Raw genomic sequence first — 57,671 nt, 5'->3', positions numbered from 1 at the left:
GAGTTTTGGTGAGTATTTTTTTGCAAAATAAACCAAACTAAATGCCACCAGAAACATTACTATATTATACCAGCCATTTACTAAACCTGTCCAACTAACGGCTTCATTATAAACAGGATTATCCTGATAAGTTGTAGTTTTCCAAACCGATTGTGCAATACTTTTTGAAGAATTCTGCCAATAACAAAACAAAGCATACCACTGAAATAGATAAACTAAAGCCAGTTGCCACATAACTTTTGGCATTTCTCTGATAGCCTGCGGAATATCAACAAATGGAGTTAGAATACTCATTGGAGTGGCTTTCATTTCGGCAAGTTCTTCTTCACTTGGTGGAATTTCGGCGGTTGTACGCATACTCCACCAGACCGAGCCAATCGAGCAAGCTGCACCCAAAAAGAAGGAAGCATAAACCCAAGTAGGTAAAGAACCAGTTGTGCCTAAAAATATCAGAGGGAAGATAAAAATCGAAAGATTTACTAAAGTTTGCCCTAAACCAGTAAAGAAACTTTGTGCCTGAAAGCCCGTAGGTTGTTGCGAAGCATCGAGTTTATCGGCAATGAATGCTCGGTAAGGTTCCATTGCGGTATTGTTGCCTACATCCAAAATCCAGAGAAGACCAGCGGCCATCCATAATGTACTGCTAAACGGATAAAGCAAAAGGGCTAAACTACACATCAATGCTCCAACAAAAAAATATGGTTTACGACGACCAAAACGAGGCGACCAAGTTTTATCGGACATAGCACCGATAATTGGCTGAATCAAAAGACCAGTCATTGGGCCAGCTAAATTGAGCAGCGGAATTTCGTCGGGACTTGCCCCCAAGAAATCATAAATAGGGTTTACAGCACTTTGTTGAAGACCAAAACTATACTGAATGCCAAAGAATCCGACATTCATATTAATGATTTGTGCAAAGGTCAGTTTAGGTTTTGAAAACTGCATTAGGTAAGGTATTAGGTTAAAGTATTAATTGCACAAAGTAAAGAAAAAATTTAATTTTTCTGAAAGATTTCTTGTAAATCAGAATAAAATCAAAGAAAACTAAATCCTATATTTCCTAAAATCGCTTAATTGTGTCTTACTTTTTTGTGGTAGGAAACTCATCAATCCCAAGTGTAGTCAATAACGGATTTAGTGTTTTTGTTGTGATAATTACCTGAAAAAACTTCACTTTCATTGCATCAAAATCGCATACAAATTTATTCTTTACTTTGAGGGTTCGATAAACTGCCGTGTAGTTTACCTTCTTTTGTTCCCAGCCATTTACCGCCAAATTGCTTTGCACACACTCAATTGCTCGTTTAAGGTTTGAAAAATACACCACAAAAGGTTCTCGTTTCCGAACCTCGCTCAATGAGCCGATATAGTTTATAGTTACTTCGTATATGATTGACTGACGCATGGAAATCAATGAGAGAATGATAGAGTTGATGAATAAGTGAATAATTTTATGAATAAGTGTGGCCACATTCTCAATATTCCACCTGTTTTCTTGGAGAATGTAAAAATAAATCTTTTTTGAAAAATTATCTAATTATTTTTCAAGTACGAAACTTTGTCTATACGTTCGGCGTTTTTATGTCATGCTTGTAATACAAAAGAGCCTCGCAGTTATCTGCAAGGCTCTTTTGTATTTCTCGTTTTTATCTTCGCTACTTATCATTTATCATGATGGGCGTATTTCCTTTTCCTCCCATAATAATCACTTTCGAGTTCGGCGAAGTAGCAATTTCTTTTTGAGCTTTAATCATTTCGTACTGTAATTGTTTGTCAGTCAAAGTAGTAGTAATGATTCTTTGATAGTCCGAAATACCTTGTGCCTCTACACGCTTACGTTCAGCTTCTTGCTTTTCTTTCTGCAATACAAACTGCATTTTTTGTGCTTCTTGCTCGGCATTAATTTTCGATTCGATAGTTTTCTTGACAGATTCTGGCAAATTGATGTTTCTGACCAATAATTGTTCTAAAACTAAGCCACGAGACTTGAAATCTGCTTCGATAGCCTTGAAGATTTTTCCTTGAAATTCGTCTCTTTTAGTCGAATACAAAGCTACTGCCTCATAATATGCCGAAATATCTCGAATACGTGTACGGGTAATCGGACGCACGATAACGTCTTCATAATTTGCTCCAATTTTTTTCAAAATGGTAGGGGCTTGGTCGGGTTGCACTCTGTAAAGTACAGTTAAGTCAATCACAACCTCCAAACCATCAGACGAAAGTACTCGAATGGCATCATCGCCTTGTTGTTTACCTTCATCATGAACGCCCGACATGGTATAGTTTTGCGTACGAGTGTCGAACTCAGTCACATCAACTAAAGGATTAATAAAATTCAAGCCACTTGTGAGCGTGCCTTCTTGAACTTTACCAAAAAGCGACTGTACCCCAACTCGTCCTGCATCAATCTGCTTGATGGCCGAAGAGGCAAAGCCTAAAATAATGATAATAAGTCCCACGAATTTGAGCGGGCGAGAAAAACGAGAAAATTGTAAGGAAGGAGTATTGATAGCAAATGCCACTATCAAAATAATTGCTCCGATAACGACTAAAAACATGGTTTTCTGACGGTTTAGATATAGTTTATGCTTTGCTTACGAAAGAATTTCTGAACAAAAGCGTGGCAAACGTACAGCAAGTTGGCAGATATTATCCAAGATTTATATGAATGGTTATTTCTGATTTGCGATATGGTTTATTTCTGTGATAAAGCGTAGAAATGATAAATCAGAGAATTAATACGTTGATTATAAGAGTTTTTGTGAAAACATTCAACTTATCCACAATTGTATCCGCTTGCTAATTTTTGATGTTGTGTAAACGGTAGCATACTAAATATGGTACGTTTTTTAGACTAAGATAGTCAGGGTAAATTTTTTCAAATACTGAAACAATTTACGTGCTTTCTTGTTTTCCATGAACGATAAGTACCGAGCTATTAATTTTTAGATAGCTCGGTCTTTTTTTATCGTAAATATCGTTTTCTGAGCAATTGCATCATATATACATTTATTGCCCATTGGTCGGCTACTGGTTGTTGAGTATATGGTAAAGTTGGCAAATAATTAGGTGGGCCAAATTCGGTCAAAATGGTCATAGTTTCACCTGCTTTCATTTTTCTTTCCAAAACTTTATCCCACCATGCAAAGTGTGCTTTTACGGTACTTTCCCATTCGGGAGCTCTTGGGTCATTGACTTGTGGACCTTCTTGATGCCCAATACGAGCGTGTAGGTGTTCTACTCGTTCCAGTGCCATCGAAACTGTCTCGGCTTGGTCTTCAAGTAAAGACTCATGTACATTACACCAATGTGAAATATCAAGCGTTAGGTGTAAAGCGGGATTTTTTTCAATAAAGTTTCGTGCAATATGAGCCGCAAACATAATTCGCCCTCGGTGGGTTTCGTGGCAAATCTTAATTCCAGTCTTGGCCGATGTTTCGGTCGTATGGTCAATGAAAAGTTTACTTTGCTCGTACGTGAAAAAATCTTTCCCACTATGACAATTAATATACAAAGGCTTCTTGGCCGACTGTGTTGAGGCGGCATTAATTGCTTTTTTGAAACTTTCAAGATTAATGGCTGGATCTTTATGGCCAGAGCCGCATAAGTAGCCAATTTCTAAATCATGCTTTTCGAGAGCTGCAAAAAGTTCTTTTTGGTCTTTGGCTTCGTTTGGCCACCACATTTCGATACCATCATAGCCTTCCTTCTTGGCAGCAGCACAAAAGGCATCGAGCGAACCACTCCAGCCCCAGTTAGTAGCCATTATTTTTAGTTGAAATTTGGAGTCAACATTTGATAGCAAAGGTTTTTCTTGTGCCAGCGTTTCGACCGATGAAAGCAATGCACTCGTAGCAGTTAGACTTATAAATTCTCGACGTTTCATATATTTAATTATGAATGAGTGAATGTTTTGCACTTTTTGCTGGGGGTCGGTACCCGAGCGAAGTCGAGGGTCAAAAAATCTTCATCCACTTACCTTGTTCTTTCATTACCAATTCAATTACTTCACGCACGGCACAATCTCCACCTTTACGAGTTGAATTGAAAGCTGCAACTTCGATGATTTCTTCAACGGCATCGGCTGGGCAAGCAGATAATACTTCTCGGTGCTTCATGATTTCCCAATCGGGCAAATCATCCCCCATAAATACAATCTCATCGGCCGAAAGATTATTATCGGTAATATATTTATCAAAAACGCTTAATTTTTGGTCGGTATTAACGCCCAGAAAAATATCCTTTATGCCCAAAGGCGAGAGTCTTTCTCTAATACTTTCTTCTTTTCCGCCCGAAATAATCGCAATTCTAAATCCCGAACGGATGGCTTTTCCGAGAGCGTAGCCATCTTTTACATTAAATACACGAGCCAATTCTCCACCACGTAGGGCAATAACAGTTGCGTCGGTAAGAACACCATCAACATCAAAAATAAAAGTTGTAATTTTTCGGAGCTGAGATTTGAGTTTAATATCCATGAAATTAGGTTTAGGTCATTCAAAAATAATCTGCATAAAATTCGCATAAATTCGTTTAATTCGTGCATCTGTGTAGCATTATTTTTATGTTTGAACGAATAAACCCTAAACTCAAAGAAATTTTTAAACGCCGTTGTATAAAAGTGTTTTTTGCTTTTATTGTTGTGACGGCGGTGTTAAATCTTTTTTTTCCTCCGAAAGTCAAAGTTCCATATTCTACACTTATTACCGATAAAAAAGGAGAAATTTTACACGCTTTTTTGAGTACAGATGAAAAATGGCGAATGTTTGTAGAACTGAAAGAGATAACACCGACACTACGAAAAGCCATTTTGGCGAAGGAAGACAAATATTTCAATTATCATTTTGGGGTCAATCCGATTGCTATTTTTCGAGCGGCGTTCAATAATGTTACAAAAAATCGTAGAACTTCGGGGGCGAGTACAATCACTATGCAGGTGGTCAGAATGTTAAACCCCGATGAGCGAACGTACTGGAATAAAATCTCCGAAATTATTCGGGCAATTCAACTCGAAATCTTTTATTCTAAAGACGAAATCTTGCAAATGTACCTCAATTTGGTACCTTATGGCTCAAACATCGAAGGTATAAAATCGGCTTCGTATCTGTATTTTCAGAAATCACCCGATAGATTGAGTTTGGCTGAAGTAACTACACTGGTAATTATTCCAAATCGACCAACAAGTTTGCGATTGGGAACGAAAAATCCACTAATCGTTGAAGAACGCAATAAATGGCTCAAACGATTTCAACAAGCGAAAGTGTTTGATATTCAGCTGATTAACGATGCTTTGCGAGAGCCTTTGACTGTGGCACGCCACGAAGCACCGAAAGATGCTCCGCATTTATCGCTTAGGCTCAAAAAACAGTTTGCTGATGAAGCCATTATACATTCGAGCGTCAGCAAAGCCACGCAAACGAAGGTTGAGCAGATGGTGGCAAATTATGTAAATCGTACACGAGCGATGAATATCAATAATGCCGCTGTGTTGGTAATCAATAACGAAACCATGCAAGTAGAGGCATACGTTGGTTCGGCTGGGTTTAATGATAAACTTGATGGTGGACAAGTGGACGGTGTGCAGGCAATTCGCTCGCCAGGAAGTGCCTTAAAACCACTTTTGTATGCTACCGCTTTCGATAAAGGAATTATTACGCCTAAAAATATCATCAACGATGTGCCGACCAATTTCAATGGTTTTGAACCCGAAAATTTCGACCGAAAGTTTAACGGAAAGGTTTCCGTTGAGTTTGCTTTGGCTAATTCGTTGAATATTCCTGCCGTAAAAGTGGTAAAAGATTTAGGTAAAACAACGCTGATTGAACAACTCAAAAAGGCTGATTTTCAGACAGTTAAAAAACAAGAAAAAGATTTAGGGCTTTCAATCGTACTTGGTGGTTGTGGCGTAACGCTCGAAGAAATGACCCAGATTTATGCTGCCTTTGCCAATGACGGAAATTGGCAGAAGTGTAGCTTTTTGAGCATTTCCCCTCCTTTTTTCAAGGAGGGGTGTCCTGACGAAAGTCGGACGGGGTGGTTATTAGGGCATAGCAATTTGAAAAAGCAAGATAGTTGGAGCGAAACCACCCCGTCAAAATTCGGCTTCGCCAGAATTTTGCCACCCCTCCTTGAAAAGGAGGGGAAACAGAAGATTACAGAAAATCTTGTTTCCCCATCAGCCACTTATCTAATCACCGAAATTTTAGCTCAAATTAAACGTCCAGATTTACCCAATAATTTTGATTATACTTATCGTTTACCAAAAATTGCTTGGAAAACAGGCACATCGTTTGGTCGTCGTGATGCTTGGAGTATTGGTTATAATAAAAAATATACGGTTGGAGTTTGGGTTGGAAATTTTTCGGGCGAAGGCGTTCCCGAATTGAGCGGAGCAGAGATTGCCACGCCTTTGCTTTTTCAAATTTTTAATACGATTGATTATAATACTTCGAGCGTTTGGTTTCGTCAGCCAAAGGAAGTTGTATCTCGGCAAGTTTGTGCCGAGTCAGGTGACCTCCCAAGCGAATATTGTAGTAATAAAATTTTAGATTATTCTATCAAAAATATCTCGCACACACGAAAGTGTACGCATCTCAAGAAATTTTATGTAAACCTTTCAGAATCAATGAGTTATTGTACGCAGTGCTTGCCAGTAGATGGATACAAAGAAAAACTTTACAGCAATCTCGCTCCCGAATTGATTAGTTTTTATGAATTAAAACACATTCTTTACGAAAAGATTCCGACCCATAATCCGAATTGCACGAGGTTTTTCAAAACAGCTAATAATGCACCGATTATTACCAATCCGAATAATGGAAGCGAATATTATCTGAGCCAAAATGATACGCAACAAATGCAGTTGGCGTGTCAGACAGCTAATGATGTGCGAGACGTTTATTGGTACATCAACGACCGACTATTACAAAAAACATCAGCTAATAAGCCAGTTTTTTTTACACCAAGTCTCGGTAAACTAAAAATATCTTGCACAGATGATAAAGGCAGAAGTAGTAGTATTTCGGTAATGGTGAAAGGGGAGTAAGTAGGACAAGGTTGTTCGCAACTCCGATTCCAACTTGTCAAATCGAAGAAAAAAGCACGTAAATTGACAATTTATAACGATTATTTAGATTCAAGAACCTTGTTGAATAATAACATTTATTGGTTATTTTTGACAAATAAACAGATAAGCGTATGTTAATCGCAGAAAAATCAAGGCAACGAAATAAAGCTAAAGCCATTCCCGAAAGCCTCATTTATGAAATCATAGATGGGAAACCGTTCTACTATGATGGTTATAAAGATGTTTTGGCAAATAAAAAAACAAGTGAAGAAATTATGGGTGCAAGTGGCTTACAATCTTACATTATATATTACCTTCTCAAGGTTTTATACGCAAAACTTGATGACAGAAAGTATCGTTTTTTAACTAATGAAATAGGTACTCACCTTGACAAAAACAATAATCTTTCGGGTGATATATACATCTATGATAAACAAACTCTTTCTCCCGATAAAATTAACACCCATTACGTAGAAGTTGCACCAAAAATTGCCATTGAGATAGATATTCGTATAGATTTATCTGATGAAAAAGACTTTGGTTATGTTTTTACCAAAACTCATAAATTACTTGATTTTGGTGTGGAAAAGGTATTGTGGATATTCACTAAACATCAGAAAGTAATGGTTGCTACAAAAGACCAAGATTGGCTAACTAAAAACTGGAATCAAGAAATAGAGTTGCTTGATGGTGAGTATTTTAATATCGGTAAATTTTTGGCAGATGAAGGTGTAGAGCAGTAGGGAAAAAATATTTAAAACTGGACATAACAAAAAAGGCTTCTCGTAAGGGAAGCCTTTTTTGTGTTATTGCTTAGAAACTAATTAAGCTTCTGCCTCAGCATCAGCTGCGGCATCTTTTTTCTTAGAAAGTTTCTTTTTCTCGCCTTCTACCATTGCATCTTTCAATGCAGAAAGAGCTGAAAGGTCGCCAAGAGTTGATTTCTCTTCAGGAGCAGATGCTGCTACTTCTTTTCCACCTTTTTTCTTAGCTTCTTTTGGAGCTTCTTCTTTTGGAGCTTCCCAAGTTTTAGAGTGAGAAAGCATGATTTTCTTCTCTTCTTTGTGGAATTCCAACACTTGGAATGTCAATTTCTCGCCAACTTCAGCTACCGAACCATCAGCTTTCGCTAAGTGCTTCAGTAAAGCATATCCTTCGATTCCGTATGGAAGTTCAAGTGTTGCTTGTTTGTCATTTTTAGAGATAATTGTACACTCTTGGTCTGAACCTACTGTGAAGATATGCTCAAATGTATCCCAAGGGTTTTCTTCTAAGTGTTTGTGGCTAAGAGCTAAACGACGGTTTTCGCCATCTAATTCTAATACCATTACTTCAAGAGCATCACCAACTTTTACAAAGTCAGATGGGTGTTTGATTTTCTTAGTCCAAGACAAGTCAGATACGTGAACTAAACCATCAATACCTTCTTCTAATTCTAAGAAAATACCGAAGTTAGTCATGTTACGTACAGTACCAGTGTGTTTTGTGTTCACTGCATACTTGTTGATAAGGTCTTGTTTAGTCCAAGGGTCTTCAGTCAATTGCTTGATACCCAATGACATTTTACGCTCTTCACGGTCAAGAGTCAATACAACAGCTTCGATTTCGTCACCGATTTTCAAGAAATCAGACGGGTTACGTAAGTGTTGTGACCATGACATTTCTGAAACGTGGATTAAACCTTCAACACCTGGTTTCAATTCTAAGAAAGCACCGTAATCAGCGATGTTTACGATTTTTCCTTTAACTCTTGAACCGATTGATAATTCAGCAGCCAAAGAATCCCAAGGATGAGACTCCAATTGCTTCATACCTAACGAAATACGTTTCTTGTCTTCGTCAAAGTCTAAAACTACAACTTTGATACGTTGGTCAAGTTTCAATAATTCGTTCGGGTGGTTGATACGGCCCCAAGAAATATCAGTGATGTGCAATAAACCATCTACGCCACCAAGGTCAATGAATACCCCGAAGTTAGTGATATTTTTAACCACACCTTCCAATACTTGTCCTTTCTCAAGGTTAGTAAGGATAACCTGACGTTGTGTTTCGAGGTCTTTCTCGATAAGAATTTTGTGTGAAACTACTACGTTGTCGTTAGTATGGTTGATTTTCACAACCTTAACTTCCATTTTCTTACCAACGAAAATATCAAAGTCACGAATTGGTTTCACGTCAATTTGTGAACCTGGCAAGAATGCCTCAATTCCATAAATATCTACAATCAAACCACCTTTTGTACGGCGTTTTACTAAAGCGTCGATAATTGCATCTTCAGTAAATGATTTTTCGATGTTGCTCCAAGCAGTCAATACTCTTGCTTTTTTGCGAGAGATAACCAATTGGCCCATTGCATCTTCTTGTTTTTCGATGAAAACTTCCACTGTATCACCTACTGCAAGGTTAGGAAGGTCACGGAATTCAGAAGTCGAAACTAAACCGTCTGATTTAAAACCGATGTTAAGCAATACTTCACGGTCAGTGATACCCACTACCGTTGCCATTACTACATCTTTTTCTGTTACATTAGCAAGCGTCTCTGAGTAGAGTGCTTCTAATTTTGCTTTTTCGTCGGCTGAGTAGCCTCCGCCAATACCTCTTTTGGTGACCTTATCCCAGTCGAAATCTGCAATTTGTGCTGCCATAATATGTTGATTTTTAGCTCTTTGTACATCAACTCGTCGAGCTGCCCGAGTTGAAAATGGTTGAAAATAAAGTGTTCCTTTGCAAAAAGGAGTGCAAAATTACTAAAAATTCTGTAAAAACAACCATTTTAAGTCGAATATTTTTGGTTAAGAAGCTGATTTTCAGTGGAAAATATGGATTGAATATAGTTTTTTCTCATATTTCATCTCTCATATCTCGCAACACAACTATCTTTGCGGAAAAAGCAAGAATTGTGGTAAAAAATTATCCTTTATATTCGCACGAATATTTTATGGCTAAAGCACTCGACTTAGCAATTCAAGCAGGCGAAGCTGGCGAAATACCTGTGGGAGCAATCGTAGTGGCTGGTGGAAGTAAAATTATCGGAAAAGGAAGCAACCAAACCGAACAGTTAAATGATGTAACTGCCCACGCCGAAATCATAGCCATTACGGCCGCAACGCAGTTTTTGGGAGCGAAATATTTGAAAGATTGTACGCTCTACGTAACGCTTGAGCCGTGCGTGATGTGTGCAGGAGCATTACATTGGTCGCAAATTGACCGTATTGTTTTTGGAGCTTCGGACTCAAAAAGAGGTTTTGCTCGTGTTAGTCCGCCGATACTTCACCCTAAAACGAGTGTTGTAAAAGGCATTTTAGAAACCGATTGCGAAATGCTTCTAAAGAATTTTTTCAAAGGTTTGCGAACATAAAATTGAAAGTTAGCGTTTACGGTTTAGTGTTGATATAAACAGCGTAGCATAAAATTATAATCTAATATTTTAAATTTTGTTTCAAAAATGGCATATACACTCGAACCCCTACCGTATGCAAGTGACGCTTTAGAGCCACACTTCGACAAAGCAACCATGGAAATTCACCATGACCGTCATCACCAAGCTTATGTAACAAACCTCAACAATGCAATTGCTGGTACAGAAATGGAAAGCCTTTCATTGAAAGAGTTATTAGCAAATATTAGTAAATATCCAGCACCAGTTCGTAACAATGGTGGCGGACATTTCAACCACGATTTATTCTGGAATATTCTTTCGCCAAATGGTGGAGGCGAGCCTTCAAGCACATTGGGTGCAGCCATCGACGAAACTTGGGGTTCGTTGGCTAACTTTAAAGAAGAATTCAAGAAAGCAGCAATTGGTCGCTTTGGTTCAGGTTGGGCATGGCTTTGTGTTGACGACCAAGAAAAACTTTTCATTACATCAACTCCAAACCAAGACAATCCTTTGATGGATGTTGCCGATAAAAAAGGTATTCCAGTTTTAGGCTTAGATGTTTGGGAACACGCATATTATTTGAAATTTCAAAACAAACGCCCTGATTATATTGATTCTTTCTGGAATGTAGTTGACTGGGATGAAGTACAAAAACGTTATTCAAATGCGAAAAGAGTAATTCCAAACGCATAAGAATGTTTAAATTATAAAAAAGGGTAGATTTCTAAGATGAAATCTACCCTTTTTTTGCTTAAAAATGAGAGATTTGAAATATTATGGTGATATTAACATTTGCCGAGAAATAAATAAACAAAATTTATTTAATTAATTTTGCGACTTAATACTTAGTTTTGTGTTTTATTTAACGCCATTTTATTCATAGGCAGCTACAAAATGAATCTAAAAAAACAACTCATTCAGTCGATTATTAAACTTTCTATATTTACTTTTATTAGCCTTTTAGGGTTTTCAAGTGTTTTTGCTCAAAATGTTGATGAGCTATCTGATGACCAAATTCAGCAGTTCATGAAGCAAGCACAAGAAAGCGGCATGACAGAAGAACAACTCATGGCAGCAGCAGCAGCTAAAGGTTTTGGTTTGGCTGATATTACTAAGTTTAAGGAAAGAATGACAAAACTTCAATCTGATAAGAGAGGGGCTGTCAATGTAAACACTACTGATACAGAAAGAAGGTTGAATGATACTACTACTATAAAAATAGACAAAGAGGCGAAGCCAAAAGCGAAAGAAGATAGCTCACAAATTAGGCGAGAAAAATACTTTGGTTTGAATATATTTAACAATAAGAAAATAACTTTTGAGCCAAATTTGAGAATACCAACTCCGAAAAATTATATCTTAGGAACGGGTGATGAATTAAATATTTCTATCACGGGTTTTGCTGTGCAAACATACAAAGCAAAAGTTTCTCCCGAGGGAACAGTACAATTAGATATTCTTAGCCCCATTTATGTAAGCGGACTAACGATTGAGCAAGCCCGTGAAAGAATTATTAATAGATTGAAAAGTCGCTTTGCAGGTCTCAATAATTCTGGCGGTGGATTATACGCTGATGTAACTCTGGGGAATATTAGAAGTATTTCGGTAACCGTTATTGGCGAGGCTCTTCAACCAGGAACTTTTACTATACCATCTCTCGCAAATGTATTCAATGTTCTTTATGCTTGTGGTGGACCATCTGAAATAGGCTCACTCAGAAATATAGAAGTTTTTCGAAATGGTAAAGTGATTAGAACATTAGACGCTTATGATATATTACTTCATGGCGACCAAAAAGATAATATTATTCTTCAAGACCAAGATATTATTCGTATTCCTTATGTTGATGCTCGTGTGAGTATTTTGGGAGAAGTAAGAAATCCTAAAATTTTTGAGGTTAAAAAAGGAGAGACATTTAAAGATGTTTTGGCTTTTGCAGGTGGTTTAAAAGAATTAGCTTATTCAAAAACAATATCCTTAGAAAGAGCTACCCCAACCGAGAAACGTATCATTAGTATCGACCAAAATGAGATAGCTACGTTTATACCTCAAAAAGGAGACATTTATACGATTGGTAAAATATTAAATCGTTTTGAGAATATTGTTACAATCAAAGGTGCAGTTTATAGAGAAGGTAGTTACGAGTTAGAAAAGGATATAACTGTAAAACAATTAATTGCTCGTGCAGAGGGACTAAAACAAGATGCTTTCAAGGAAAGAGTTTTACTAAAAAGAGAGAGAGAAAATCTTGAACCTGAAATTATAACGCTCAATTTATCTAATATATTAAGTGGAGAATCGGAAGATATTCGTTTAAAGTTGAAAGATACATTATTTATTAAAGCTGTTAAAGATTTAAGAGAACGTTTGACGGTCTCAATAAGTGGTGCTATTAATAAATCTGGAACTTATGAATTTGCCGATAATATGACAGTTTCAGATTTAGTAACAATTGCTGGTGGCTTTACTGACGGAGCATCTGCTTCGAAAATAGAGATTGCTCGTAGAATTAAAGGAGACACAATTGGAGTACCTAAGGAGCAATCAATCAAGATTGAAACCATAGATATAGATAGAAACTTGGTAGGTAATGAAAGTAAACAATTAGTTCTAAAACCTTTTGATAGAGTATATATACGGTTATTACCTCGTTATGAAGAGCAAAAAAATGTTTTAATCTCAGGAGAAGTGTTTTATCCTGGTCCTTATGCTTTAAAAGATAAAACAGAGAAAATTTCAGATTTAATACTCAAATCGGGTGGATTAAAAAGCGAAGCAGATTTGGGCAGTGCCAAATTCACAAGAGCAGGAAAAGTAATAGGGGTTGATCTTGTTAATATTATGCAAAACAGGGAAGATCCGAATAATTTAATTTTGAACTCAGGAGATGTTTTAGAAATTCCTCGTAGAAAAGAAACAGTAACAATAAATGGACAAGTTTATAACCCCACGACAGTTCCATATTCATCAAGCTTAAAGTTAAGACAATACCTTGATTTAGCTGGAGGAACAACAGATAGTGCTTTTGTTAAGAAAACCTATGTCAAATATGGTAATGGACGACTCAACCGCACAAAAAGTTTCTTATTTATTAAAGCATATCCTAAAATTGAAAATGGTTCAGAAATCATAGTACCAGTTAGGCGAAAATACCGCTGGACACCAGCAGAACGTATTGCTGTTAGTACTGGAGTAGTGTCTGTCGCTACCTTGATATTCACTATTTTTAACGCTACCAGATAGTAAAAACAACTGTAAGATTTATTATGGAAGAAGAAAAAGACATAATTAGCATTGATTTTAGTGCTTTTTTTAAAATAATCTGGAAAGAGAAAGTTTGGGTGGTTTTAATAACTTTATTATTCACAATTGGTGGTATAGTTTACGCTTTATTTGTTCGTGAAGAGTTTGTTTCGACTGGGAAAATATTGCCAGAATATCAATCTAAGGCTGGTGGATTAAGCCAATTTGCGGGTCTTGCAAGTTTAGCAGGTGTTGATCTGAGTAGTGCTGCTGGAGGAGGTTCAGATGCAATTCGCCCTGATTTATATCCAGACGTTCTGAAAAGTACTCCTTTTTTTTTAGAACTTCTTAAAATAAAGGTACGTACTAAAGATAACAAAGAAATGACCTTTAGTCAATTTTATGATATCTTCGTATTAGATAATAAGATAGAGGAGAAAGATACTAAAATTAAGTTTCCAACAAGTAATCAGTATATTGCTGTAAGTTATCAGACCGAGAAAAACTTAAAAGATTTGCGAGAGCGTATCAGTGCTGTTATTGATAAAAAGTCGGGTTTAATTACTGTGACCGTAAAATTGCCAGACCCTTTAGTTGCAACAATTATTACTGATTATAGTATGAATTTTTTGGCGAATTATCTTACAAATTACCGTACAGAAAAAGCTAAAAGAGATCTTGATTTCTTAGCTGAAAGGTTAGATGCTGCTAAAGGAAAATATTATAATAATCAAGCTAAAAAAGCTCAATATAGCGACCAAAATCAACTTTCGATGATGAAATTGCAAACTGCTGACTTGCAAAGAGAGCGAATTGAGTCGGAGTATAAAATATCTTCAACTTTTTATAATACTTTGTTGCAAAAATATGAAGAGGCCAAATTAAAGCTCCAACAAGAAACACCAGTAATTAAAGTTTTAGAGCCGCCAGTTGTTCCAAATAAAAGAAGTGAACCTAAAAGAGCAGTTATTGTTATACTGACTACTTTTTTAGGTGGTATTTTTGGTATAATTTTTGTACTAATTAGAAAGAAAAACTATAAATTAGTAGTCAAATAAAGATTATATAAAACATCATTATGAAAGGAATAATATTAGCAGGAGGTTCGGGTACAAGATTGCACCCACTCACATTGGCCGTTAGTAAGCAATTAATGCCTGTGTATGATAAACCTATGATTTATTATCCACTTTCCATATTGATGTTGTCAGGTATTAAGGAAATATTGATTATTTCTACACCACATGATTTACCACACTTTCAGAAATTATTGGGAGATGGTTCTCGTATTGGTTGTAGCTTTAGCTATGCCGAACAGCCAAGTCCAGATGGTTTAGCCCAAGCATTTATCATTGGTGCTGATTTTATCGGAAATGATAGCGTAGCTTTAGTTTTAGGTGATAATATCTTCTATGGAAGTGGTCTGAGTAAATTATTGCAAAATAGTACAAATCCTGATGGTGGTGTTGTATTTGCCTACCAAGTTCATGACCCAGAAAGATATGGTGTTGTAGAGTTTGATGACAATCTAACAGCAATTTCAATTGAAGAAAAACCAGAAAAACCAAAATCAAATTATGCTGTTCCTGGTTTGTATTTTTACGATAATAAAGTTGTAGAAATAGCGAAAAATATTAAACCTTCCCCAAGAGGAGAACTCGAAATAACAGATATTAACAGAGTCTATTTAGAACAAGGAAAACTTCAAGTAGGCATCATGAATCGTGGTACAGCTTGGCTTGATACGGGTACTTTCCAATCTTTAATGCAAGCAGGTCAATTCGTTCAGGTTATTGAAGAGCGTCAGGGCCTAAAAGTTGGTTGTATCGAAGAAGTTGCATTCCGTATGGGCTTTATTGATGCTCAACAGTTAGAAGTAATCGCCAAACCATTAGTGAAGAGTGGTTATGGTGCTTATTTATTAAATCTGATTGCTTAGTATATTACAAAACATAGTCTTATAACTATTAACTATGTATAGGCCAATGAAATAGCAAATCTTGTGCTTTTTCATTGGCCTTATTATTTGTTTAGGCATTTTTCCTTCAAAAATATCAATTCTTAAAAGCTGTTTGCAATAATTTTGTTGTTGATAGCAAAGAAATTCCGAACTTTACGGCTTAACTTGTACAATCAAATAAAATCCGTAAAAGTGTCATACATCGAACTTTCCTTACAAATTGACCTTGATTTCAATGAAATCATGATGGCCGAACTGGCTGAACTTGGCTTTGAAACTTTTGTCGAAACCGAAGATGGTTTAGAAGCTTATGTTCAAGAAGAGCTTTTTGAAGATTTAGCTGTTAAAAATATGCTCGAAATTTATGCCGAGCGAACGCCAATTTCTTATGCTTTCAAGCACATTGCCAAACAAAACTGGAACGAAGAATGGGAAAAAAACTTCCAACCAATTTCAATCGGAAATGATATTTATGTGCGTGCCGATTTCCACGAACCACAGCCCAATTATCTTTACGAAATAATCATTACTCCTAAAATGTCGTTTGGAACTGGCCATCACGAAACTACTTCGATGGTCATGGAGCATCAACTTACTATTTCACATCAAGATAAAAAAGTGCTGGATGTTGGCACGGGAACTGGTATTTTGGCAGTTTTGGCCGAAAAATTGGGTGCAAAATATGTAAGTGCCTTTGATATTGATGAATGGTCTGTCGAAAATACAATCGAGAATATTGCTTTAAACAATACGAGCAAAATTGCGGTTAGATTGGGTACAATCGAAGACGAACCACAGGATAAATACGAAATTGTCTTAGCTAATATTAATCGAAATATTCTGTTGCAGCAAATTCCTGCTTATGCAACTTTTATGGCCGAAGGTGCATCTCTGATCATAAGCGGTTTCTATGAAGCTGATATTGCTGATATTCAAGTCGTTGCAGAGTCAGTTGGCTTGAAAAAAGTAGCTCAACTAAGCAAGAATCAATGGGCTTCGGTCGTTTTTAAGAACTGAATCATCTATTCTCAATAATTTTATTTTACCCAAAAGCAGCTTCTTTCCTTATATCTATGAAGCAATTTAGAATCATATTCTTTCTCATAATTGGTCTGCTGTCTTTTTCTTCAAAAGCACAGTTAATTAGGCTTTCTGAGCAACCAGAAACATTTATCACTGATATCCAGACCGTAATGGCAACCGATAATAACTCGGTGGCGATAGCAACGGGCAAGAAGTTTGAAACTTATTGGACTTCTCGCTTTAGTCCAGAACAGAAAAAAGCCCTCATCGCTACTTGCCGAAGCATGGGAACTCGTGGACATAAAATGGCTCAATTCTATTTTTTCTTCACGATTCTTGACAAAGCAATTGAGCAAGAAAAGTTTTCGGATGAAAAAGTAAGTAGTTTGATAGAAATCACCCAAAAGTTTGTTGATGGATATGATTTGAAGACTTCAACCAAAATGTTGGAGATTTTGAAAGATTTCATCGAAAAACGCCGACTTTATGCCTCAAACTTCAACCGTTTGTATGCTTTGGGTGGAAATTATGAGATAAAATTTTTAGATAAAAAAGGAGAAGTTACTGCACCAGCACCGACCACTCCAACAACAAATCCACAAACAGCTCAAACACCAACTGAACTTCCCGAAACTAAATATTTTGATGATTGGGATACTGCACCTGCACCCGAAGCGGTTATTTCTTCAGCCAAATCAACATTCACGCCAGACAAGAAACCGATGCCAATCATTGGGGGGCTTTCGATTCAGTTGAATGATATTGATTTTGTGATGGCTACGGCCAGTGACTCGGTTTGGATAAAAAAGACCAGCGGAACGGTTTCCCTAAAAGATGGAATTTATGTCGGAAAAGGAGGGCTTTTTACTTTTGAAAGTGCCAAACTGCCTCAAATTTCAGTTGTTTTGACCGATTTTGCTTTTGAAATTAGAAACCCAAAATTTGCTGCTGAAGACGTAACACTAACTTACACTGACCGCCTAACTGCTCCGATTAGAGGAGTTTTTGAATATAAAAGTGAAAAACGTAATAAGAATGTTCCGCCAACCTATCCTCGATTTATGTCTTATCAAAGCGATGCTTTTATCAAGAACATCGACCGAAATATTGAGTATCGAGGCGGTTTTTCGATGTCAGGTAGCAGGATTTTTTCTTCTTCGGTTCAGAATCGCTATTCAAATATATCGGTCAAAAAAGATGGAAAGTTTTTTTTCAAAGCCAGTAGTACTCGCTTTGAGTTGAGCGATTCGTTGATTACTTCACAGTTAGCCAACTTTGTAACTTTCATAGAAAAAGATTCTATTTATCACCCAGCAGTAAAGTTTAATTACAATCAAAAAAACTATATTTTACGCCTGAATAAAATTGATGTGGGTGGCTTCAAAGAAACTACGTTTTCGGATACTTACCACCAAATGAATATCAAATCTGATGCGATGCGTTGGAATTTGAACGAAGGGCGAATGGATTTTTATATCGTTTCGGCTCGTACACAAGTACCTGCTGTTTTCGAATCATTTGATTTTTATGATGCTCAACGGGTTACGGCTCTCAATAGTAGTGCGGGTTTCAACCCTCTTTTAATGGTTGGTAATTTTACTCAGAAAAATAATAAACTGACTTTTACGCTGGACGAAATTGCTGCTTATAATAAAGTGCCAAAGAAAAACATCGGTGGTGGTTTGATGGTAGCTGTTCAGCAAGGCTTTGTTGATTATAATCCTTCTGATGATATTTTTAAGATAACCAGTAAGGGGCAGCATTATCTTTCGGCTTTTGCAGGGAAAAGAGATTTTGATGATTTTTTAATTCCATCAATTTATGGAAACAGCAAAGATTCTACTTCAAATGCAACACTAAATCTAAATGATAAGTCGCTGATAATCAGGGGTGTAAGGCGTTTTAATTTAAGCGATTCACTCAAGATTTATGTTTTACCCTATGACCGCACCATTAAAGTCTCCAAAAATCGTACATTCACATTTAGTGGACAGTTTAAAGCCAAAAACTATCGTTTTTCGGGAAAAGATTTATTGTTTGATTATGAAAAGTTCTCACTTTCGCTCAATAAAATTGATTCTGTAACTTTCACGCCACAAGAAGTGTATCGAAAAGGTGGCCGACAAGAAATTGGTGGGCATATCAAATTCTTGAAACCCGGTACGCTTTTCCTAAATCGTCCAGACAATAAATCTGGGAAAGTTTACCTACCACAATATCCAAGGTTAAAGATTGACGAAGGGGTAATTGTTTATTTCGATGAGCCTGCTCGTGGCGTACGAAAATATAGCCGTGATGTGCGTTTCGATGTTCCGAAAATCGACTTTGATAGTTTGGCCGTAAAAGATATTGAGTTTGATGGAACATTCTATTCGGGAAATATCTTTAAACCTTTCAAAGAAGTTTTGAGAATCATGCCTGATACAACGCTCGGTTTCTTGCATAAAGTACCAAATGGAAAATATAATGTCTTTGGTAATGAAACTTCTGTTAATTTCTCATCGGCTTTGGCAATGGACGGAAAAGGCCTACATTCTGAAGGAAATATTAATCACCTTGCTGCAAGCATGACTGCGAAAGAAATTCTCTTCATGGCTGATTCACTTACAGCATCTGGTCAGTTGGGAAAAGTGAATGAAAGTGTATTGAAAGGCTCATATTTCCCGCAAGTTGATATTAATGATTATAGTTTGAAATGGATGCCGAAGGTTGATAGTATGATTATTGCTTCGAAAGCAGGTTTCAATTTTTATACAGGTACTTCTTCGCTCAAGGGTAAGTTAGTTGTACGTACGGGTGGTTTGTTTGGTCTCGGTAAATTGATTCGTACTGACTCCGAGACTGCTTCCGACCAATTTAAGTTTAATAAAGAAGGTTTTATTGCGGATAGGTCGCAGTTTAATGTAAAATCGACCCAAACGACTGCCAAATCGGTACTTTTGGGTAAAAATGTAAATGTAAACTTCAATGTAAATAATAGTATTGTAAATATTGCGACCAACCAAGGAAACTTCAATGATAGTACTGGCTCAACGCTCGAATTCCCTTATGCGGCTTATAAAACTAACGTTGACCGTGCCGAGTGGAATATCAAAGATAAGAAGATTTCGATGAAAGGTGATGTAGAAACAACAGTCTTTACTTCAACCAATGTTTCGCAGCAAGGTTTGGCGTTTAATGGAAATTTGGCAGCTTATGATATCGACCAAATGACTTTAAATATTGGCGGTGTGCCTTTCATTAAGTCGGCAGATGCCAAGATTATTCCTGATAAAGGGCAAGTGGCCATTCGTCGAGATGCTGATATGTTGCCATTCAAAAACGCTCGTCTGACGATTGATACGCTTAATGGCTATCACAATTTGATTAACGGAAATATTCAAATCGTCTCGAAAAATAAATTCACGGGTGATGCTACTTACCAGTTCGTGAACGTGAAAAAGGATACCTTCAATATCAAGATGGGTAACTTTGAGTTGCGTGAAATTACGATGGATGGCGAAGCTGCCAAGAGAAGTAAAAACAAAGAGCTTTCGACAGTGGCACGAGCAACCGTTATTGAGCGAGATAGTATGTTCCTTTCGCCGAAGATGCTTTACAAGGGCGAAATCACGATGCTTGCTCCCATCAAAAATCTCTCACTCGATGGTTACATTATTCCCGAACTCAAGAAATATCCTAAACTTGGTGGTTATTGGATAACTTACAAAGGAAATAAATCGGAGGAAATTAGAATTACGGTTGATAAAAACTTGAAAAGTGGAAATTCCCCAATTTTTGCAGGACTTCATTTCCGAACAACAACCTCATCGAATGGACTTTATCCTACTTTCTTGTCAACGAAAGAACTCCCCGAAGACCAAAACGTTTTCTTAGCAAGTGGTGTTTGTCGTCGTGATGAACCGAATAAGCTTTTTAGTATCATTCCAGAAGAAGGAAGAGCTTTGGCAAGTAATAAATATGAAATTTTGGATGAAAAAGGGATTATTAATTTAGAAGGTAAATTCGACCTTTTGAGCGATAAAGTTTCACAGTACGTTCAAACATCGGGTTTCGCCAAAATTAGACTTGATACGGCCAACCACGAATTTAATACAATGATGCTCATGAATTTCCCGATTGCCCAGCCTTTATTAACAAATATGGCCGAGAAAATCGTGAAAACAAACCTTGATTTAGGTGTAAATGAGGCAGCAGTCGAATTGAATTCAACTGAATTAATTACGAAAATAGCCAAATTTGTAGGCGATAAAGACATTGACGATTATAAAGCAAAATCGGCTCGTGAATATGTGCCGCTGTTTAAATTTTCACCGAAATTTGCCAATACGATTGTTTTCAGTGATTTAAAACTGCTTTGGTCTCCGAAATATAATTCATACCGCAGTGTCGGAAAACTGGGTATTTCAAACATTGGTGAAACCGATATTAACGCCAAAATCAATGGTTATGTCGAGATTCGCAAAAACCCAATCACGGGCGATGAAATGTATATTTTCTTAGAACTTTCAGGCGAAAACTGGTATTACATGGGCTATAAAGATGGTCAAATGGGACTTATTTCGTCGGATGATAATTTTAATGCTGCTATTACTGCCAAAGCCGATAAGAAAAAAATCAAAGATTATCAGGTAATTCCAGTCGATTTCCCAGAAGCGATGCTTTTCCGTAAGACATTCTTAGAAACTTACAGAGGCATTAAAGAAAAACCAAAAGTTGCTGGGCAAAAACCGACAGATGCCAAAAAATTGGCCGATGTACCGAAAGATGAAGCCCAGAAAAAAGACGATAAGAAAAAGAAAGTTGAGGATGAAAAAGATGGGTTTTAAGTGAAGAATTTCCATAAAATAGGGGAGAAGTAAAGAAATTTGCTTCTCCCCTATATTTTTATGATTGGCAAAGAAATTGCTATATTCGCAAACGAGAACTCAACCTCATAGAAACATGGCAAAAAATAAACAAAAACCCAAACAGAATCTACCTTCACAAACTTCCAGTACACCACAGACTGCGGCATATTCTGCTTCTAAAACTAACGAAAGTAACTTTTCGTTGAGTCCTACAGTGGTTTATATACTTTTGACTATTGCGGTAATCATTGCTTTTGCGGCAGGTTTCTCGAATGGCTTTGTCAACTGGGATGACCAAATGTATGCTACTGAAAATATAATGATTCAGAATCCAACATTTGCCAATCTCATCAGGCTATTGACTGTAGAATGTGCTTTGAATTATCATCCACTTACGGTGGCTTCGCTTTGGCTCAATTCTGCTCTGTTTGGCAAAGCTTCAACATCTTTTATTGTTGTCAATACACTTATACATTTGGTCAATACGTTTCTGATTTTCCGTTTTTCACAACAACTCACTCGCAATAATACTTTGGTGAGTTTTCTGGTGGCTCTTTTTTGGGGAATTCACCCGATGCACGTTGAGTCAGTTACGTGGGTTTCGGAGCGTAAAGACGTTCTTTACACGCTTTTCTTTTTCTTGGCTTGTATTCAATACGTAAAATATTTGGAGAAAAACGAGCGAAAAATGTTAATTCTTTGCTTTGTTTACTTTGTTTTATCGTGTTTATCAAAAGCAATGGCGGTAGTTTTACCTTTGGTTTTATTACTGATAGATTATTGGTTTGATAAAGGTTTCTTGACGGTTAAAAATATCACTACAAAAATACCTTTTTTCATTGTCGCTTTATTATTTGGTGCTTTGGCTGTACACGTACAAGGCGGCGGTGATTTAGGCGGAAGACTCGAAAAAATGACCTTGGATGTTGCCCTAAGCGATGCTCTTACTTTGGGTGATAGAATCAAATTTGGTTTTTATGGCTTCTTGGTATATATCTTCAAATTATTTATTCCAATTAACCAGCATAATTTCTATGCGTATCCAAGTCCTGACAAATACGGTGCTATTCAATACGTAACAGCACCGATTTGGGCTTTATTGATTTTGGGAGGAGCGGCGTTTTTCTTCCGCAGAAAAAAAGAAATCTTCTTCGGAATCATGTTCTTTTTCTTTACTATCGTTTTGGTACTTCAATTCCTTTCGGTTGGTGGGGCTATTTTAGCTGAGCGTTATACCTATATTCCTTATTTTGGAATCATATTTTCAGTTTTTTACTTTCTGAATGAGAAAGTAGCATCTAAAAATCTTTTGCTTTACGGCAGTTTGGCGATTGCTCCAGTTTTTATGTATTTGACATACAAACAAACACTTACTTATAAAGATACAGGTACATTATTTGCTAATTCTTACAAATATGAGCCTGAATCGCCCGTTGTTAACGAAAACCTCGCCAATCATTTCGGGCGTTCGGGCGAAATCGATCAAGTGATACGTTATGGAGAATATGCGGCCTCGAAAGGCGTTCAATCTTATGCTTTGATGGGTGCTTTAGCCAATGCTTACTATTTAAAAGGAAATATGCCAAAGGCATTAGAACTTTACCAAAAAAGCATTGATAATTCGCCTAATCACAGAAAATTCGTAGCATATTACAACCGAGGAATTGCCAATCGTGATGCTGGAAATTTCTTGCAATCGGCTGAAGATTTCACTAAAGCAATGGAACTTGGGCAAAACAAAAATGCTTATTTGGGTCTTAGAGCATTTGCGAATCTGAAAGCCAATAAATTTAAAGAAGCCTACGATGATTATTCAACAATGATAAACCTCGGTATTGCGGTCGATACGGCATATAATGATCGTGCAGTGGCCAGATACAGTTTGGGTGATACCCAAGGTGCTATCAAGGATTTAAAAGAGGTAATGAAGCGAAATCCGAATTATAAAGATGCTCGTGATAATCTAACTAAGCTGGGCGTTCAGCCATAAAAAATAAGCTATAACAAAAAAGGCTTCTGAATTTTCAGAAGCCTTTTTTGTTTGGAAAAGAATATTTATCCTTTATTATTTAGATTACTCTTTCTTTGGCTATACAAGAAGTAAACAACAATACCGAGTGTACTCCAAATCAAGAAAGCGTACCAAGTATCAGTACGAAGACGTGACATCAAGAATAAATTAAACAAAACACCCATCGGAGCTACAAACCAAATCAATGGAGCTTTATATGGGCGTTCGATATTTGGTTGTTGATAGCGAAGCAGTAACACCGCTCCCGAAATCATGGCGAATGCCAACAAAGTACCAGCCGAACACATTTCAGAAACTTTATCAATTGGAGTAACTGCCGAAACAATCGAAACAATGAAACCAACTAATAATGTGCTTTTCCAAGGTGTTTTGAATGTTGGGTGAATCTCTTTGAAGAAATTTGGTAATAAACCATCTTTCGCCATTCCTAAGAAAATACGAGTTTGACCAAGCATCATCACGAGCATTACTGAAGTAAGACCAGCTACCGCAGCCAATGTAATGATAAATACCGCCCAAGGAAGACCAGCATCAGCAAAAGCCGAAGCAACAGGAGCTTTCAAATCAAGCGTATCGTATTTTACCATGCCCGTAAGTACCAATGAAACCAAGATGTATAGTACAGTACAGATGATTAATGATGCAACGATAGCGAAAGGTACATCTTTACGAGGATTAATGGCTTCACCAGCTTGCGTAGAAACTGCATCAAAACCAATATAAGCAAAGAATACGATTGTTGCAGCTGTAATTACACCATCCCAACCAAATGTGGTAGTGCCATCAGCAGCTGTAACCGTATCAGGAATAAATGGAGTCCAGTTTTCAACTTTTACATAGAATGCACCAACCAAAATCACGAAAATAACAACGCTCAATTTAACGATTACGATGATGTTATTGGTTTTGGCAGATTCTTGAATACCTCTAACCAAAATCGAAGTAACTATCCATGTAATAAAGAACGCTGCAATATTAAAAGCAGGCGTTGGGCCACCAAGACCAAGCTTTTCACCAGCGGTGTATGGGTCATTCATTAGGGTTACTGGTAGCTCTATACCAAATAGGTGCAGAAACTTCTCAAAATACCCTGACCATGCAACCGCCACGGTTGTTGCACCCATCATGTATTCCAAAATAAGATTCCAACCGATAATCCAAGCAAAGAATTCTCCAACTGTACCATAAGAATAAGCATAAGCAGAGCCTTCAACTGGTAAAATTGAAGCAAATTCACTATAACAAAGAGAAGCAAACGTACAACCAATGGCCGCAATGATAAAAGCAATTGCCAATGCTGGACCAGCAAAATTATGAGCAGCGATACCTGTTAAAGTAAAGATACCACCACCAATGATTGCACCAATACCGAGCGATGTAAGCCCCCACTTAGTAAGAACTCGTTTAAGTTCTGATTTCTTCATATCAGCTTCGTAAGCTGCCATGGGCTTTTTACGCCAAATACTTTTTTCCATAAAATTTTAGGGTTTGTTTTTAGAATGTTTTACGAATTATATTGCAATATAAAACAAAAAAGGCTTGGTAAACCAAACCTTTAAGGCAAAATGCAAAATATTGTTTTAAAAAATCAAAATTTTGGGCATGATAGTTCTTTTTTATTTCTTCTTTGGCGTGGACTATTTCTTTCGAGAGGCTCTAATTGATATGCAATAGAAATCTCATGTGAACCACCCGTGGCGAAACCTAAACTCGAAATCGTGACATCATAACTGTAACCAATCGAAAAACTTTCTTGACGGTATCCCAGCAAGAAAACTATTGCATCGTGGTTAGTACGAGTAATATTTTGCTTTTTTATCGGAATACCTCTATACCAAAGTCCAGCAGTAAGAGAAGAGTATGTTCCATAAAAACCCACATCTAATTGGTCAAATTTTCCTTGTCTTTTATACAAAAATGCAGGCGAAAGTGAAAATTCTTTGTCAGCATTAGCTGCACCCGAATATGGATTTTCCAATGGAATCTTCAAACCACCACTCACACTTAGTTTGCGAGGTAAACAATCACCAGTTGGACAGCCTACAATCGGGCTATTTGTACCTACATTCGTAAATGTGTAAGTAGGACGGTTAATGTGGTGCATCGAAACTCCAAGCCAGGTTTTGCTATTATAGAATAGTGCACCAGCACTAAAGTCAATAAATTTGATAGGAGCAGTATTGTTTACAATTGGGTCGGTAGTAACACTACCAGCTGTAAAGCCTCGATTGGTATATTGGTCGCCAAATGTAAGACCCAAATAATCTAAACTCTTGTTAGAATAGGTAGCTTGAGCACCCAGACGTAAAAAGTTTTCTTCACCTAATTGAATTTGATATGAGTATAGACCGCTAATTTCATTACTTTTCAATCGACCAGGGCCTTGAGAGTCATTGACCATCATAACACCGATACCACTATTGAGTTTTTCTATATAATGGTCAACCGAAAAAGCCGACGTAATAAAGTTGGCATTAATCGAAGGCCATTGGTTTCTATAGTTAGCAATCAGGCGTGGTGCATATGCACTTCCTGCAAATGCAGGATTCTGATATAAGGGTGCCGCATAAAATTGCGAAAATTGAGCGTCTTGTGCCATACTATTCCAGCAGACCAAAGACAAAAGGAGAATTCCTAAATAAAGTTTTTTCATTGCCTAAATTAAAAGCATAACAATGTGATATTTATAAGCAAATTTCATTCCAAATAGACGCTAAGTAATTATTAAACGGATTTAGTGGCTTGTTATGTATTTTTTGTAACGATTGTTTGTAAAAATACGTCTTTGTAGTAGAATTGGTGTTATTATTGTTCGATTTTTTGATGGTATCTTTTATTTTAGTCCGAAAGTTTCAAATAAAAGAATTTCAAATGTCGTTTAATTTATAAAACCTCTTGTATGGTTTATGTGTTTATCTAAGTAGCCTAACAATTAACGAATTATGAAAGGTCGTATTGGCAATATCCTTAGGAATTTCTTGCTGATTGCCGCATTTACCTATATTTCTTTCGATTCTGTCGCTCAGTTTTATGTAGGAGGCAAGCTTTGTGTTGGTTCTGCGGCACCAACCACACCTCCTATGGGTTCGCCAGCCACTGCCACTACCGATTGTAGCGAACCAACTATATTCTTTGATGAAAATAAAGCCACAACTGCTTGGTTTTGGGATTTTGGTGACCCAAATACAACTTCAGATATATCAACTATTCGTAATCCTAAATATTTTTATTCAACTCCAGGACAATACACTGTTACACTTACTCGGACAGTAGGAGCTGTTGTACAGGCACCTGTGACCCGAACCATAACTATCAGTTCGCCACCTGAACAACCCCTGTTTTTTGGAAAACCCAAAGCAGATACAACTATTTGTGATGGAAAAACACTAAAACTTGACCCCTACAGATTGAAAGCTTCTCCACCTGGTGCAACGTTTTTATGGTTTCCGAAAGGACAAACCACCCAAACTATTGATGTTGACTCAACTGGGTGTTACTCGGTAGAAGTATTTGACCCAACTGGAGGCTGTTCTCGGATAGCTCAAATCAATGTAAAGTTTTGCTTGCAAGAAGCAAGTAGTGGTGGTGGTGAAAAATGGTATTTTGGACAAGGTGCAACGCTTGATTTTGAGGCGAATACAGGACCGCCTATTCCCAGAGATACCTTGGCAAGTAATGGTGATTTATTTGGCGAAGCCGAACCTAATGATCCAATCTACGTGCCACTTGATGCAACAGAAAGTAATCCTATTCGTTCGCCAGAAGGGGTTGCGATGGTTTATGGTCCTACGGGTTCGTTGGTATTTTACACCGATGGTGCTGCTATTTACGGAAGTGATGATGAACTATTGCCCGCTGTTCCGCCCCTTACCGATAGTAACTTAGGAGGAACAAATACTGCTACCCAGTCGGCAGTTATTATACCAAAGGGAAGTTGTAATGAGTGTCCTCATCATCTTTATTATGTCTATACTATTAATAAAGACACGGGCTTACTTTCATACAGTGTTGTAGATACCCGACGGAATAACGGAAAAGGGGCAGTAGTTGAGAAAAATGTGCCTGTGAATATTCAGACCTCACAACGAATTACGGCCGTTAAAAATGCTGATGAAACAGGTTTCTTTGTTTATTCACACGATGCTGGTACAAATACTTTCAGAATTCTAAAAGTAGATTCAACAGGCACTAAAGAAATAACTCAAAATTTGGGTTTGGTACATGATGATGTCAACAGTCAAAAAGGGTATATGCGTGTTTCGCCTACGGGGGCTAAACTTGCAGTTGCAGTATCAAAAGGTGGAAAAAACTATGTGGAAGTATTCAATATTGATAAAGCAACAGGAGAGTTACAAGCTCCACCACTTACGATTGATTTGGGAGTGGCAGCTCCGCCCTATGTATATGGGGTCGAATTTTCGGAAGACGAAGAAAAGCTTTATGTTACGTTAAGAGGTGACCCCAGTTTGAGTGAGACTTCATATCTCTATCAGTTAAATCTCAATTTAATGAATCCCGTTGAGATTGCAAGTAAAAAGATAGAAATTGATAAATCAAGTATCTTTGCTTTCGGGGCATTGCAGCGGGGGCCAATAAGTGGTATGGGTGAAAAATTTATTTACATGGCGATAGATGGCAGTAGATATATCCCCTATATCCAAAACCCAAGTATAAATGGAGACCCAACAAAAACGCAAAAGGAAAATGCTGCTTTAGTGGGTTATCAAGCTGTGAGTGGTTTGGGTGCTGCAGATGTTTTGGGCAATAGTGGCTTAGGTTTTCCAAATGTTATTCAAGCCAAACAAAACCAAGAAGGAGAAGGCTTGAGTGCAACCTATGAAGGGAACTGCCAAAACCAGCCAACAACTTTCAAAACCCAAGGAATATGCAGCCCCATGAAAGGAGAGGCTGCATGGGACTTTGGCGATGGAAGTACAGGCACTGGACTGGAAACATCACACACCTATACTAAAGCAGGTCGATACGTAGTAAAACTTACCCTTTCTGTTTATTCTGAAACGGTGGTAAGTAAAAATGTAAACATTCCTTTATTGAATAATTTACTTGGCAATGCTTTAAAAGAAAAATGTAATGATTTTGTGGTTGTTGATACAATCTATATTAAACCATCGCCAGTGGTTAATTTGCCAGATGAGGCATTTGTTTGTGTAATAGAAGGACAAACGCTACAACTTGATCCAAAATTACAGCAAGCTTTTAATCCAGGATATTTGTGGAGACCAACAAATGAAACAACCCCAACAATTGTAGTAGGTGCAACGGGTAATTATTCATTAATTGCTACTAATCGCTTCGCAAATAGTACAACCTGTGCCACTTCAGATAGAATTGAAATTAAAGAAGGATGTGAGCCACGTTTGTTCGTTCCTGAAATCTTTACAGCAAATAAAGATGGTATCAACGATATTTTACAGATACCTAATGCCCATATAACAGACTTTGACTTACGCATTTATAATCGTTGGGGAGAAATTATATTTGAATCTAATGACCCCGAAAAAATCTGGGACGGAAGCTATAACGGGCGAGTTATTGCCCCAATGATGTATGCTTTCGTTGTAAGCTATAAAAGTTTATATTTTCCGAATAGAGAAAAAATTACTCGTCGTGGAGGAATATTTTTGGTGAATTAATTCGTCAAAGTTCGTATATTTGAACTTTTAAAAAAATATTTCTTTCCTCAATTTCATGCGACAAGACTACATTACTGGCGATGGCGAAGCTCTTTCTCCCATAGAAAAGGAGATTGAAAAGGCATTACGGCCGCTTTCTTTCGATGACTTTACGGGGCAAGATAAGATTTTAGAAAATCTGAAAATATTTGTTCTTGCTGCCAAACAACGTAAAGAAGCACTTGACCATGTACTACTTCACGGCCCCCCAGGGCTTGGGAAAACTACACTTTCAAATATTATTTCTAATGAATTAGGAGCAAATATTAAAATCACATCGGGTCCAGTACTTGATAAACCCAGTGATTTAGCAGGGCTTCTAACAAACTTAGAGCCTTTTGATGTCCTTTTCATTGATGAAATACATCGACTCAATCCTATTGTAGAAGAATATTTATATTCGGCAATGGAAGACTACAAGATTGATATCATGCTTGATTCTGGCCCCAATGCCCGAAGCGTGCAGATTGGACTAAATCCATTTACTTTAATTGGTGCTACAACCCGTTCGGGGCTTCTTACATCTCCACTTCGTGCAAGATTTGGAATCAATTCTCGCTTAGAGTATTATGATGCAGTTTTACTAACAAAAATTGTCAAACGTTCAGCCTTTATTTTAAATATGCCTATCGAAGACGAGGGAGCTTATGAAATAGCCCGTCGTAGTCGAGGTACGCCACGTATAGCCAATAATCTGTTGCGTCGAACCAGAGATTTCGCTCAAGTAAAAGGAGATGGAAAAATAACGATTGCTATTGCAGAGATGGCATTAACAGCCCTTGATGTTGACCAAGATGGCCTTGATGAAATGGATAATCGAATTTTGATGACAATCATCGAAAAATTTAAAGGAGGGCCTGTTGGATTATCAACCATAGCGACAGCAGTAGGCGAAGAAGCCGAAACGATTGAAGAAGTTTATGAACCTTTTTTGATTCAAGAGGGCTATCTAAAGCGTACGGCAAGAGGTCGTGAAGCCACTGAAAAAGCTTATAAGCACTTGAATATTTTGCCTAAGTATCGGATGGGGGAATTGTTTTAGAACTTCACCGTAGGATCAATTTTTGGGATAGATACCTTTACTTAGCAAAAAAGAAGTATTTTTGTGAAAAAATGACGAAGTATTGTTCTAAGTAATAATACTTAAATAATAATGTTTCTTTATGGCATTTACATTAAAAGATAAATCAATCCTTATCACAGGTGGCACAGGGTCTTTAGGAAAGGCTTTGACCAAGCATATAATAAATAGCTTTCCTGAAGTAAGAAGAATAATTATATTCTCAAGAGACGAGCAGAAACAATTTCAGATGGCTCAAGAATATCCTGAAAGTAAATATCCTCAAATGAGGTATTTTATTGGCGATGTTCGTGACTTTGAACGAGTAAAAAGAGCATTAAAAGGGGTTGATTTCGTAATTCATGCGGCCGCAATGAAGCATGTGCCTATTGCAGAGTACAACCCAATGGAATGTGTGAAGACAAATATACTTGGTGCAGAAAATGTTATTAACGCCTGTCTTGAAACAAGTGTAGAGCGAGTTGTTGCATTATCTACGGATAAAGCCGCTGCACCTATTAACCTATATGGAGCTACGAAACTGGCTTCTGATAAATTATTTGTTGCAGCAAATAACATTACAGGCTGGAATCCGATAAGATTTTCTGTTGTACGCTATGGAAATGTAATGGGGTCTAATGGTTCAGTTATTCCTTTTTTTATTAATAGAGTAAAGGATGGTATTTTACCTATTACTGACCCCAATATGACTCGCTTTAATATATCTTTGAAAGGAGGAGTTGATATGGTCATGCACGCACTGGAGCATGCTTGGGGTGGAGAAATTTTTGTGCCTAAAATACCTTCATACAGAATTACCGATATTGCCGAAGCAATCGGTCCAGATTGTGAAAAACCAGTTGTGGGTATCAGACCAGGTGAAAAAATCCACGAAGAAATGATAACTGCTTCTGATTCGTATTATACGTATGACCTGGGGAAATATTATACAATTCTTCCTGCAACACATAAATGGAATTTAGAAGAGTTTATTTTAGCATTCAATGCTAAGAAGGTTTCAGAGGGCTTTAGTTATAGTTCAGGAAATAATTCGGAGTGGGAAAGCGTAGAAAGTTTAAAGAGTCTTATAAAAGCTCATGTGACATCGGAGATGTGAGTTTAGTAAAGCCAAAGAATTGACTTTATATGCTACTCCTATTACTTTTTAGCAGATTTATGCAGGAAATGTACGCATACCATTAAATAAAAAATACTAAAATTGTTTTTTAATCAAAAATGCAACACATATCTTTGATTCAAGGAACTAAAAAAATATTTAAATAAATAAATTTTGGAAACTATGAAATCAAAAATTTTACTCTCTCTTGCCTTATCAATAAGCGTTATGGGAGCATTCGCACAGAAAGATAATGTGGGTATTGGTACTACCAAGCCTGACCAATCAGCGGCACTTGAAATTTCTTCGAGCAATAAAGGTTTATTGACTCCAAGAATGAGTTTACAGCAACGTAATGCTATTCAAAATCCTGCTCAAGGTTTGATGGTTTATCAAACCGATATGTTATCTGGATTCTATTTTTATGATGGAAAAGAATGGAAATCTATGGCATCAGAAACAGGTGCAAAATCGGTGGCTGACGCTAATAACTGGGGTTTGACTGGAAATGCCGCTGCTGCAACTGATTTTGTTGGAACCACTAATAATGTTTCGTTAAAGTTTAAGGTTAATTCAGTTAATTCGGGTTTAATAGATGGAAATACCCAAGTAACTAATTTTGGTTATGGTGCGGGTGGTTTAGTACCAGTAGCCACACAATTTAATACATCTTATGGTTACTTAGCTATGTACGGAAGTGCTGCAACAACTGGTACTAACAACGTCGCCATAGGACGACAAACATTATTTTCGAACACAACAGGGTCAGCTAATGCAGCAATTGGGTCGAATGCGTTACTTTCAAATACCACTGGTAACAATAATATGGCATTTGGTGGTTTAGCGATGCAAAATAACACAACAGGTATAAATAACGTAGCGGTAGGTTCGCAAGCATTATTCACAAATACAGCTGGTAACTTCAATATTGGAATAGGAACAAATGCCCTAAGCCAAAAAGGTGCTGGTGACAATAACGTAGCAATTGGAAGCGGTGTATTAAATGGTTTAACAAGTGGTAATCAAAATACCGCTGTTGGAAGTAATGCGGGGGAACTTGCGACAACAGGAAGTGGGAATATTTTCTTAGGATACCAAGCTGGTAGAAGTGAAACAGGAAGTAATACTCTTTATATTGCTAACACATCAACAGCAACTCCTCTCATTTATGGAGACCTTACAACAAATTTTTTAGCTGTTGGTCAAGTAGCCGTTGCAGATAGAGCAGCTGCAACTTCTGGGGGATATAAGTTATTAGTGAAAGGTGGATTATTAACAGAAAAAATTAAGGTCGCCGTGGCAGGAACGGCAGATTGGGCTGACTATGTCTTTGAGCCATCTTACAAATTGATGCCTTTGGATAAAGTGGAGTCCTTTGTAAAAGAAAATAAGCATTTGCCAAATGTTCCTTCAGCTGAAGAAATGGCTAAGAATGGGTTAGATATAGGTAAAAATTCTGCTAAAATGATGGAAAAAATTGAAGAATTGACGCTTTATGTGATTGAATTAAAAAAAGAAATAGATTTGCTAAAGAAAAAAGAATCTGATAATAAGTAATAAATATTAATACTTTATAATTTCTATTTGTTATATATAGCTAATAAAAAGACTACTTATTTCTGTAAATAGTAGTCTTTTTATTTTTAAATAATTCACTACAAGTTTGAAACAAAATAAAATATATTACAGTTTTATAGGGTCTGCTTTCTTTCAGATTCTTAATTTCATCCTACCACTTATTATTATACCATTTGTTCTGAAAAAAATTGGTGTTGAAAAATATGGTATTATCGTCATTTTTCAAGCAACAACTAATTATTTAGGCTTATTAATTGACTACTCATTTAATATTGTTCAGGTAAGAAGTATAGTAGGTGTTGTAAATGATATTAAAACAACAAAAAAACAACTGGTTGATGCGTTGGCTTTTAGACTCTACTTATCATTACTTGCTTGCATTTTCGTCTTCATTTTAGCTCTAATAAATCCTTTCGACGGATTTACACATAAGTTATATCTCGCTTTTTTTATATGGATAATCGGACAGTGTATTATTTTCTCTTGGTTTTTACAGGCTATCAATAGTCTTGTTATATATAGCATCTTAAGCTTCATTTCAAAATTGTTATATGCTATTCAAATATGGCTTTTTGTTAATAACTCTGCTGATTATGAAAATATATGTTTATTTTGGGCTACGAGTAATTTTTTATTAGGTTTGGGTATAATTTTTTATATACAAAAATTATATAAATTTACTTTTAGTGATTTTAATTCCATCAACTTTAATCTTCTTAAGTTTAAAAATAGCCTAATCGAAGGAAAAGATGTTTTCGTCTCTAACTCACTCAACGGTATTAGTATCAACACAAATGTTTTTATACTCAATTTATTTGTTGGTCACGAAATTGTAGGTCAATACAGCATAATTGAGAAATTAGGTTTAATAGTAAAACATTTTATTACCGTATTTCATCAAGTTACATTTCCTAATTTTTGTAAAGTGATAGACGATAAGCAAATACTAAAGAAATTTATAATAAAAAATCACTTACCACTTATAATATTTACTTTTACTATTGGTGTGGGTGTTTTTTTTTGTCAGATAAGATCATAGGTTTTTTTATTAATAAAGATGATGTTGTTACAAAGGGATTAAGATATTATATTATTATACCTATATTTTATTCTGTTTCCATCTCCTTTTTTCAATGGTTATACTCGATTCAGTTAGACATAAAGGTAAGAAATGCACAGGTTATAGCTATTGTAACAGGGTTATTATTGAACTTAATACTTTCACAACAGTTTTCTTTTCTTGGGACAATAGTAGGAAGTATATTTGCAGAATTTTTATTACTTTTTTTACTTTGTGTTTATGCTCTAAAAAATGGTTTTAAGTTTAATAAATAAATTTATTGTTATTATAGTAAAGATTCTATTTTTATTATTGATACTGCTTTTCTTTCAATTATTAATAATAGACATATCGGCATGGATTCTTGTATCTTCAATACTTTTTGTTTTACTATTAGATTTTTCAAAACCACTTCTTTTTAAGAACTTTTTTCTCTTTTATACATTCCTTTTCTTTATCATTTCAGGCGAATTCTATTTCTCTGAAGAAAAATCTTTTCTTTTAGACTTTTTTGTTTGTGTTACCTTTTTTATGTTAGGCTACAAACTTGTTCTGCTAAAAGAGCAAAAAGAGACCTATAATAATATATATCTTAATTATGATAGTCTATTTTATATAGCCTATGTTTTAAATATCGGCCTAATTCTTTATAAAATATTCTTGGTTGGTTTTTCTGGATATTTAGGAGGAGACTTTTTTGTTTTAAGTAAAGACTCGTATGGTACAAGAGATAATGGCATGGGTTTCTATACGATTATCAAAAACTTTGTGGAAATCTACTCGCTTTCATTGGTCATTTTGCACCAATATGCTATCTTTGTGAAAAAAAGGCATGCAAATTACCTGCCTTTTATAATTTTATTGTTAATAGTTCCGATGTTATCATTAGAACGTTTTCGATTAGTGCAAGGAATTATAATGGGTTTACTAATTTTTTCTTTGGCAAATGACAAAAGAGGGGAATTTAAGCTAAAACATTTTATAATACTATTAATAAGTATAATTACAATTGTTTTCTCAGCAATTTCAATAAATAGTATTAGAAGTAAAGGGTTTTATGGTGAAAATCAATCAGAGAGCAGTAATCCAGAATTTGCATTTCAAATTTTGGGAGAACTCAATAATACATTCATATACAAAGAAATTAAGGATGGTCTGAAATCAGGCAAATATTCTTATCAATATGGAAGAACTTTACTTCTCCCATTAGCCCTTAAAATTGCACCAAGATCTTTTTTCCCAGAAAAACCATTAAATACTGGTGGAGAAATATCAAAAAGCCTTGATCTTATTAGCTTTGAAAATGGATTTATGATCCCCTCTGCTATTTATGGTGATTTGTATTATAATTTTGGTTATTTTGGATTGGCTATAGGGTGTTTATTATTAGGCTATATCTCCAATGTATTGGATAGTGGTATTATTAATGGCAGTAAAGGTAAAGTTGTAATATCAGTTTTTGTGATGAACTATCACTTTTACAGTTTTTTGAGAAATGATATTTCAAATAGTGTTTCACTAATCATTTTTACATTTATCGTTATTTATTTTCTTAAAAATATTAATAAAATAAAAATTATTATATAACTAATTATATGATTTGGATTAAAAGAATAATTTTACAGTTTATATCCACAATAAAGAAGTTTATTCTTGGAAAATTTGCAGAAGCAATACTTTATAAAGATAAAAGTAATTTCTTTTATTTGGTTGATGTAGATGATATGGTGGTTGGGAGAAAGTTAGCATATGATGGTATCAATGAAAGTCAGATGATACAAGATGTTAATGGTTTTATCAATGAACAATCTACTGTAGTAATTCTTGGAACGCATGTAGGTACTTTGTTGATACCTTTATCTACAAAAGTAAAAAGCATTTATGGTTTTGAAGCTAATCCAACAACATTCAAACTATTAGAAATGAATTTACTTTTAAATAACATTAAAAATGCACAGATCTATAATGTTGCTATTGGTAATAAAAGTGGGCAAATTGACTTTTATGCTAATAAATTAAATTCCGGAGGAAGTAAGATAAAACCTGAAAATGACTCGTTTTATAAGAGATTTGATTTGCCAAATACGATTCAAGTCGAGGTAACCCCTCTTGATAGCTATTTTCATAAATACGAAACAATAGATCTATTACTTGTTGACATTGAAGGGGGAGAATATAACGCTCTTAAAGGGATGACGAATACACTTAAAAAAGTTAGTGTATTACAAATTGAGTATGTGCCAAGACACCTAAAATATATTTCAAACGTCGATAATAAAGAGTTCTTCTCTTTAATTATGCCTTATTTCAAACGTTTTAAAATAGTTGATAGTTTACCAGTATACGATATTGACCAAATATTTGGAATATTAGACTCTTATTGGAAAAATAATTTGGGCTGTGATATAATATTTTTTAAATAAATAAAACAAAATGATGGGTATTATTGGAAGATTTAAACTTTTATATTATTACGTTTTTTACAAGGAATGCAGAAAAAACACAACTTTAAATGATTTATTTTGGCATTTTTCTCTGAGTAAATGTGAAGATCTGGTTAAAGATTATGCTGTATTTATTAGCAAAGATGATAAATACACTCATTATTCTATAAACGGTATAGAAGGCGAATTTAAATATCCTAATAGTGTACCATATCATAATTTTGCCCAAGTCGTTGCTGAAGGAATGTTGAAAAAACACTGGCATTATTATGAGATAGATAAAACAAGAGTTTTAGATGGAGACATTGTGGTCGATTGTGGTAGTGCAGAAGGCTTCTTTGCTTTTAAAAATAAGAAAAAAGCGGGAAAAATATACTTGATAGAGCCATTACCAGTATTTTGTGATAGTCTAAAAGCAAACTTTGATAATTATGAAAATATTCAAATTTGTAACGTTGCTTTGGGGAGCGAGAGCGGTACTGCAATAATAGAACTAAATGAGCAATCACCAATTGCATCAAAAATTTTTGTAGATGCAACTATAACAGATAAATCCAAACAAATACCCCTCCAAACCATTGACTCGCTATTTGTAGAAAAAAACATTAAAATTGATTATTTAAAAGCTGATTTAGAGGGTTTTGAAGAAAGTATGATTAGAGGTGCGATTAAAACCATTGTTGACTCAAAACCTAAAATTGCAATTACGACTTACCATAAGGGTCAAAATGCCAAAATTCTTATTGATTTAATAAAAAGTCACGTACCCGAATATAATTATATCCTAAAAGGTATAGAATCGTTTGAAGGAAAACCTGTTATGCTTCACATGTGGGTTTAAGAAAAATGTTATGAGAATAGGAATTGATGCACGATTTGCTTTGAATGAAAGAAGAGGAATAGGTAAATATGTACTTAATTTAGTGCATTATTTATCTAAATTTGATACTAAAAATGATTATTATCTTTATGTTGATAATTTTAAAGGGCATGAATGCTTCCCAAAAGTCCCAAATTTTCATATAAAAGTTGTTGGGGGAAATTACTTCCTATGGGAACAAATAAAATTACCTTTTATTCTCTTAAATGATAATATTGATATTTATCACGGAACGGGTAATACAATACCATTGTTGTATTTTGGTAAAACTAAGTTCGTCGTTACGATTCATGATGTAATGTTTTTTAGGAAAAACACTTCTGGTAATTTATATCAAAAAATTGGAAAGTTGTACAGACAATTATTTGTTCCACTATCTGCATGGAAATCAAAGAAAATTATTACGGTATCATCTTTCTCAAAGGAAGATATTTCTAAAACTTTGAATATTAGTAAAAACAAGATATGCGTAACATGGCAGAGTATTGATGATCTATTCTTAAATAATGAGATTTTAGCAAAGAAGTTTAATTTTGAATATCTTTTTGCTCTTGGAGCGGAAGATATTAGAAAAAACTCTTTATTAATAATTGAAGCCTTTTTTGAAATCAGGAAAAAATATAATTTAAAGCTTATTTATGCAGGATTTAAAAATTTTAAGCAATCTTCTACATATAGGTTTGCTGAAGAAAAAAATATTTTAAATTCTATCATTTTTTTGGAATATATCAATGATTTAGAGTTAGTATCCTACTATAAAGGAGCAAAAATATTTTTATATCCCTCTACTTATGAGGGATTTGGAGTTCCCCCCTTAGAGTCGATGTCATGTGGTACACCAGTTATTACTTCGAATATAACTTCAATTCCAGAAATTTGTGAAGATGCGGTTAAATACATCTTTTCATTTGATAAACATGAGCTTGCTAAAGTCTGTTCCGAATTATTAGACAATCCTAATGAGCAGTCTCAACTAATAAATAATGGTCGTGAGAGATTAAAAAAATTTTCTTGGGCAGAAATGGCAGGTGAAACACTTGCTATTTATAATTCTTTGTAATGAAACTTTTATATATAACCCCCCTAATACCATATCCTGCATATAAAGGTCATCAGATAACAGCTTTAAGTAGAATTAAAGAATTATCGAAAAAGCATGATATTACCCTATTATGTTTTTATTCAAATGAAAAAGAACTAAAAGATAGTGTGCAGTATTTGAAGAAATACTGTAGTGAAGTCATTCACATTCGTTTTTCTATTTTAGAGGGTATTTGGAATATCCTAAAGGGAGTTGTATTTTCTGAATTACCATTACAAGTGCTTTTTTATAAGTCAGTAGCATTTCAAAATCAATTGAAATCATTGTTAATAAACAATACTTTTACAATAGTACACCTTAATTGTTTACGATTAGTTAATTATGTTGAAATAATAAAACCTGATATTCCATTAATAATTGATTTGATAGATTCATATACCCTTAATATCTCCCGAAGAATTACTAAAGAAGTTTTTCCATTAAATGTCATCTTCTATTTTGAACTTAGTCGAGTTAGGAAATATGAACAAAAAATTACAGTTATGTTTCCGAATATTCTTGTTGCAGGAGAAGAAGATAAAAAAGCAATTTCTCATAACAACAAAATAAAGGTGATTCCACTTGGGGTTGACAGTTCGTTTTTTACCCGGACTAAACCATTGCAATTTAATAAAAGAATACTTTTTTCTGGGAATATGGGGTATAAACCCAATATTGATGCAATTGAGTGGTTTATCGAAAACTGTTGGTTACAAATACAAAAAGAAGTACCTAACTCAATGTTAATAGTTGCAGGAGCAAATCCTACAAAAGGCATATTAAAGTTTAACAATGTTAATAACATAAAAATACTTGGAAAGGTAGATTCTATGGTTGAAGTAATGAATGATGTTCAAGTTGCTATTGCTCCAATGCAAATTGGCTCTGGGATGCAAAATAAAATACTGGAAGCCATGTCTTGTGGACTACCTATCGTAAGCACAAAATTAGGAATTGGGTCAATTAAAATAAGTGAGATTGAAAGAGAGGTAGTAGCTAACGTTCCATCTGAGTTTAGCAAAAAATGTGTCCATTTATTGAATAATTTAACTTTGTGTAATGAGCTAGGTGCTATAGGGAAGGATATTATTAAAAATAAATATAGTATTGAATCTCATTGTTTTGATCTTGAGGTCTTTTACAAACAAGCCATTTAAAAGTTTAAAGATCTCTAATAACATATAGATAAACACATTTTTCCAAATATAATTCGATACCTACATTTTATTGATTTAATTTATGAAGAACAATTAATTTGACGATATTTTGCAACATAGCTATAAAATTTACATATATTCCTACTATTAGGAATAATGTTTGTATTCATGAGGTATGTTTTGCAGACAAGAAAATAATAAACTGAGTATTCTTTCGATTCTGTTATTACTTTTTTATCCGCTCTTTTTAAAAATTATGAAACAATTGATAAATTTGTAAGTATTTTACAAAATAGTTTCTTTTATAGGTTTGTTAGACTAAATTTAAAATAATCTGTTATTTTAAATTTAGTTATTTCAATATCTAAAAATAACTTAAAAATGATTTTGCTTACAGGGTCTAATGGCTTTTTGGGGAGGGTAATCTATGAGCATTTTAAGTATACCCATTCAGTGATTACTTTGAGTCGAACTAATGCTGATATTGAAGTAGATTTATCACAACAAGTCCCAATATTAGGAGACGAATCATACGAAATGATTATTCATTGTGCAGGAAAAGCTCATCTTGTACCAAAGACAGAAGTAGAAAAACAATTATTTTATCTCGTAAATACTCAAGGAACCAAGAATTTATTAAGAGCTATCGACTTACAATCAATAAAGCCAAAATACTTTGTTTTAATTAGTACAGTAGCTGTGTATGGATTAGATGTTGGGATAGATTTGGATGAAAATAATCCGCTAAAAGCACAAGAACCCTATGGACACAGTAAAGTTTTGGTAGAACAAGAAGTTATAAAATGGGGAAAAAAAAACAATGTATGTATAAGTATTTTACGATTACCCTTAGTAGTAGGTGAAAACCCTCCTGGGAATTTAGGTTCAATGCAAAAAAGTATTCAGAAGGGCTATTATTTAAGTATTAAAAAGGGGGCTGTTCAAAAAAGTATGGTATTAGCCAAAGATGTTGCTTATGCAGTAGAGCAAGTGGCTATTGTTGGTGGTATTTATAATTTAACAGATAGGTACCATCCTACATTTCAAGAATTAGAAAAGGCTATTTCCATGCGTTTTAACAAACGGACACCTTTGAGAATACCATATTGGTTTGCCTATTTTATTGCATTGTTAGGTGATTTTATTAATATATTTATTGGCAAGAAGTTTCCTTTAGATTCTAATACTTTACGAAAAATAACAAATCCACTCACTTTTTCAGATTCGAAGGCTCAAAAGGCATTTGGTTGGGCACCTCGAAAAGTACTTGATTTTTATAAATAATGAGCTATCTTATATTAACAATCTTACTCTTCTTATTTGAGCTTTTGTACTTTTATCTGGCAAAAAAATATCAAATCACTGATATCCCAAATCAAAGAAGTTCACATGATGAAGCAACGATCAGGGGGGGAGGTATCATAATTTGGATAGCCTGCTTAATTTATTTTTTTTTCAACAAATTAAACTATCCTTATTTTATTACTGCCACTTCCTTATTGGCAGTAATTAGCTTTTGGGATGACATAAAAAATATCTCTAAAAGAGTGAGATTTATCACCCATTTGATAAGTCTTTGTATTATTTTATATGATGATCCATTTAATAGTCCTTTAATATATATCATTTTCATTATTATGGGTTTAGGAATTTTAAATGGTTTTAATTTTATGGATGGGATTAATGGGATTACAGTTATTTATAGTTTAGTTTGTGTAGCAAGTTTTTTTTATGTAGAGCAAGAGCTTTTTCATTTTGTTGATCCTGAGTTATTGCTCTCGGTATTCATTAGCTTATTGGTATTTGGTTTCTATAATTTTCGAACAAAAGCAAAAACCTTTGCAGGCGATGTTGGTAGTATTTGCATTGCTTTTGTTTTTATATTTTTGCAGTTACTTATTTTTCAACAAATACATAATGTTATATTCTTATTCTTTTTTGGGGTCTATGGCATTGACATCATATACACAATATTATTAAGATTATCTATGGGTGAGAATATATTTCAAGCACATCGATTACATTTATTTCAATTACTGAAAAATGAAATGGGGATTAATCCATTACTTATCTCCTTCTACTATGGAGTTATTCAGCTATTATTTAATATTGGTATATTTTTAATATGGGGAGAATCTCTATATTATCAAATATTGTATATAGGTATTAGTTTTTTTATCTTAGTTGCTTCATACATATCTATACGAAAATACATCAAATTCAGTCTAACCAAATAATAAATTTATTATAAGTATTTATCTAAAAAATTTGTTCGTTAGCTAATAGTAATTAATTTTACTCGTAAGTACTATTTTTAAAAATCCCATAAGCGAAAAAATATGTCTCAATTTTTACAAAGATATGCTGACAGGTTTGTATCAAAATGGCTTATTTTGGTTTTAGATATATTTATTTGTGGGGTTACATTTACTTTGGCTTCAGTATTACGATTTAATTTCGACCTTATCTATATTAACCCCAATTTGTTTAAATACCATCTGGCTTTTGTATTAGTTGTAAAGTTTGCTGCATTCATTTATTTAAAATCATATACTGGTATTGTACGTCATACATCCATTGAGGATGCTAAAATGTTATTTAAAGTCAATACCTTGGCCTCTGGCTCATTACTACTTTGTCATACTATCATTTGGGGGGGCAATGCTAATATGTTTCTTCATCTTCCTATTTCTATCTTATTAATTGATTACTTCATTTCTTCTTTTGCTCTCATTTTTAGTCGTTTATTAGTAAAAAGTATATATGAAAATATATTAGGTTCGTTTAAGACTAATGTAAATGTTGTTATTTATGGTGCTGGGTACTTGGGTTTGATGGTAAAAAATACTTTAGTTAAGGATAAAAAAAAGAAATATGATATACTTTGTTTTGTCGATGACAATCCTCAGAAAATAAACAAAACAATAGAAGGGATAAAAGTAATTTCAAAAAACGAAGCCATAGTTAACTATATTAAATCAGGCACTGGAGCAGGTATTGAAATTATTTTTGCCATCCAATCTATTTCTCCTGTAAGAAAAACCAAAATTGTTGAAGAGTTTTTATCTCATGACGTGACTATTAAGACTATTCCTCCAATAAGTCAGTGGATGGATGGTGAGCTAAATATTAATCAGATTCAACATATTAAAATCGAAGATTTATTGGAAAGAGAGTCTATTTCTATCAATAATAAATTAGTCAAACAATTTATTACAGGTAAAAAAGTTTTGGTGACCGGAGCTGCTGGTTCTATAGGCAGTGAATTAGTAAGGCAATTGGTTAAGTTTTTTCCAAGTAAGTTAATTCTCATTGACCAAGCAGAATCAGCACTATATGATTTAGAAACAGAATTAATACGGATGGATACAGGGGGGGGGGGGACTAATATTAGGGTAGAGGTATTAAATGTATCGAATGAAAAAATTATTGAAAAATTATTTAAGGAAGAGTTACCTCAAGTAGTTTTTCATGCTGCTGCGTATAAGCATGTTCCTCTGATGGAGAAAAATCCTTATAAAGCTGTTAAAGTTAATGTTTTTGGAACAAAAGCTGTTGCAAATCTTTCATCTAAATATGGGGTTGAGAAATTCGTGATGGTATCAACAGATAAAGCTGTTAATCCGACCAATGTCATGGGAGCAACTAAACGTTTAGCTGAAATGTATGTTCAAGGATTAAATAGGCACCATAGTAATAATACTCGATTCATTATTACCCGTTTCGGTAATGTGTTGGGTTCAAATGGTTCTGTTATTCCATTATTCAAAAAACAAATTGAATCTGGAGGACCAATTACCGTAACTCATCCCGATATTATTCGTTATTTTATGACTATACCTGAAGCCTGTCAATTAGTATTGGAAGCAGGTACGATGGGGAAAGGAGGCGAAGTATATGTGTTTGATATGGGAGAACCTGTTAAAATCGTTGATTTAGCAAAGAAAATGATTCAGTTATCTGGTTTAGTTATAGATAGAGATATTGAAATAAAGTTTACTGGACTTCGACCTGGTGAGAAATTATTTGAAGAGTTGTTACATAGTAATGAAAATACAATACCAACTTATCATAATAAAATAATGATTGCTAAAGTCATGGCGGAGGATTTTGATATATTGTCTAACTCTCTAAAACAATTGGATATGATATTATCTAAAATGGATAACATTGAAATTGTGTCAGAATTAAAAAGAATTATACCCGAATATATTAGCAACAATTCGGTATATGAGTATTTAGACGAATTACAGGAAAGTTCGTCTTACACCAAAATGCAGCCCTAAATTATTGCTATACAACTTTCCTTTATCAATTGACAAACTTGAAACCAATGTGTATTTGGGTAGTTGATAATTAACTTGCTGCATAAAAGAAAATTGCTTCGCAGAAAATGGTGTAACATAGATACCAAAATTGTTACTCCACATCAATTTAGTAGTAAAGCTAAGTTTTAAAATCTTTCCTGATAAAGAAATATTATAGGCATTTAATCTATTGTTAACAATGTATGAATTAGGTACTTCTGAAAGATCGTAACTACTGATAAGGGCGTTTTCTATTTGGTTTAAAGGTGTTATTAAAGGCGTTCCTATAATATTACTCTTGTATGCCCATCCATTAGTATAAATCCCATTGTTGAAATAATTGTCATTCCCTCTTAATTGAGGAATAACGTCATTCTGTTCTTCTAAATTCCCTCCTTGACTTGTAGTAATGAGATACTCAAAACAAATTTTAATTATTCCGTTTTGAATATTCTTCCTGACTAAAGAAAGCCCAAGCAAGCCATCACTTATATTATTTAAAAAAAACAATGAACCGTCTTCATAGATATTTTGACGATATATAAACAAATTAATACTGTTGAAGTTAATTTCTGTTGCAATATCAATAGTTCCTAAATGATTACCTGCTCTATTCCATGCTTCATTTATGGGTACTCCATCTAAGGCAAGTCCTCCTTTGGTAAGTAGACTAACCCCAGTAACTACATTTATATATGTTTTAAAATCATTACCATAATTAGTTACAATTTTTCCTGTTTGCTGTTCTATATAAGGATTTATTGGTTTGCCACCCCATTGTACTTGATGATTAAATCCACCATAAAATTTCATCTTCCAATTCGGTTTTCCAATTCGACCATATAACCATTTTTGATGTAGAAAATAGTTTTTTACATCACCCTGATGACCAAACCAACCATGAGCATATCCACCTTTTATCGACAGCACTCCATGTCCGATAATTGAAGTATAATTTGGTATAGATATTTGAGCCTTTGGAATAGGCAAAGCATTACCTGACCATATGTAGGACCCCGATGTTAAAGAGGAGTCTACTAAACCAAAGATTTCTCTCCTGCGACCGCCGTAAAATTCAAATGCTCCATAACGTAACTTTATATATGCTTCAGGTAAGAGTATCTGACTTGATTTACCTACATTAACAATAGAATTTAAGCCATAGCCATAACTAAACTTTTTAGGTTGATTTTGCTGATTTATTGTTGAATCATATTCCTTGTGTGCTGTCCCTCTCACAGTTAAAAACGGAGATTCTACAGGTACAATGCCATACTGATTGGAGCGTAACCAAAAAGGGGGTTGATTAGAGGTAGAAATATACATACCTGATTCTAACTGGTATTTGACTTTAGAAAAGAGGGCTTGTGAAAAACAAATACTACTACATAAACACAAAAAAAAGATAGAGAAGCGAAATATATAGAAATTCACGGAAAGTATTTTATTAAATGTTTATATTTGGTATGCGAACTTACAAATTTTTTCTGAAAATTACTGATAATCCAAGATTTTTCGAGTATAGTGTGCCTATATCGAATGTAACTTGGCTTAATAAAAACGCATTCTTTTTTAAAGAATAGTTAGTATTTATCTTTCCCAAAAACTGGTTTTTTGATATGTTTATCCCATAAATACCAAGATTAGAGCTGAAAGTACCACCAAAAAGGTAAGAAAACTTTTTTACGAGTGTACCATTCAGATAAAAAGAAAAGGCTTTTACCCTATTATTGTAAATACCTCTTTCATTTAGTAAAATAAAGGGTGTACCCATAATCAAACTATTGTAATCATAAGAAATATATTGACCGTGAGAAAAATAATTATCGTTTTCAACATAATTAGAAGCCTTGTATTTTCCAAAGCGATATAGACCTTGACTAACTGTGTAGAGGTACTCTATTAAAACATTTTTTACTATATAATTTTTTTTAAGATTTATACTTAAACCATAAAGTCCATCTTCAATATTGTTCAATGTATAAAGGGAACGTGCAAAATCATACGGTTGTTGCTTATATAATAATAACTTCATGCCATTTTTTTCAAATTCAAAGCCAATGTCAGCAGATCCCAAATGATTACCTATTGCTAAACCACTATCATAAGATGTTAGTTTATCTATATCTAATTTAATAAGTTTTTGCAAAAAAGGAATTAATACAAATTGATAACTATAGAGAGGATATGGAGCAAGTTTTCCATTTTTTGAATATAAAGGGTCAATGTTTTGCGTTACTCCTCCCCATTGTACTTGATGATTAAAGCCTGCGTAAAATTTAAACTTTGAATTATCTTGACCAATTCGCCCATACAACCATTTTTGGTGCAGATAGTAATTCTTTACATAACCTTGGTTTCCAAACCAACCATGGCTAATCCCAATTTTTACAAATATCGAACTTTTTCCAAGCTGTTTATAATTTGGTATTGAAATCTGAACTTTGGGTATAGGAAGTGCATTGCCCGACCAAATATATGAGCCTGAGGTTAAAGCGGTATCAACCAAGCCCATTATTTCTCGTCTTCTGCCACCATAAAACTCAAATGCTTCATAACGGATCTTTAAATACGCTTCTGGCAAAAGAACAGAACTTTGTTTACCAACATTTACGATACCCCAGAAACCATATCCATAACCAAACTTTTTTAGTTTTTTATTATCATTTTTGGTTGAATCATAATTTTTTTGGACAGAACCTCTAAAAGTCAAAATAGGAGAAAATATAGGTACAATCCCATATTGGTTTGAGCGAAGCCAAAAAGGTGTAACTCCTGCTGTAGAAAGATAGGTACCTGCTTCTAACTGATACTTTGTATTTAATAAAAGGCTCTGTGAAAATAGATTATTTACACAAAAAATAGATTGAAGAAATAGTGTAAGGAGTTTTCTAATCATATATTTTATCGTAACAGCAAAAATCTACCTGATTTGATTAATTCCTTTCCATCGTCAAGTTGTGCAATGATTTTGTAAGAATAGGTATCCGATGGAACTTTATTGCTTTGGAAAGTACCATCCCAAGATGTTGAAGGGTCGATAGAACTAAAAACTGGAGTTCCCCAACGATTATAAATCTGAAATTCAAAGTTTATTACTCGTCTTGTAGAACCTTTTATAGTCAAAATGTCATTCATATTGTCTCCATTTGGAGTAAAAGCATCTGGCAAAAATAGCTTAACCGCAATTGGAATAGTGTATGTGTTAGAAAAACTTTCAGTTCCATTAGCCGAAGTTGCCTTTATGCGATATTTGGCTTCTATTTCAAAATTATCTAAATTTGGTTTGTAAACTATCTCGCTTGCTTTTTTTGTGGCCTCAGGTGTCGGAATGTTTGTTTGCTCATTAAAACTTTGTATTTCAAACTGGCTAATGTTAGTTCCAAAAGGAGAAAGATTTGTCCATTCTAAATTCCCTCCAGATACATTGTCTAAAAAAATTGTACACAAGGCTGGCGATGCTGCAGATGTACTACCACATTCATCAATAAAAGCTACTTTGTAGCAGTATGATTTTATTGAAGCATCCGTACTTGCATCAATGTACTGTTTGTTGAGACTTCCTGAGTGAATCTTATCAAGGTTATTGTTCTCAAACTTATAATATATGTACTCTTTTCTTTGCAATGTCCAAGGGCTGTTATCTATAATATTTATTTCTACTTGATTGTTGTCTTTAACTGTAACAACAGATTCTGTAATGGCATCTGGACTTACATCTGTTCTATTAATACATACTTTGGGTGATAAACTGAAACTCTCATAAGTATGTCGACCATAGTCGATAGTTCCTTGTATTTTATTGACAACTTGGTAGCAATACACTTTACTACAGTCAACTTGGTCTATGTGTGGGTTGCCCAAGGAGGAGATAACTGTAGAAGTGCCTCCGACTTCTTCTTTCTTTACAGTGGTAGTTACACCTGTAACAATAGTCTGTACACCATAGATTTGAGTTATCCCCCCTGAAGCGTGACTCATCCATGATAATACATTATCTTTGTTTTGAGCTTTTGCATCTAATTTTGTTGTACAAACTTCTCCTGAACCCTCGTTACAGCCATAACTTCTATACACTTTAAAGCAAGACTGGACAGGGTCAACTAAGTTTACAGTAAAAGTGCCAGGTTTTACGACCATAAAAGCTTGTCCGTTTACATAATTACCCGAAGCACTTCTCTGATATAAGCTATAATTATCCAATGCTCCCGTTAAAGTTATTTTGGCGGATGTTCCATCTTCACTAAGTTCTATTGTTTTGATATTAGGGTAATCGTTACCACCATCCATTTTCACTTGTTTCGCAGTTGCTCTTGGACATGAAGATGGTGTATTATAAAATCCTTCAACTCTAATTAGACGTGTAGATAGGTAACTTGAGTATTTACGAGTTTTTATAATCGGTAATGTAGTACCAGCAGGGATATTTTCAACTGGTGTAGCGTCTCCCCAATCAATTTGATAATAATCAAAGTTATTAGCAGGGTCATTCCCAATAATTATTTGTAAGAAGTCATCATTACAAGCCGATGTAGTAAAAACAGGTTCAGTATTTGCTAAAACCCTTACAACATCACAATAATACATATCTCTACCATTCTTCTTTCCATATTGAAGAACTGTGTATTGCCCTGCCGCAAGAAAAGTATAATCAAGGTTAGTTTGTGAACTAATACTTGAAAGCTGAGAAGCTGGTTGACCAGTATAACCAAAAATATATCTTACTCCAGTTCCGCCAGAGTTATCTCTCAGCTTTACAGCTTGTCCAATACATACTGTTGAAGGACCATCGAAAGTAAAACTACCCTTTTCAACCCCTGTTGTAATATCGCAAACACCTTGTGCGAAAACAGTTGTGGAAAACAGAAGCAGAAAAACTATTTTGGAAAGGTTATTCATATATGGTTAGTAGGCCTATATTAACTGCAAATTTGCACATAAATAACGTATTCTCTCAATATTAATTCTGAAAAGCCTTTGTTTTTTATTTAATGGTAAAGTTTTCTTCCTTAAAAAACCAAACAAACAAATACAATTATTAACTATTGAGGCGATATTCTTTCAAAGGGTAAAAAATTTGTATCTTTGCACCTCAAAAATCAGAGCTGATGCCGAAATCAGTTCGTTTATGACTAATTCATCATGCAATACAAAGAATATAAATCAGTCAATTATGCCGCTATTGCCGACGAAGTTTTAGCTTTCTGGAAAGAAAACAAAATCTTTGAGCAATCGATTGAGGTACGTGAAGGTGCACCAACTTTTACATTTTTCGAGGGGCCACCATCAGCAAACGGTACGCCTGGAATTCACCACGTAATGGCTCGTTCGATTAAAGATATTTTTTGTCGCTACAAAACTCTTCGTGGTTTTCAAGTAAAACGTAAAGGTGGCTGGGATACGCACGGCCTACCTGTTGAGCTTCAAGTAGAAAAAGAACTCGGCATTACGAAAGAAGATATTGGTAAGAAAATAACGGTTGAAGAATATAACCAAAAATGTCGTGAAACAGTCATGCGTTTTACTGACCAATGGGACGATTTGACCGAAAAAATGGGCTATTGGGTTGACCTCGAAAATCCTTATATTACTTACAAAAACGAATATATTGAAAGTATTTGGCATTTATTGAAAGAATTCTACAACAAAGGATTACTTTATAAAGGTTATACAATTCAACCATATTCACCAGCGGCAGGAACGGGATTAAGTTCGCACGAACTAAATATGCCAGGCACATACAAAGACGTAAAAGATACATCTTTAACTGCCCAATTTAAGGTCATCGAAAATCATAAATCGGAGTTTTTGTTTAAAGCAAGTGATGGAGAAGTCTTCATACTTGCTTGGACAACAACACCGTGGACACTTCCTGCAAACTCAGCTTTGACGGTTGGAAAAAACATCAATTATGTTTTGGTGAAAACGTTCAATCCATACACATACTTACCTGTAAATGTAGTGTTGGCGAAGGATTTAGTTGGGAAATATTTTACAGAAAAAGCCAAAGATGGAGATTTTGAAGGTTTTGCAAACTCCGACAAGAAAATCATTCCTTGGACAATCATAACAGAGTGCAAAGGCTCAGATTTGGAAGGAATTGAGTACGAACAACTACTTCCTTACGTGCAGCCCGAAGCTCCTGCTTTCAGAGTAATTATCGGAGATTTCGTGACAACTGAAGATGGTACTGGTGTTGTACATACTTCACCAACTTTTGGTGCCGATGACTTTAGAGTGGCTCAGCAACACGGTATTCCGTCAATCATGGTGAAAGACGAAACAGGAAAAGATGTGCCTGTTGTTGACCGTAGAGGACGTTTCGTGAAAGAAATCACTGATTTTGCTTTAGAGTATGTAAAAGAAGCCTATTTGACCGACGACGAAAAAGAAGCGGAAAGAATCAAACAGGGTAGAGATAAATATCTTTCGGTTGATGAACGCATTGCGATTAAACTAAAAACTGAAAATAAAGCTTTCAACGTACAGCGTTACGAACACACATATCCGCATTGTTGGCGTACAGATAAGCCTGTGCTTTACTACCCACTTGATAGTTGGTTTATTCGCACAACGGCTATGAAAGATAAGTTGGTAGAATTAAACAAAACTATCAACTGGAAACCTGAAAGTACAGGAACTGGTCGTTTTGGCAACTGGCTCGAAAACTTAGTTGATTGGAATTTAAGTCGTAGCCGTTATTGGGGAACTCCACTACCAATTTGGCGTTCGGAAGATGGTGAAGAAGTGTGTATCGGCTCAGTTGAAGAGCTCGTAAATGGCATTAAACACGCCATAAAAGATGATGTGTTGAATGAAGAGCAACGTGCAAAAAATAATTCATTCCTTCAATCATTCGATGCAAATACATTTGACCTGCACCGCCCTTACGTTGATGAGATTTTCTTGGTTTCGGCAAGTGGAAAACTCATGCAGCGTGAAACTGACCTAATTGACGTTTGGTTCGATTCGGGAGCGATGCCTTTTGCACAATGGCATTATCCGTTTGAAAATAAAGAAATTTTCGACGCAAATTATCCTGCCGATTTTATCTCTGAAGGTGTTGACCAAACTCGTGGGTGGTTCTTCACACTTCATGCGATTTCTGGCATGTTGTATGATTCGATTGCCTTCAAAAACGTGGTTTCAACAGGCCTTGTTTTAGATAAAAATGGCAATAAAATGTCGAAACGTCTCGGAAATGCCATCGACCCATTCGATACTTTGGGTAAATATGGTGCTGACCCAACTCGTTGGTACATGATTACAAACGCTGAGCCTTGGGACAATCTTCGCTTTAATTTAGATGGAATCACAGAGGTGCGTAATAAATTCTTCGGAACACTTACCAACACTTATAATTTCTTTGCACTTTATGCAAATCTTGATAATTATAAGATGTCGGAAACTGATAGAGTGCCATATGCAAATCTTCCAGAAATGGACCGTTGGATTTTATCGAAATTATATACGCTTATCAAGGAAGTAGGCGAACAATTCGATGATTATAACCCAACGAAGGCTGGGCGTTTAGTGCAAGATTTTGTTTGTGACCAACTTTCTAACTGGTATGTGCGTTTGTGCCGTCGTCGTTTCTGGCAAGGCGAAATGACCGAAAACAAAAAGGCAGCTTACGAAACGCTTCAGCAATGTTTGGTAACAGTTGCCCAATTAATGTCGCCGATTGCTCCTTTCTACGGAGATTGGTTATACAAAAGCCTGACAGATTCTATTCGTGAAGAAGCAAAAGCCATTAATTCGCCACTTCGCCATGAATCAGTACACTTTACTGATTGGACTCCTTATCAAGAAAATTGGGTTGATAAAGATTTAGAAGCTTCGATGGATTTGGCTCAAACAATTTCGTCATTGGTTCACTCATTGCGTAAAACTCATAAAATCAAAGTGCGTCAGCCATTGCAACGTATCTTGATTCCAGTTTTATCAGAAAGCACTCGTGAGCAAATTCGCCATATAGAAGAAATCATCAAATCAGAAGTAAATATTAAGGCAATCGAATATCTTGATGATGATTCAGGAATCTTGAAAAAGAAAGTAAAACCAAACTTCAAAGCTCTCGGTCCTAAATATGGTAAGGATATGAAGTTAATTGCTGAAGGAATCAATCAATTAAGTGCTGAAGATTTGAAGGTTTTAGAAAAAGAAAAACAATTTACAATTCACAATTCACAATTCACAATTACTTTGGAGGATGTCGAAATCCAAACCGAAGACGTTCCAGGTTGGTTAGTAGCTTCTGACAAAGGTATAACTGTTGCTTTAGACATTAATATTTCGGATGAATTACGCCAAGAAGGTATCTCTCGTGATTTTGTGAATCGTATTCAAAATTATAGAAAAGATACAGGTTTTGATGTAACAGATAAAATTAGCATCAAACTCTTGAATAATAACGAAGCCTTGACTGCTGCTGTAGAGGCGAATAGTGAGTACATTAGTCAAGAAGTACAAGCACTTTCGTTGGAAGTATTATCTGAAAAACCAGCTAATGCCGTAGAAATCGAAATGGATGAGTTTATGCTCGTTGTTACAGTTGAAGTAGTAGCGTAAAGTTTGCACTAAGATACAATAAACAATAAATCCCTCATAGCTGAAATAGCGGTGAGGGATTTTTGTTTGTGACAATCTATAAAACCAAGTTTGACATAGTTTATAGAAAAAAAGTCTGACAATCATTTGATCATCAGACTTTCATTGTTTTTGTGGTGATGGACGGGATCGAACCGCCGACACAAGGATTTTCAGTCCTTTGCTCTACCAACTGAGCTACATCACCTTATCACCACCATTCCCTTGCTTCGTTGCCGTCGTTTGGGACTGCAAAAGTAGTAGAAAACTTTTTAAGAACAAATTTATTCCTCAAAAAAATAAATATTTTTTTTCATGCTTGACATGAACATCTTTTTTGCGATATTTGTAATGTTATGCAAGCATACTAATTTTAGGTGCATAACCTTCAGTATAGACGTTATACATCAACCAAATAAGACTATGCAAATCGTTTCACAAATTTTATTTGTAGCCGCTTTGGGTTTGGCTGCTTACTTTATTAGCCGCCGAGTAATGCTCATCAAAAACACCATTCAGTTGGGTAGGGCAGAAGACCGCTCTGATAATCCTTCCGAACGCCTCCGCACGATGCTCTTGATTGCCTTCGGACAGAAAAAGATGTTTACACGACCGTTAGTTGGCTTTATGCACTTCATTATTTATGCAGGCTTCATTATTATTAATATCGAAGTTCTTGAAATAATGATTGATGGTATTTTCGGCACACACCGAATTTTCGCCGAGCCACTTGGCGGACTTTATAGTTTTCTTATCAATTTCTTCGAGGTTCTTGCTTTTGGAGTTTTGGCAGTGTGTGTGGTTTTTCTAACCAGAAGAAATTTCACGAAAGTAGAACGCCTGCAAGAAACTCGCCACCGAGAGCTAAAAGGCTGGGCAACCAAAGATGCCAATATCATCTTAATTACTGAAATCTTATTGATGTGGGCTTTTTTGAGTATGAATGCCGTTGATACAATTTTACAAGAGCGTGCCGTTGAGCATTATGCCGAAGCCATTACGGGAGATTTCTGGATAAGTCAATTTCTGAAACCTTTGTTTATGAGTTTCTCCGAAGGAGCTTTGGTGGCCTACGAGCGAGCGGCTTGGTGGTTCCATATTTTGGGTATCATGGCCTTTGCTACTTACGTTACTTACTCTAAGCATTTACACATTTTCTTAGCCTTTCCGAATACTTATTTTTCAAACCTAAATCCGAAAGGTGAAATGGCAAATATGCCGACTGTTACGAAGGAAGTAAAAATCATGCTTGGCCTCGAAGAACCAGATACAAACCCTGCCGAGGTTGGTCGTTTTGGAGCAAAAGATGTAAAAGATTTATCGTGGAAGAATCTAATGGATGCGTACAGTTGTACCGAGTGTGGACGTTGTACTTCATCTTGTCCTGCGAATATGACGGGGAAGCAGCTTTCGCCACGTAAGATTATGATGGATACCCGTGACCGCCTTGAAGATATTCAAAAAGGTTGGTTAGCGACCGACCAAAAAGCTCCGATTACTGACTTTGAAGATGGAAAAAGCCTTTTAGGTGATTATATTTCGGAAGAAGAAATCTTGGCTTGTACGACCTGTAATGCATGCGTGCATGAGTGTCCGATTAACATTAGTCCGCTTGATATTATCGTACAATTACGTAGATATAAAGTAATGGAAGAGTCACAAGCACCTGCTTCTTGGAACGGAATGTTCTCAAATTTAGAAAATAATATGGCTCCGTGGAAATTTTCTCCGAGCGACCGCTTCAATTGGGTTGAAAACGTAAAGTAGAAATAGTACAACGAAATTGAAATTGAACGGTATATAATATTGAAAAAGTTTAAAAAAAACAGACTATCGATTGATAGTCTGTTTTTTTTATGTGTCAATTAAACATTTTATTTACTAATTCGTTTTGTACTTAAAGGATATTTTTTTTAACTTTACAGAGATTAGTACGAAGGAATTGGTATAATATTTGAAATGTCATACCTATATTATCCTAATAAGTATATTAAGCTCAAAAGTGCATCTTGCACCCAACCACCTATGAAACGATTTAATTCTTCAATGTTTATGCAATGGGTTGTATTTATACCCTTGTTATTGCCTTTAGCTATTGTAAGCGGAGCTTTCGATGGCATAAAAAAAGTATTTGAACAAGCCTCCGCCGATATTATTGAAAATGAGCCAGTAGCTCATATCGAAGCTTAAATATAATTTTCAACAGTTGTTTTCAATTGTGGCAAAGACAATACACCCGATTGTCTCCATTTTAGTTCGCTTTTCTTGAAAAGCATCAGTGTTGGCACACCCGTAACCCTGTATTTTGCAGCCAGTTTTGGGTTTTGGTCAACATCAATTTTTACTATTCTAACTTTTTCGCCCATTTCTTGTGCTAATTGCTGAAGTGTGGGTGTAAGTGCTTTGCATGGCCCGCACCAAGTAGCAAAGAAATCAATCAATATTGGTTGCTCAGCGGCTATTAATTCTTCAAATGTTCCTGTCATAATTTTTCTATCTTTTTCTATTTAACATTTAATAGTTTACAGGAGTTTCATACCTTCATTTATTCGGTGTAAATGTGTACTTTTGTTAGTATTCAAAATGACTTTGTATGCTTTGGAGAGTACTTATATTTTCTGTTTTATTTGGGCAGATAGGTTTCGGTCAGACAACAGTTTCTCCAAAAGAGAGACTAAAAACACTTTTGTCGAATCAGAATAATTGGAAAAGTGTGGTTTATATGGAAGGACTAAGCGTTGAGGGTGATAATGGCATGACTTGGCGAAATGAATCTGTTCCTTATGTAATTGAGATTGCTTTTGAATCTGACGGAGCAAGTGATTTAGGCGTGAAGGTTTTACTAAAGGCGAATACAAATCAAGAAGCAATTGTAGGATATAATTTTAGTAACGAACAACTTTATTTGAATAGCATTAATGCAGGAAAAACCAACGTTACTGATGCTTTGGGGTTATTTACTGCCCCATTAAAAGTGTTGAGAGGTCGATTGAAATTACATATATTTGTTTATAAAAATTTAATTGAGGTCTTTGCGAATGATGGCGAAGGGTTTCTCTCAAGTCAAGTTTTTCCCCAAGATAATAGCTTTGACTGGCAAATTTTTACCGTAGGAAAAGCAAATGTTGGGCAATTAGGAGTTTATGAAATAGGAAATTGAATCAAACAAAAAACACCTAAACTTTTACAGAAATCAATATAAAAAATCTTGTCAAACTTAGAATCGCCCAATCCTGTTATATCTTTGCAAACAGAATACGCTTCAAAACATTCAACCTTACAAAATGGAAAACATTTCACGCAGAAACCTACTCAAAACCTTTGGCTTAACCGCTGGTGGACTATCACTTTTTAATATTGATGCCCTCGCCGAAGATGTAAATGAACAAGACATTGAAATACCACACGATGAGCGATACGTTCCGCTCGAAAAACCAGTAACGGCTATTGTGTTGGGTGCAGGAAATCGTGGAAATGTTTATGGCCGTTTTGCGTTGGCTTTCCCGAATGAGTTGGACATGGTAGGTGTTGCCGAGCCAATAGAATTTCGTAATGATAAGTTTTCAAAGGCTCATAATATAGAAGAAAAAAATCGGTTTAAGACTTGGGAAGATGTTTTCAAAGTGCCAAAGTTTGCCGATGCTATCATAATTTCAACGCCCGACCGCCTGCATTATGGCCCAGCTATGAAAGCACTTGCAATGGGGTACAATGTATTGCTCGAAAAACCAATTTCGCCATCAATGCAAGAGTGTTTGGAGATTTTGGCAATAGCCAAAAAGACCAAAAGCATCATTGCGGTCTGTCATGTGCTGCGTTACACGCCGTATTTCAGAAAATTAAAAGAGATAACCGATAGCGGAAAATTTGGCAAATTAATAAGTTTAAATCACCTCGAAGGTGTTGAATATGTACACATGGCACACTCATACGTGCGTGGAAATTGGCATGTTGAGAAAGATACCAATCCGATTATTTTAGCAAAATCGTGCCACGACCTTGATATTTTGCGATGGATTATCGGCAAACCATGTGAGAGTATTTCGGCTCATGGCTCGCTCACTTGGTTTAAGCGTGAAAACGCTCCCGAAGGAAGCACCGACCGCTGTACGGATGGGTGTAAAGTAGAGGCAGAATGCCCATTTTCAGCTATTAGAATTTATCAAAAAGAAAAACAACGCATCAATGTTTTGGATGTAACGGATGATAAATCAAAACAAGATGCCGAAATTTACGAGAAATTGAAAACATCTCAGTACGGAAGATGTGTTTATAGAATGGATAACGACCAACCCGACCATTACACAACGTCGATGGAGTTTGAAGGTGGCACAACGGTGAGTTTCGCCATGGAGGCTTTCACTTCTTTTGAGCATCGCAAAACCCGTTTGATGTTTTCGCACGGAGAAGTTTGGGGCGATATGAATCAAATTCAAACCTACGATTTCCGAACAAAGGAAACAACTTCGTGGAAAGCGACCGAACAACCTGAATACAAAAATCAAGCATCAGGACACGGTGGCGGAGATTATGGTTTGGCTCGAAATTTCGTGCAAGCAGTTGCTCAAAACAAACCTGAGCTACTGACTTCAACGATTGAAGCCTCAATCGAAAGTCACGTAATGGGCTTCATGGCCGAAAAAAGCCGACTTGGTAAAAAAATGGTAGAAGTAAAAATATAAAAGCCCCACCCAATCCTCCCCAGTAGGGAGGGCTATTAATTTAAAAAATGCGTAAAATACTAATAATAACCCTTTTAGCTTTGGCTTCCTGCCAAAAGAAAAAAGCCGATTTAGGTACATTCGACCTACAAAGTTTCCGAACCGACCGTGGTGGTTGTGAAGGAAAACGGGAAAAATTGATTGAAGAATTGAAAACGCTTAAACCAAAAATTTTAGGTTTAACCGAAAATCAAGTAGTAGAAACCCTCGGACGATATGACTTCCAAATTCTGAGTCGTCGAAACGAAAAGGTCTTTGTTTTTTACTTGGAAAAAGGCCCTCATTGCGAAATTATTCAGAATCCAACGCAAGCTCGGTCAATGATTTTATATTTCAATGCTGCAAGTTTGGTAAAAGAAGTGTCGTTTCAGTTTGGTAGCCCAGTGGAATAGTAACACAATTTTCCAAAATTGTTTAGAGGTCTA

General features: G+C 35.4%; 41 protein-coding genes and 1 tRNA gene (1 of these 42 running past the window's edge). 29 read left to right on the top strand and 13 right to left on the bottom strand.

Annotation, left to right across the window (positions count from 1 at the left end):
• From ABR854_RS14155 to ABR854_RS14135, 5 genes are all read right to left on the bottom strand, one after another.
• Positions 1–948, bottom strand: the 5' portion of a protein-coding gene (locus ABR854_RS14155; protein WP_350266066.1) for an MFS transporter. The gene continues 387 nt to the left of window position 1, outside the view; the window shows 948 of its 1,335 coding nt (coding positions 1–948); it begins with the start codon at positions 946–948; its stop codon lies beyond the left edge, outside the window.
• A 136-nt stretch (positions 949–1,084) separates the two neighbouring features.
• Positions 1,085–1,408, bottom strand: a complete 324-nt coding sequence (locus ABR854_RS14150; protein WP_350266065.1) for a hypothetical protein — start codon at positions 1,406–1,408, stop codon at positions 1,085–1,087.
• A gap of 250 nt (positions 1,409–1,658) precedes the next feature.
• Positions 1,659–2,564 (bottom strand): prohibitin family protein, encoded by a 906-nt coding sequence (locus ABR854_RS14145; protein ID WP_350266064.1) that lies wholly within the window; start codon positions 2,562–2,564, stop codon positions 1,659–1,661.
• A gap of 407 nt (positions 2,565–2,971) precedes the next feature.
• Positions 2,972–3,892, bottom strand: coding sequence for a sugar phosphate isomerase/epimerase family protein (locus ABR854_RS14140; protein WP_350266063.1), 921 nt, complete (start codon positions 3,890–3,892; stop codon positions 2,972–2,974).
• A 70-nt stretch (positions 3,893–3,962) separates the two neighbouring features.
• On the bottom strand, positions 3,963–4,484 hold the full coding sequence (locus ABR854_RS14135; protein ID WP_350266062.1) for a KdsC family phosphatase: 522 nt from the start codon (positions 4,482–4,484) through the stop codon (positions 3,963–3,965).
• Between the two features lie 86 nt (positions 4,485–4,570).
• Here ABR854_RS14135 and pbpC point away from each other — a divergent pair, with 86 nt between their 5' ends.
• Together pbpC and ABR854_RS14125 are read left to right on the top strand one after the other, a co-directional pair.
• Complete coding sequence (gene pbpC, locus ABR854_RS14130; protein ID WP_350266061.1) at positions 4,571–7,051, top strand: penicillin-binding protein 1C; 2,481 nt, start codon at positions 4,571–4,573, stop codon at positions 7,049–7,051.
• A gap of 152 nt (positions 7,052–7,203) precedes the next feature.
• Positions 7,204–7,815, top strand: a complete 612-nt coding sequence (locus ABR854_RS14125; RefSeq protein WP_350266060.1) for a Uma2 family endonuclease — start codon at positions 7,204–7,206, stop codon at positions 7,813–7,815.
• An 81-nt stretch (positions 7,816–7,896) separates the two neighbouring features.
• Here the strand turns inward: ABR854_RS14125 and rpsA are convergent, their stop codons facing one another.
• Complete coding sequence (gene rpsA / locus ABR854_RS14120; protein WP_350266059.1) at positions 7,897–9,717, bottom strand: 30S ribosomal protein S1; 1,821 nt, start codon at positions 9,715–9,717, stop codon at positions 7,897–7,899.
• A 251-nt stretch (positions 9,718–9,968) separates the two neighbouring features.
• Here rpsA and ABR854_RS14115 point away from each other — a divergent pair, with 251 nt between their 5' ends.
• From ABR854_RS14115 to ABR854_RS14080, 8 genes are all read left to right on the top strand, one after another.
• A complete protein-coding gene (locus ABR854_RS14115; protein WP_350266290.1) occupies positions 9,969–10,430 on the top strand; it encodes a nucleoside deaminase in 462 nt (153 codons plus the stop codon).
• 87 nt (positions 10,431–10,517) lie between these two features.
• Positions 10,518–11,144, top strand: a complete 627-nt coding sequence (locus ABR854_RS14110) for a superoxide dismutase (RefSeq protein WP_350266058.1) — start codon at positions 10,518–10,520, stop codon at positions 11,142–11,144.
• Positions 11,145–11,345: 201 nt separating this feature from the next.
• A complete protein-coding gene (locus ABR854_RS14105; RefSeq protein ID WP_350266057.1) occupies positions 11,346–13,694 on the top strand; it encodes an SLBB domain-containing protein in 2,349 nt (782 codons plus the stop codon).
• A gap of 23 nt (positions 13,695–13,717) precedes the next feature.
• Positions 13,718–14,752, top strand: a complete 1,035-nt coding sequence (locus ABR854_RS14100; protein WP_350266056.1) for a Wzz/FepE/Etk N-terminal domain-containing protein — start codon at positions 13,718–13,720, stop codon at positions 14,750–14,752.
• Between the two features lie 20 nt (positions 14,753–14,772).
• Positions 14,773–15,633, top strand: a complete 861-nt coding sequence (gene rfbA, locus ABR854_RS14095) for a glucose-1-phosphate thymidylyltransferase RfbA (RefSeq protein WP_350266055.1) — start codon at positions 14,773–14,775, stop codon at positions 15,631–15,633.
• A 213-nt stretch (positions 15,634–15,846) separates the two neighbouring features.
• Positions 15,847–16,671, top strand: a complete 825-nt coding sequence (gene prmA, locus ABR854_RS14090; RefSeq protein WP_350266054.1) for a 50S ribosomal protein L11 methyltransferase — start codon at positions 15,847–15,849, stop codon at positions 16,669–16,671.
• A 56-nt stretch (positions 16,672–16,727) separates the two neighbouring features.
• Positions 16,728–21,506, top strand: coding sequence for a hypothetical protein (locus ABR854_RS14085; RefSeq protein WP_350266053.1), 4,779 nt, complete (start codon positions 16,728–16,730; stop codon positions 21,504–21,506).
• Positions 21,507–21,621: 115 nt separating this feature from the next.
• Positions 21,622–23,517, top strand: a complete 1,896-nt coding sequence (locus ABR854_RS14080; protein ID WP_350266052.1) for a glycosyltransferase family 39 protein — start codon at positions 21,622–21,624, stop codon at positions 23,515–23,517.
• 65 nt (positions 23,518–23,582) lie between these two features.
• Here ABR854_RS14080 and ABR854_RS14075 read toward each other — a convergent pair whose 3' ends face one another.
• Both ABR854_RS14075 and ABR854_RS14070 read right to left on the bottom strand, forming a co-directional pair.
• Positions 23,583–25,034 carry an APC family permease gene (locus tag ABR854_RS14075; protein ID WP_350266051.1) on the bottom strand — a complete coding sequence of 484 codons (1,452 nt, stop codon included), beginning with the start codon at positions 25,032–25,034 and terminating at the stop codon, positions 23,583–23,585.
• Between the two features lie 113 nt (positions 25,035–25,147).
• Positions 25,148–26,212: a PorP/SprF family type IX secretion system membrane protein gene (locus tag ABR854_RS14070; protein WP_350266050.1), complete on the bottom strand. Its 1,065-nt coding sequence runs from the start codon at positions 26,210–26,212 to the stop codon at positions 25,148–25,150.
• A gap of 289 nt (positions 26,213–26,501) precedes the next feature.
• Between ABR854_RS14070 and ABR854_RS14065 the strand changes: the two genes are divergently transcribed.
• The 13 genes from ABR854_RS14065 to ABR854_RS14005 all read left to right on the top strand — a co-directional run bounded on the left by ABR854_RS14065 (position 26,502) and on the right by ABR854_RS14005 (position 43,915).
• A complete protein-coding gene (locus ABR854_RS14065) occupies positions 26,502–29,213 on the top strand; it encodes a PKD domain-containing protein (protein ID WP_350266049.1) in 2,712 nt (903 codons plus the stop codon).
• A 55-nt stretch (positions 29,214–29,268) separates the two neighbouring features.
• Complete coding sequence (gene ruvB, locus ABR854_RS14060; RefSeq protein ID WP_350266048.1) at positions 29,269–30,294, top strand: Holliday junction branch migration DNA helicase RuvB; 1,026 nt, start codon at positions 29,269–29,271, stop codon at positions 30,292–30,294.
• A gap of 121 nt (positions 30,295–30,415) precedes the next feature.
• On the top strand, positions 30,416–31,429 hold the full coding sequence (pseB, locus tag ABR854_RS14055) for a UDP-N-acetylglucosamine 4,6-dehydratase (inverting) (RefSeq protein WP_350266047.1): 1,014 nt from the start codon (positions 30,416–30,418) through the stop codon (positions 31,427–31,429).
• 183 nt (positions 31,430–31,612) lie between these two features.
• The gene (locus ABR854_RS14050; protein ID WP_350266046.1) at positions 31,613–32,986 is read left to right on the top strand and encodes a phage tail-like protein; all 1,374 of its coding nucleotides are present in this window, start codon (positions 31,613–31,615) and stop codon (positions 32,984–32,986) included.
• Between the two features lie 106 nt (positions 32,987–33,092).
• Positions 33,093–34,046, top strand: coding sequence for an oligosaccharide flippase family protein (locus ABR854_RS14045; RefSeq protein ID WP_350266045.1), 954 nt, complete (start codon positions 33,093–33,095; stop codon positions 34,044–34,046).
• A 273-nt stretch (positions 34,047–34,319) separates the two neighbouring features.
• Positions 34,320–35,654 (top strand): O-antigen polymerase, encoded by a 1,335-nt coding sequence (locus tag ABR854_RS14040; RefSeq protein WP_350266044.1) that lies wholly within the window; start codon positions 34,320–34,322, stop codon positions 35,652–35,654.
• An 8-nt stretch (positions 35,655–35,662) separates the two neighbouring features.
• Positions 35,663–36,490 (top strand): FkbM family methyltransferase, encoded by an 828-nt coding sequence (locus tag ABR854_RS14035; protein WP_350266043.1) that lies wholly within the window; start codon positions 35,663–35,665, stop codon positions 36,488–36,490.
• 10 nt (positions 36,491–36,500) lie between these two features.
• Positions 36,501–37,352 (top strand): FkbM family methyltransferase, encoded by an 852-nt coding sequence (locus ABR854_RS14030; protein WP_350266042.1) that lies wholly within the window; start codon positions 36,501–36,503, stop codon positions 37,350–37,352.
• Positions 37,353–37,362: 10 nt separating this feature from the next.
• On the top strand, positions 37,363–38,451 hold the full coding sequence (locus tag ABR854_RS14025) for a glycosyltransferase family 4 protein (protein WP_350266041.1): 1,089 nt from the start codon (positions 37,363–37,365) through the stop codon (positions 38,449–38,451).
• A complete protein-coding gene (locus tag ABR854_RS14020; protein ID WP_350266040.1) occupies positions 38,451–39,629 on the top strand; it encodes a glycosyltransferase in 1,179 nt (392 codons plus the stop codon). Before ABR854_RS14025 ends, ABR854_RS14020 begins: the two co-directional genes overlap by 1 nt.
• Before the next feature lie 381 nt (positions 39,630–40,010).
• Complete coding sequence (locus tag ABR854_RS14015; RefSeq protein WP_350266039.1) at positions 40,011–40,913, top strand: NAD-dependent epimerase/dehydratase family protein; 903 nt, start codon at positions 40,011–40,013, stop codon at positions 40,911–40,913.
• Positions 40,913–41,866, top strand: a complete 954-nt coding sequence (locus ABR854_RS14010; protein ID WP_350266038.1) for an MraY family glycosyltransferase — start codon at positions 40,913–40,915, stop codon at positions 41,864–41,866. Before ABR854_RS14015 ends, ABR854_RS14010 begins: the two co-directional genes overlap by 1 nt.
• A 102-nt stretch (positions 41,867–41,968) precedes the next feature.
• The gene (locus tag ABR854_RS14005) at positions 41,969–43,915 is read left to right on the top strand and encodes a polysaccharide biosynthesis protein (RefSeq protein WP_350266037.1); all 1,947 of its coding nucleotides are present in this window, start codon (positions 41,969–41,971) and stop codon (positions 43,913–43,915) included.
• Here the strand turns inward: ABR854_RS14005 and ABR854_RS14000 are convergent.
• From ABR854_RS14000 to ABR854_RS13990, 3 genes are all read right to left on the bottom strand, one after another.
• On the bottom strand, positions 43,877–45,262 hold the full coding sequence (locus ABR854_RS14000) for a capsule assembly Wzi family protein (RefSeq protein WP_350266036.1): 1,386 nt from the start codon (positions 45,260–45,262) through the stop codon (positions 43,877–43,879). The genes ABR854_RS14005 and ABR854_RS14000 overlap by 39 nt on opposite strands.
• Before the next feature lie 148 nt (positions 45,263–45,410).
• On the bottom strand, positions 45,411–46,835 hold the full coding sequence (locus ABR854_RS13995) for a capsule assembly Wzi family protein (protein ID WP_350266035.1): 1,425 nt from the start codon (positions 46,833–46,835) through the stop codon (positions 45,411–45,413).
• Positions 46,836–46,840: 5 nt separating this feature from the next.
• Complete coding sequence (locus tag ABR854_RS13990; protein WP_350266034.1) at positions 46,841–48,835, bottom strand: T9SS type B sorting domain-containing protein; 1,995 nt, start codon at positions 48,833–48,835, stop codon at positions 46,841–46,843.
• A gap of 243 nt (positions 48,836–49,078) precedes the next feature.
• On the opposite strand from ABR854_RS13990, the gene ileS reads away from it, so the two are divergent.
• Entirely contained in the window at positions 49,079–52,507 is a 3,429-nt protein-coding gene (gene ileS / locus ABR854_RS13985; RefSeq protein WP_350266033.1) for an isoleucine--tRNA ligase, read from the top strand.
• Between the two features lie 153 nt (positions 52,508–52,660).
• Here ileS and ABR854_RS13980 read toward each other — a convergent pair.
• Positions 52,661–52,733 (bottom strand) — tRNA-Phe (locus ABR854_RS13980).
• A gap of 215 nt (positions 52,734–52,948) precedes the next feature.
• On the opposite strand from ABR854_RS13980, the gene ABR854_RS13975 reads away from it, so the two are divergent.
• Both ABR854_RS13975 and ABR854_RS13970 read left to right on the top strand, forming a co-directional pair.
• Positions 52,949–54,292: a 4Fe-4S dicluster domain-containing protein gene (locus ABR854_RS13975; protein WP_350266032.1), complete on the top strand. Its 1,344-nt coding sequence runs from the start codon at positions 52,949–52,951 to the stop codon at positions 54,290–54,292.
• Positions 54,293–54,550: 258 nt separating this feature from the next.
• Positions 54,551–54,715, top strand: coding sequence for a hypothetical protein (locus ABR854_RS13970; protein ID WP_350266031.1), 165 nt, complete (start codon positions 54,551–54,553; stop codon positions 54,713–54,715).
• Here the strand turns inward: ABR854_RS13970 and trxA are convergent.
• On the bottom strand, positions 54,712–55,011 hold the full coding sequence (trxA, locus tag ABR854_RS13965) for a thioredoxin (protein ID WP_350266030.1): 300 nt from the start codon (positions 55,009–55,011) through the stop codon (positions 54,712–54,714). The two genes, ABR854_RS13970 and trxA, sit on opposite strands and share 4 nt — an antisense overlap.
• Positions 55,012–55,118: 107 nt before the next feature.
• On the opposite strand from trxA, the gene ABR854_RS13960 reads away from it, so the two are divergent.
• From ABR854_RS13960 to ABR854_RS13950, 3 genes are all read left to right on the top strand, one after another.
• Positions 55,119–55,685 carry a glycoside hydrolase family 32 C-terminal domain-containing protein gene (locus tag ABR854_RS13960; protein WP_350266029.1) on the top strand — a complete coding sequence of 189 codons (567 nt, stop codon included), beginning with the start codon at positions 55,119–55,121 and terminating at the stop codon, positions 55,683–55,685.
• Between the two features lie 124 nt (positions 55,686–55,809).
• The gene (locus tag ABR854_RS13955) at positions 55,810–57,207 is read left to right on the top strand and encodes a Gfo/Idh/MocA family protein (protein WP_350266028.1); all 1,398 of its coding nucleotides are present in this window, start codon (positions 55,810–55,812) and stop codon (positions 57,205–57,207) included.
• A 47-nt stretch (positions 57,208–57,254) separates the two neighbouring features.
• Positions 57,255–57,638 carry a hypothetical protein gene (locus ABR854_RS13950; RefSeq protein ID WP_350266027.1) on the top strand — a complete coding sequence of 128 codons (384 nt, stop codon included), beginning with the start codon at positions 57,255–57,257 and terminating at the stop codon, positions 57,636–57,638.
• Positions 57,639–57,671: the final 33 nt, after the last annotated feature.

It is taken from the genome of Emticicia sp. W12TSBA100-4, assembly GCF_040253585.1.
In the GTDB taxonomy this organism is placed as follows: Bacteria; Bacteroidota; Bacteroidia; order Cytophagales; family Spirosomataceae; genus Emticicia.
This window is presented reverse-complemented; position numbering and strand designations above follow the sequence as displayed.

Coding starts and splice junctions, on each gene's coding strand:
- ABR854_RS14150 (WP_350266065.1), bottom strand. CDS start 1,408: ATGCGTCAGTCAATCATATACGAAGTAACTATAAACTATATCGGCTCA.
- ABR854_RS14145 (WP_350266064.1), bottom strand. CDS start 2,564: ATGTTTTTAGTCGTTATCGGAGCAATTATTTTGATAGTGGCATTTGCT.
- ABR854_RS14140 (WP_350266063.1), bottom strand. CDS start 3,892: ATGAAACGTCGAGAATTTATAAGTCTAACTGCTACGAGTGCATTGCTT.
- ABR854_RS14135 (WP_350266062.1), bottom strand. CDS start 4,484: ATGGATATTAAACTCAAATCTCAGCTCCGAAAAATTACAACTTTTATT.
- pbpC (WP_350266061.1), top strand. CDS start 4,571: ATGTTTGAACGAATAAACCCTAAACTCAAAGAAATTTTTAAACGCCGT.
- ABR854_RS14125 (WP_350266060.1), top strand. CDS start 7,204: ATGTTAATCGCAGAAAAATCAAGGCAACGAAATAAAGCTAAAGCCATT.
- rpsA (WP_350266059.1), bottom strand. CDS start 9,717: ATGGCAGCACAAATTGCAGATTTCGACTGGGATAAGGTCACCAAAAGA.
- ABR854_RS14110 (WP_350266058.1), top strand. CDS start 10,518: ATGGCATATACACTCGAACCCCTACCGTATGCAAGTGACGCTTTAGAG.
- ABR854_RS14105 (WP_350266057.1), top strand. CDS start 11,346: ATGAATCTAAAAAAACAACTCATTCAGTCGATTATTAAACTTTCTATA.
- ABR854_RS14100 (WP_350266056.1), top strand. CDS start 13,718: ATGGAAGAAGAAAAAGACATAATTAGCATTGATTTTAGTGCTTTTTTT.
- rfbA (WP_350266055.1), top strand. CDS start 14,773: ATGAAAGGAATAATATTAGCAGGAGGTTCGGGTACAAGATTGCACCCA.
- ABR854_RS14085 (WP_350266053.1), top strand. CDS start 16,728: ATGAAGCAATTTAGAATCATATTCTTTCTCATAATTGGTCTGCTGTCT.
- ABR854_RS14080 (WP_350266052.1), top strand. CDS start 21,622: ATGGCAAAAAATAAACAAAAACCCAAACAGAATCTACCTTCACAAACT.
- ABR854_RS14075 (WP_350266051.1), bottom strand. CDS start 25,034: ATGGAAAAAAGTATTTGGCGTAAAAAGCCCATGGCAGCTTACGAAGCT.
- ABR854_RS14070 (WP_350266050.1), bottom strand. CDS start 26,212: ATGAAAAAACTTTATTTAGGAATTCTCCTTTTGTCTTTGGTCTGCTGG.
- ABR854_RS14065 (WP_350266049.1), top strand. CDS start 26,502: ATGAAAGGTCGTATTGGCAATATCCTTAGGAATTTCTTGCTGATTGCC.
- ruvB (WP_350266048.1), top strand. CDS start 29,269: ATGCGACAAGACTACATTACTGGCGATGGCGAAGCTCTTTCTCCCATA.
- pseB (WP_350266047.1), top strand. CDS start 30,416: ATGGCATTTACATTAAAAGATAAATCAATCCTTATCACAGGTGGCACA.
- ABR854_RS14050 (WP_350266046.1), top strand. CDS start 31,613: ATGAAATCAAAAATTTTACTCTCTCTTGCCTTATCAATAAGCGTTATG.
- ABR854_RS14040 (WP_350266044.1), top strand. CDS start 34,320: ATGGTTTTAAGTTTAATAAATAAATTTATTGTTATTATAGTAAAGATT.
- ABR854_RS14035 (WP_350266043.1), top strand. CDS start 35,663: ATGATTTGGATTAAAAGAATAATTTTACAGTTTATATCCACAATAAAG.
- ABR854_RS14030 (WP_350266042.1), top strand. CDS start 36,501: ATGATGGGTATTATTGGAAGATTTAAACTTTTATATTATTACGTTTTT.
- ABR854_RS14025 (WP_350266041.1), top strand. CDS start 37,363: ATGAGAATAGGAATTGATGCACGATTTGCTTTGAATGAAAGAAGAGGA.
- ABR854_RS14020 (WP_350266040.1), top strand. CDS start 38,451: ATGAAACTTTTATATATAACCCCCCTAATACCATATCCTGCATATAAA.
- ABR854_RS14015 (WP_350266039.1), top strand. CDS start 40,011: ATGATTTTGCTTACAGGGTCTAATGGCTTTTTGGGGAGGGTAATCTAT.
- ABR854_RS14010 (WP_350266038.1), top strand. CDS start 40,913: ATGAGCTATCTTATATTAACAATCTTACTCTTCTTATTTGAGCTTTTG.
- ABR854_RS14005 (WP_350266037.1), top strand. CDS start 41,969: ATGTCTCAATTTTTACAAAGATATGCTGACAGGTTTGTATCAAAATGG.
- ABR854_RS14000 (WP_350266036.1), bottom strand. CDS start 45,262: ATGTATATTTCTACCTCTAATCAACCCCCTTTTTGGTTACGCTCCAAT.
- ABR854_RS13995 (WP_350266035.1), bottom strand. CDS start 46,835: ATGATTAGAAAACTCCTTACACTATTTCTTCAATCTATTTTTTGTGTA.
- ABR854_RS13990 (WP_350266034.1), bottom strand. CDS start 48,835: ATGAATAACCTTTCCAAAATAGTTTTTCTGCTTCTGTTTTCCACAACT.
- ileS (WP_350266033.1), top strand. CDS start 49,079: ATGCAATACAAAGAATATAAATCAGTCAATTATGCCGCTATTGCCGAC.
- ABR854_RS13975 (WP_350266032.1), top strand. CDS start 52,949: ATGCAAATCGTTTCACAAATTTTATTTGTAGCCGCTTTGGGTTTGGCT.
- ABR854_RS13970 (WP_350266031.1), top strand. CDS start 54,551: ATGAAACGATTTAATTCTTCAATGTTTATGCAATGGGTTGTATTTATA.
- trxA (WP_350266030.1), bottom strand. CDS start 55,011: ATGACAGGAACATTTGAAGAATTAATAGCCGCTGAGCAACCAATATTG.
- ABR854_RS13960 (WP_350266029.1), top strand. CDS start 55,119: ATGCTTTGGAGAGTACTTATATTTTCTGTTTTATTTGGGCAGATAGGT.
- ABR854_RS13955 (WP_350266028.1), top strand. CDS start 55,810: ATGGAAAACATTTCACGCAGAAACCTACTCAAAACCTTTGGCTTAACC.
- ABR854_RS13950 (WP_350266027.1), top strand. CDS start 57,255: ATGCGTAAAATACTAATAATAACCCTTTTAGCTTTGGCTTCCTGCCAA.